Annotated in this window: 49 protein-coding genes, 2 tRNA genes and 5 pseudogenes; 30 read left to right on the top strand and 26 right to left on the bottom strand. The window is 71.0% G+C overall.

All coding sequences use genetic code 11. The features are described 5' to 3' along the window. Positions 1-34: 34 nt before the first annotated feature. Positions 35-562, bottom strand: a complete 528-nt coding sequence (locus tag JFN87_RS08320; RefSeq protein ID WP_209339265.1) for a SigE family RNA polymerase sigma factor — start codon at positions 560-562, stop codon at positions 35-37. Between the two features lie 88 nt (positions 563-650). Here JFN87_RS08320 and JFN87_RS08315 point away from each other — a divergent pair, with 88 nt between their 5' ends. Further along, positions 651-1,082, top strand: a complete 432-nt coding sequence (locus JFN87_RS08315; RefSeq protein ID WP_209339264.1) for a protein-tyrosine phosphatase family protein — start codon at positions 651-653, stop codon at positions 1,080-1,082. 122 nt (positions 1,083-1,204) lie between these two features. On the opposite strand, the gene JFN87_RS08310 is transcribed toward JFN87_RS08315, so the two are convergent. Continuing rightward, positions 1,205-1,582: a hypothetical protein gene (locus JFN87_RS08310; RefSeq protein ID WP_209339263.1), complete on the bottom strand. Its 378-nt coding sequence runs from the start codon at positions 1,580-1,582 to the stop codon at positions 1,205-1,207. A gap of 102 nt (positions 1,583-1,684) precedes the next feature. Then, the gene (locus JFN87_RS08305) at positions 1,685-1,825 is read right to left on the bottom strand and encodes a hypothetical protein (RefSeq protein ID WP_209339262.1); all 141 of its coding nucleotides are present in this window, start codon (positions 1,823-1,825) and stop codon (positions 1,685-1,687) included. A gap of 250 nt (positions 1,826-2,075) precedes the next feature. Here JFN87_RS08305 and JFN87_RS08300 point away from each other — a divergent pair, with 250 nt between their 5' ends. Continuing rightward, entirely contained in the window at positions 2,076-2,609 is a 534-nt protein-coding gene (locus tag JFN87_RS08300) for an NUDIX hydrolase (RefSeq protein ID WP_209339261.1), read from the top strand. Here JFN87_RS08300 and JFN87_RS08295 read toward each other — a convergent pair. After that, positions 2,587-3,876 (bottom strand): NsdA family TPR-like regulatory protein, encoded by a 1,290-nt coding sequence (locus JFN87_RS08295; RefSeq protein ID WP_209339260.1) that lies wholly within the window; start codon positions 3,874-3,876, stop codon positions 2,587-2,589. The two genes, JFN87_RS08300 and JFN87_RS08295, sit on opposite strands and share 23 nt — an antisense overlap. 376 nt (positions 3,877-4,252) lie before the next feature. Here JFN87_RS08295 and JFN87_RS08290 point away from each other — a divergent pair, with 376 nt between their 5' ends. Beyond that, positions 4,253-4,573 carry a hypothetical protein gene (locus JFN87_RS08290; RefSeq protein ID WP_209339259.1) on the top strand — a complete coding sequence of 107 codons (321 nt, stop codon included), beginning with the start codon at positions 4,253-4,255 and terminating at the stop codon, positions 4,571-4,573. Next, positions 4,573-5,259 (top strand): hypothetical protein, encoded by a 687-nt coding sequence (locus JFN87_RS08285; RefSeq protein ID WP_307865363.1) that lies wholly within the window; start codon positions 4,573-4,575, stop codon positions 5,257-5,259. The genes JFN87_RS08290 and JFN87_RS08285 overlap by 1 nt, the downstream gene beginning before the upstream one ends. 980 nt (positions 5,260-6,239) lie before the next feature. Here the strand turns inward: JFN87_RS08285 and JFN87_RS08280 are convergent. Both JFN87_RS08280 and JFN87_RS08275 read right to left on the bottom strand, forming a co-directional pair. After that, positions 6,240-6,500, bottom strand: coding sequence for a hypothetical protein (locus tag JFN87_RS08280; RefSeq protein ID WP_209339258.1), 261 nt, complete (start codon positions 6,498-6,500; stop codon positions 6,240-6,242). 454 nt (positions 6,501-6,954) lie between these two features. After that, positions 6,955-7,989 carry a hypothetical protein gene (locus JFN87_RS08275; protein ID WP_209339257.1) on the bottom strand — a complete coding sequence of 345 codons (1,035 nt, stop codon included), beginning with the start codon at positions 7,987-7,989 and terminating at the stop codon, positions 6,955-6,957. 122 nt (positions 7,990-8,111) lie between these two features. Between JFN87_RS08275 and JFN87_RS33570 the strand changes: the two are divergent. After that, positions 8,112-8,390, top strand: a pseudogene (locus JFN87_RS33570) (GntR family transcriptional regulator); the annotation flags it as partial. A 352-nt stretch (positions 8,391-8,742) separates the two neighbouring features. Here JFN87_RS33570 and JFN87_RS08270 read toward each other — a convergent pair. After that, the gene (locus JFN87_RS08270) at positions 8,743-9,234 is read right to left on the bottom strand and encodes a hypothetical protein (RefSeq protein ID WP_209339256.1); all 492 of its coding nucleotides are present in this window, start codon (positions 9,232-9,234) and stop codon (positions 8,743-8,745) included. Positions 9,235-9,458: 224 nt separating this feature from the next. Here JFN87_RS08270 and JFN87_RS08265 point away from each other — a divergent pair, with 224 nt between their 5' ends. After that, positions 9,459-9,962, top strand: coding sequence for a hypothetical protein (locus JFN87_RS08265; RefSeq protein WP_245178959.1), 504 nt, complete (start codon positions 9,459-9,461; stop codon positions 9,960-9,962). Positions 9,963-10,104: 142 nt separating this feature from the next. Here JFN87_RS08265 and JFN87_RS08260 read toward each other — a convergent pair. Both JFN87_RS08260 and JFN87_RS34660 read right to left on the bottom strand, forming a co-directional pair. Next, positions 10,105-10,178, bottom strand: a tRNA-Ala gene (locus tag JFN87_RS08260). A gap of 140 nt (positions 10,179-10,318) precedes the next feature. After that, positions 10,319-10,870, bottom strand: a pseudogene (locus JFN87_RS34660) (tyrosine-type recombinase/integrase); the annotation flags it as partial. On the opposite strand from JFN87_RS34660, the pseudogene JFN87_RS08250 reads away from it, so the two are divergent. Next, a pseudogene (locus tag JFN87_RS08250) lies at positions 10,861-11,106 on the top strand (UTRA domain-containing protein); the annotation flags it as partial. The pseudogenes JFN87_RS34660 and JFN87_RS08250 overlap by 10 nt on opposite strands. 361 nt (positions 11,107-11,467) lie before the next feature. Here the strand turns inward: JFN87_RS08250 and JFN87_RS08245 are convergent. The 4 genes and pseudogenes from JFN87_RS08245 to JFN87_RS08235 form a co-directional block, all read right to left on the bottom strand. Beyond that, a tRNA-Ser gene (locus JFN87_RS08245) sits at positions 11,468-11,554 on the bottom strand. A 154-nt stretch (positions 11,555-11,708) separates the two neighbouring features. Next, the gene (locus JFN87_RS08240; protein WP_209339255.1) at positions 11,709-12,185 is read right to left on the bottom strand and encodes an NUDIX domain-containing protein; all 477 of its coding nucleotides are present in this window, start codon (positions 12,183-12,185) and stop codon (positions 11,709-11,711) included. Further along, positions 12,182-12,307: pseudogene (locus JFN87_RS33565) on the bottom strand (XRE family transcriptional regulator); the annotation flags it as partial. The pseudogene JFN87_RS33565 and the gene JFN87_RS08240, both read right to left, overlap by 4 nt. Before the next feature lie 328 nt (positions 12,308-12,635). Continuing rightward, entirely contained in the window at positions 12,636-13,064 is a 429-nt protein-coding gene (locus tag JFN87_RS08235) for a carboxymuconolactone decarboxylase family protein (RefSeq protein WP_209339254.1), read from the bottom strand. 112 nt (positions 13,065-13,176) lie between these two features. Here JFN87_RS08235 and JFN87_RS08230 point away from each other — a divergent pair, with 112 nt between their 5' ends. Then, positions 13,177-14,013, top strand: coding sequence for a hypothetical protein (locus JFN87_RS08230; RefSeq protein ID WP_209339253.1), 837 nt, complete (start codon positions 13,177-13,179; stop codon positions 14,011-14,013). An 82-nt stretch (positions 14,014-14,095) separates the two neighbouring features. Next, the gene (locus tag JFN87_RS08225; protein WP_209339252.1) at positions 14,096-15,748 is read left to right on the top strand and encodes a cytochrome c biogenesis protein DipZ; all 1,653 of its coding nucleotides are present in this window, start codon (positions 14,096-14,098) and stop codon (positions 15,746-15,748) included. 120 nt (positions 15,749-15,868) lie between these two features. Here the strand turns inward: JFN87_RS08225 and JFN87_RS08220 are convergent, their stop codons facing one another. Further along, positions 15,869-17,662 carry a S1C family serine protease gene (locus JFN87_RS08220; protein ID WP_209339251.1) on the bottom strand — a complete coding sequence of 598 codons (1,794 nt, stop codon included), beginning with the start codon at positions 17,660-17,662 and terminating at the stop codon, positions 15,869-15,871. Positions 17,663-17,901: 239 nt separating this feature from the next. On the opposite strand from JFN87_RS08220, the gene JFN87_RS08215 reads away from it, so the two are divergent. The 3 genes from JFN87_RS08215 to JFN87_RS08205 all read left to right on the top strand — a co-directional run bounded on the left by JFN87_RS08215 (position 17,902) and on the right by JFN87_RS08205 (position 20,927). Next, on the top strand, positions 17,902-18,723 hold the full coding sequence (locus tag JFN87_RS08215; protein WP_209339250.1) for a glycerophosphodiester phosphodiesterase: 822 nt from the start codon (positions 17,902-17,904) through the stop codon (positions 18,721-18,723). Positions 18,724-18,887: 164 nt separating this feature from the next. Then, the gene (locus tag JFN87_RS08210) at positions 18,888-19,337 is read left to right on the top strand and encodes an ATP-binding protein (RefSeq protein WP_209339249.1); all 450 of its coding nucleotides are present in this window, start codon (positions 18,888-18,890) and stop codon (positions 19,335-19,337) included. A gap of 639 nt (positions 19,338-19,976) precedes the next feature. Continuing rightward, entirely contained in the window at positions 19,977-20,927 is a 951-nt protein-coding gene (locus JFN87_RS08205) for a DUF5926 family protein (protein WP_209339248.1), read from the top strand. Positions 20,928-21,399: 472 nt separating this feature from the next. On the opposite strand, the gene JFN87_RS08200 is transcribed toward JFN87_RS08205, so the two are convergent. Beyond that, on the bottom strand, positions 21,400-22,077 hold the full coding sequence (locus tag JFN87_RS08200; RefSeq protein ID WP_209339247.1) for a bifunctional DNA primase/polymerase: 678 nt from the start codon (positions 22,075-22,077) through the stop codon (positions 21,400-21,402). Positions 22,078-22,592: 515 nt separating this feature from the next. Here JFN87_RS08200 and JFN87_RS08195 point away from each other — a divergent pair. Together JFN87_RS08195 and JFN87_RS08190 are read left to right on the top strand one after the other, a co-directional pair. Then, on the top strand, positions 22,593-24,173 hold the full coding sequence (locus JFN87_RS08195; protein ID WP_209339273.1) for a PP2C family protein-serine/threonine phosphatase: 1,581 nt from the start codon (positions 22,593-22,595) through the stop codon (positions 24,171-24,173). A 159-nt stretch (positions 24,174-24,332) separates the two neighbouring features. Next, complete coding sequence (locus tag JFN87_RS08190) at positions 24,333-25,817, top strand: aminopeptidase P family protein (protein ID WP_209339246.1); 1,485 nt, start codon at positions 24,333-24,335, stop codon at positions 25,815-25,817. Positions 25,818-25,910: 93 nt separating this feature from the next. On the opposite strand, the gene JFN87_RS08185 is transcribed toward JFN87_RS08190, so the two are convergent. Next, positions 25,911-26,360 carry an ATP-binding protein gene (locus JFN87_RS08185; RefSeq protein ID WP_209339245.1) on the bottom strand — a complete coding sequence of 150 codons (450 nt, stop codon included), beginning with the start codon at positions 26,358-26,360 and terminating at the stop codon, positions 25,911-25,913. Between the two features lie 234 nt (positions 26,361-26,594). On the opposite strand from JFN87_RS08185, the gene JFN87_RS08180 reads away from it, so the two are divergent. The 9 genes from JFN87_RS08180 (at position 26,595) to JFN87_RS08140 (ending at position 37,132) form a co-directional block, all read left to right on the top strand. After that, positions 26,595-27,491 (top strand): hypothetical protein, encoded by an 897-nt coding sequence (locus JFN87_RS08180; protein ID WP_245178950.1) that lies wholly within the window; start codon positions 26,595-26,597, stop codon positions 27,489-27,491. 160 nt (positions 27,492-27,651) lie between these two features. Beyond that, a complete protein-coding gene (locus JFN87_RS08175) occupies positions 27,652-28,470 on the top strand; it encodes a YcnI family copper-binding membrane protein (RefSeq protein ID WP_209339272.1) in 819 nt (272 codons plus the stop codon). A gap of 143 nt (positions 28,471-28,613) precedes the next feature. Then, positions 28,614-29,294, top strand: coding sequence for an SCO family protein (locus tag JFN87_RS08170; RefSeq protein WP_209339243.1), 681 nt, complete (start codon positions 28,614-28,616; stop codon positions 29,292-29,294). After that, entirely contained in the window at positions 29,294-29,821 is a 528-nt protein-coding gene (locus JFN87_RS08165) for a copper chaperone PCu(A)C (protein ID WP_209339271.1), read from the top strand. The genes JFN87_RS08170 and JFN87_RS08165 overlap by 1 nt, the downstream gene beginning before the upstream one ends. A gap of 19 nt (positions 29,822-29,840) precedes the next feature. Then, a complete protein-coding gene (locus tag JFN87_RS08160) occupies positions 29,841-31,982 on the top strand; it encodes a copper resistance CopC/CopD family protein (RefSeq protein ID WP_209339242.1) in 2,142 nt (713 codons plus the stop codon). 4 nt (positions 31,983-31,986) lie between these two features. After that, on the top strand, positions 31,987-33,327 hold the full coding sequence (gene efeB, locus JFN87_RS08155) for an iron uptake transporter deferrochelatase/peroxidase subunit (protein ID WP_209339241.1): 1,341 nt from the start codon (positions 31,987-31,989) through the stop codon (positions 33,325-33,327). Between the two features lie 119 nt (positions 33,328-33,446). Next, complete coding sequence (gene pheA, locus JFN87_RS08150) at positions 33,447-34,382, top strand: prephenate dehydratase (protein WP_209339240.1); 936 nt, start codon at positions 33,447-33,449, stop codon at positions 34,380-34,382. 630 nt (positions 34,383-35,012) lie between these two features. Beyond that, positions 35,013-36,290, top strand: a complete 1,278-nt coding sequence (gene serS / locus JFN87_RS08145) for a serine--tRNA ligase (protein ID WP_209339239.1) — start codon at positions 35,013-35,015, stop codon at positions 36,288-36,290. Then, positions 36,287-37,132 (top strand): HAD family hydrolase, encoded by an 846-nt coding sequence (locus JFN87_RS08140; RefSeq protein ID WP_209339238.1) that lies wholly within the window; start codon positions 36,287-36,289, stop codon positions 37,130-37,132. The genes serS and JFN87_RS08140 overlap by 4 nt, the downstream gene beginning before the upstream one ends. A 96-nt stretch (positions 37,133-37,228) precedes the next feature. Here JFN87_RS08140 and JFN87_RS08135 read toward each other — a convergent pair whose 3' ends face one another. The 3 genes from JFN87_RS08135 to JFN87_RS08125 form a co-directional block, all read right to left on the bottom strand. After that, complete coding sequence (locus JFN87_RS08135) at positions 37,229-37,975, bottom strand: 5-formyltetrahydrofolate cyclo-ligase (RefSeq protein ID WP_209339237.1); 747 nt, start codon at positions 37,973-37,975, stop codon at positions 37,229-37,231. Next, a complete protein-coding gene (locus JFN87_RS08130; RefSeq protein WP_209339236.1) occupies positions 37,972-39,291 on the bottom strand; it encodes a helix-turn-helix domain-containing protein in 1,320 nt (439 codons plus the stop codon). Before JFN87_RS08130 ends, JFN87_RS08135 begins: the two co-directional genes overlap by 4 nt. 192 nt (positions 39,292-39,483) lie before the next feature. Continuing rightward, positions 39,484-40,722, bottom strand: coding sequence for an IS256 family transposase (locus JFN87_RS08125; protein ID WP_209339235.1), 1,239 nt, complete (start codon positions 40,720-40,722; stop codon positions 39,484-39,486). A 178-nt stretch (positions 40,723-40,900) separates the two neighbouring features. On the opposite strand from JFN87_RS08125, the gene JFN87_RS08120 reads away from it, so the two are divergent. Then, positions 40,901-41,320, top strand: a complete 420-nt coding sequence (locus JFN87_RS08120) for an ATP-binding protein (protein ID WP_209339234.1) — start codon at positions 40,901-40,903, stop codon at positions 41,318-41,320. 98 nt (positions 41,321-41,418) lie between these two features. Then, entirely contained in the window at positions 41,419-42,348 is a 930-nt protein-coding gene (locus JFN87_RS08115) for a porphobilinogen synthase (protein ID WP_209339233.1), read from the top strand. Here JFN87_RS08115 and hemC read toward each other — a convergent pair. The 4 genes from hemC to pdhA form a co-directional block, all read right to left on the bottom strand. Beyond that, positions 42,335-43,267, bottom strand: a complete 933-nt coding sequence (gene hemC, locus JFN87_RS08110) for a hydroxymethylbilane synthase (protein WP_209339270.1) — start codon at positions 43,265-43,267, stop codon at positions 42,335-42,337. The genes JFN87_RS08115 and hemC overlap by 14 nt on opposite strands. A gap of 486 nt (positions 43,268-43,753) precedes the next feature. Beyond that, positions 43,754-45,265: a dihydrolipoamide acetyltransferase family protein gene (locus JFN87_RS08105; RefSeq protein ID WP_209339232.1), complete on the bottom strand. Its 1,512-nt coding sequence runs from the start codon at positions 45,263-45,265 to the stop codon at positions 43,754-43,756. Positions 45,266-45,278: 13 nt separating this feature from the next. Then, positions 45,279-46,259, bottom strand: a complete 981-nt coding sequence (locus JFN87_RS08100) for an alpha-ketoacid dehydrogenase subunit beta (RefSeq protein WP_209339231.1) — start codon at positions 46,257-46,259, stop codon at positions 45,279-45,281. Between the two features lie 2 nt (positions 46,260-46,261). Beyond that, complete coding sequence (gene pdhA / locus JFN87_RS08095; RefSeq protein WP_307865360.1) at positions 46,262-47,551, bottom strand: pyruvate dehydrogenase (acetyl-transferring) E1 component subunit alpha; 1,290 nt, start codon at positions 47,549-47,551, stop codon at positions 46,262-46,264. A gap of 340 nt (positions 47,552-47,891) precedes the next feature. On the opposite strand from pdhA, the gene JFN87_RS08090 reads away from it, so the two are divergent. Beyond that, entirely contained in the window at positions 47,892-48,560 is a 669-nt protein-coding gene (locus JFN87_RS08090; protein WP_443732200.1) for a response regulator, read from the top strand. A 105-nt stretch (positions 48,561-48,665) separates the two neighbouring features. Here JFN87_RS08090 and JFN87_RS33560 read toward each other — a convergent pair whose 3' ends face one another. Beyond that, entirely contained in the window at positions 48,666-49,316 is a 651-nt protein-coding gene (locus tag JFN87_RS33560; protein ID WP_245178948.1) for a hypothetical protein, read from the bottom strand. A gap of 30 nt (positions 49,317-49,346) precedes the next feature. On the opposite strand from JFN87_RS33560, the gene JFN87_RS08080 reads away from it, so the two are divergent. Then, positions 49,347-49,769 carry a hypothetical protein gene (locus tag JFN87_RS08080; protein ID WP_209339229.1) on the top strand — a complete coding sequence of 141 codons (423 nt, stop codon included), beginning with the start codon at positions 49,347-49,349 and terminating at the stop codon, positions 49,767-49,769. A gap of 174 nt (positions 49,770-49,943) precedes the next feature. On the opposite strand, the gene JFN87_RS08075 is transcribed toward JFN87_RS08080, so the two are convergent. Next, positions 49,944-50,450, bottom strand: a complete 507-nt coding sequence (locus JFN87_RS08075; protein WP_307865359.1) for an ATP-binding protein — start codon at positions 50,448-50,450, stop codon at positions 49,944-49,946. Positions 50,451-51,172: 722 nt separating this feature from the next. Between JFN87_RS08075 and JFN87_RS08070 the strand changes: the two genes are divergently transcribed. Both JFN87_RS08070 and JFN87_RS08065 read left to right on the top strand, forming a co-directional pair. After that, positions 51,173-51,631, top strand: a complete 459-nt coding sequence (locus tag JFN87_RS08070; RefSeq protein ID WP_209339227.1) for a pyridoxamine 5'-phosphate oxidase family protein — start codon at positions 51,173-51,175, stop codon at positions 51,629-51,631. A gap of 3 nt (positions 51,632-51,634) precedes the next feature. Next, on the top strand, positions 51,635-52,681 hold the full coding sequence (locus JFN87_RS08065; RefSeq protein ID WP_209339226.1) for a phosphotransferase: 1,047 nt from the start codon (positions 51,635-51,637) through the stop codon (positions 52,679-52,681). Between the two features lie 59 nt (positions 52,682-52,740). Here JFN87_RS08065 and JFN87_RS08060 read toward each other — a convergent pair whose 3' ends face one another. Further along, the gene (locus tag JFN87_RS08060) at positions 52,741-54,444 is read right to left on the bottom strand and encodes a protein kinase domain-containing protein (protein ID WP_209339225.1); all 1,704 of its coding nucleotides are present in this window, start codon (positions 54,442-54,444) and stop codon (positions 52,741-52,743) included. Positions 54,445-54,966: 522 nt separating this feature from the next. Between JFN87_RS08060 and JFN87_RS08055 the strand changes: the two are divergent. Next, positions 54,967-56,667, top strand: a pseudogene (locus JFN87_RS08055) (Stk1 family PASTA domain-containing Ser/Thr kinase); the annotation flags it as partial. Positions 56,668-56,855 lie beyond the last annotated feature (188 nt).

The following is a 56,855-nucleotide window of genomic DNA, read 5'->3' as shown; positions in this document are numbered from 1 at the left end:
AAGTCACTCCCCTGCTCGGTTTCCTCTGGGTCCGTCAGGAAGGCGCGAACTCGATGTACGTGCCTCCAAGTTGCTGCCTCAACTTGGCCAAGGCCCGCACCGATCTGGTGCGTACGGCCGCCGCGCTGACGCTCATCGCCTCGGCGGTCTCCTCGATGCTGCGGTCCTCCCAGTACCGAAGGACCACCACCGCACGGTCCTTGGGCGCGAGTCGGGCGAGCGCGTCGAGGAGGGCCAGGCGCAGATCGGCGTCGCCCTCCGACCGCGCGGCCCCCTCGGGCAGTTCACCGAGAGGCCGTTCCGTGGCGGAACGGCGACGCCGGTGGGTGAGGAAGCAGCGCACGAGGACGGCCTGGGCGTAGGCGGCGGGGTTCTCCACGCGGGAGGTTCCCCACACGGTGTACATGCGGCCCAGCGTCTCCTGCACGAGATCCTCGGCCAGATGTATGTCACCGCTGGTCAGAAGGCAGGCAGACCGAAACAGCCGGCCCGCCCGGCCCGCCGCGAACTCCCTGAAGCCGTCCGCATGTCTCGCACGTCCGGCCTTGCTCTCCGCCCCCACGTCTTCACTGACGCGCCGGGGCCCGGAAATGTTTCACGTGAATGTTTCACGTGAATCTCCCGACTCTGCCCCTCGGTAAGGTGCTCGCATGGGCGAAAAGTGGGACTCGACGGACGGGATCCTGCGGCTTCCCTCGGGCTCGCTGGTGCGTGGCCGGGGTCTGCGTCACCCGTTGCCCGCGGGGCCGGCGCCGTCCTTCGGGGTCTACCTGCTCGGTAAGCAGCCTCCGCAGACGGAATGGGAAGCCCGATGGTTGCGGTGGCCCGACTTCCGCCTTCCCAAGGACCGCCGGGAAGCCCGGGAGGTGTTGGCGGAGGCGCTGACCCGGGCGCGGACCGAACGCGTCGAGGTCGCGTGCGGCGGCGGACGGGGGCGGACGGGTACGGCCCTGGCATGCATGGCTGTCCTCGACGGCGTCCCGCCGGACGAAGCCGTGGCGTACGTCCGCCGTCACTACGACCACCGTGCTGTGGAAACGCCCTGGCAGCGACGCTTCGTACTGCGCTTCGGGGACGCGTAGCGCGTGCCTGTCCGGCCAAGCGTGCGCCCCCTTGGCCGAGCGACGGCTCGCGGGACCTTGCCTCGCCCTACACCAGGCACCCTGACTTCCCCGTACGGACCTGACGCACTCGACACCCGTTCTCAGCAGTGCTCGCCGGTCATGACGACACCGAAAACGACGACCTGACCGCCGGCCTGGCTGACCTTGGACGGCTCCTGCGCGCATACCTTCCAGTCGGCCTCGTCGGTGACGTCGCGGTGCCGCCCGCTGACGTCGACGAAGCTGAGGGGATGCGCCTCCGTGTCGATCTGAGCGCGGACACCTGCGGCGTTCCCGCCGATGAAGATGCTCCCGTCGAACGGCGTGTCAATGCGCCCGCCCGCCGATGTGGCAGTGGGCTGGGCCGAGGCTGTCTGCCGTCCAGCGCCGTGGTCGGGCCCGCTCGGCCGGGACGAGGCAGTACAGGCACTGACGCCTGCGAGCAGCAGGACGACGAGAACCGGCTTCCATCCGCGCATGAGCATGTTTCCCCCGAGACCGAGTGCGACGGCTGCACGCCGCGCACGAGACAGCAAGCACGGGAAAGATACGCCCCCGAGGGTTCAGGGGCGCACCCGCAGTCAGCACAACGTCTTCTCGATGGCCTCGAAGATGTCCGCGTCGGTCTCCTGCTGCCAAGACGGAAGATGGATGCCCGCGATCCGGGTCTCCCGAAACAGTCGTGCACCCTTGGTCTGCGGCGTGCCTACCTCTCTCGTCACGGCGTTCTCTGCCTCCAACTCCCCATGCGGCGCTCGCAGCTCAACGGTCCGAACTCGACGCTCAGGGCTGGGAGGCTACGGGCGACTAAGCCGGACGCGGAGGCTCGCGCGCAGGCAGATACGCGACCCGGGCGTACTACTGCGTGATCAAGTGCGGCGCGTAATTGTCACCCCCGATCGCAAAGCACTTCCCGCCTTCTGCCAAGCCGATCCCTGCGATCCTGGAAGCCGATCGAGAGGGGCGGCAGCGATGCAGTGGAAGATCCACGGAGAACGTCCGATCTACGAGAACAGCTGGGTGAACCTCTGGCTCACCGACGTCGAGACGCCGGACGGGAACCGCTGGGAGCACCACGTCGTCAAGCTCCGGCACCTGGCCGTGGCCGCTGTTGTCAACGAGCGGCGGGAGGTCCTGATGATGTGGCGGCATCGCTTCATCACGAACGCGTGGGCGTGGGAGCTGCCCATGGGGCTGGTCGAGGAGGGGGAGACGCCGGCTGAGGCTGCTGCCCGTGAGGTGCTGGAGGAGACCGGTTGGCGGCCCAATCCGGTCAAGCCCCTGATCTACGCCGAGCCGGCCAACGGCATCACCGACTCCCAGCACCACATCTTCCGGGCCGATGGGGCGACGTACGTGGGCCCGCCGACCGAGAAGAACGAGTCGGACAGGATCGAGTGGATACCGCTGGCCGATGTGCGGGCCATGATCGACCGACGCGAGATCGTCAGCAGCGGGTCCCTCGTCGGGCTGCTCTACCTGCTCATGGACGAGGCGATCCGCTGACTCGGCCGGGCAGTACGTCCCGAAGCCTGGCCTCGTACGCCACCGCGGCCGGTTCCCGGCGAAAGGGTTCCAACTGCGCGTGGAACTCCCGGAGGTGGCCGACGACTCGCTGCGAGCTGACGGCAGCCGCCGGAACCAGGGCATCCATGGCCGTGTGACACGCTTCGTCGAGTTTGCCGCGCTGGAGTTGGGTCCGGGCGAGCCAGACTGCGTGAAACGCGCGGCCTCGGTGGCTCGCCTGATCTTCTCTGCGCAGGGCATCCGCGATGAGGGGCTCGGCAAGGGCGGCTTCGCCGAGGCGGCCGTGCGCGATGCCGGTGTCGGCGATGAGCTTCGGCTCGTTGAAGTAGGCGACCCAGGCCGGGTCAGGATCGCCGGTAGTGATCCGGCCGAAGTGGGTGTGAGCTTCCGAGATCGCGGTGTGGGTCGCGTCTTGGTCGCCCAGCGTGGCATGGGCGAAGGCCTCACGCATCGCGAGCATGGCCAGTACGCGCGGTGTCGTCCCCAGGACCGCTCGTGCCTGGTCCTGTGCCGCGCTGACGAGTGCGAGGGCGTCGCCGGGCTTGTCCTGGTAGGTGGCCTGCAGGCTCATGCAGGCGAGGACATTGGCCATGAACGTGTGGTCGCCGATGGTCTTGGCAAGGGCAAGGGATTCGGTGAAGTAGGCGCGCGCCTGGTTGTACTGACGGGCGTCGAAGTAGGTCCACCCGGTCAGCCTGGCCAACTCGGCCGCGATGCTGTGCAGTCCGTCCCGAAAGGGAGCGGGGCGCTGTTCCTTGAGGAGATCGACGACGTAGCGGAGCTGGCCGACGACCGCCGGCCGTAAGGTCTCACCACCGTGCTCGTCGTCCCGGCGCCAGTAGTCCGCGATCGATGAATGCAGTGCGTCCAACGTCGACGGGCTGAGATCCCGCTCGGCCGTGAGAGCGAGGACGCTGTCCACGTCGGCTCCTGGCAGCGCGGCGACCAGTGGCTCGTCCGGCGGGATCCGTTCCTCGGCCGGTTCTCGAGGCGTGACCGTCAGACCGGCAGGCGCTTCCCAGGCGCGCCGGGCAAGACCGAGCATGTGCCCAGGGATGTGGAGGCCGTCCGAGATCCGCTCGATCACGTCCATGTGCAACAACTGTCTTCGTCCGGCGATCACTTCGCCGACACGGCTCGGGGTGAGGTCGCAGCGGCGCGCGATCATCGACGGATAGATGCCCGCTCGGGCTTTGACCAGCTTGAAGATACAGCCGAAGTCTCTGGCCCTGCACGCCCCGATCATCGCTGGATCCGTGAGCAGACCGGGAGCTCCTTCGAGCGAGGTGGCTTGGGCATCGGAGACGCTCCGGCATGACGACTACGGAAAGCTGACGTTGACGAACCGAGAGTGATGTTACCCACATTGGGTAATCCGCTTGGCCTTTCTGGCCGAGCCCGCGCATCGCGATGCTCCTGACCATGGCGAACGGACAGGACGACGTACGAATGACGCTACGGGTCTCCCACGACTCCGGACGGACGTGGGGGCCTCTCACGGAGGTACGCGTGGGGGCCGACCCACTGGTCACGGACAACCCGGGCCGCTACCCACCGTGTGCCTGTCGCAGGTGCGTTCGGCGGCAGCGGTACTCGGTCGTGTCCATCCGGACGGTGTCGTGATGCGCTGCACGCACTGGCGCTCGGTGCCGTCGCACCTGGCATGGGAAGCGCGGGAGGGGTGGGCAGCGGAGTGCGTCGACACGGCTGTGCGGTGCCAGTTGCCCACGCACGGAGAGGGCACCGAACACTTCGGCCTGCTCGGTGACCTGGGCGAATACGGGACGGCGCTGTGGCTGCGCTGGCGGGGGAAGACCGAGGTGGACCTGGCCATCCTGCTGGACTGCCCGGTGTCCGCCCCCGGCCCCGACGGCGAGGGCTGTTGCCTGTTCGTCGGCCACACCGAGCAACACACCTGGGTGGACACCCCGGAGGAGGGCTAGTGCACCAGCTGTTCGCGAGCTCCGCCCGGATGAGCCGCACCACCGACCTGAGTAGGACGACTCAGGAAGGCCGCCGCCACGTAGGCAATGATCGGTACATGACGGTGACCAGGACGACGAAGGTCCAGGGCGGGGTTCTTGCGCTGGCGATGCTGGCCCTGCTGACGGCAGGCTGCGGAACTCAGCGGCCGGAAAGCGCCGGCGACGCGTACCGGCGCACCCACCCCACACCGACTGCGATATCGACGCCCAGCAAGCCGACGAACCTCCCGTGCCCCGGGGAGACAACCACGCCGACACCGACGACCTCGGCCAGTCCGGTTTCGGCCGCGCCCGGCGACCACTATGCCGAGAACCACGGCTTCCGGGACCCCTTCCCCCTTTACGGGCAGAGCCGCTGCGACGGACTCGCGGCCGTCGACCGTATCGAGAAGGCACTCGAACCATTGCGCAAACGAGGCGACTTCGCCCCGGCCAGCACCCGTAGCGCGCTCACCGGCCTTGGTTACCCCGCCGACACAGTGGAGTCGTATCAGAACGGCCCTACCGGGGTGAGCTTCCTTGTCGAGGTCAATGCCTCCCCGGTGTGCGTCGAGGGCACGATGGACCGCGACACCACGCAAGCCCACGCCTTCGGCGGCTATCCCGACCACTCGGGCTGCGACACCCCCAGCGGCGGCCACTGACGCTCGCCCCCACGCCAGCTTGCGCCCATCCGTCCAGTAGCCATGCGCTCCGACTGAAGTACAGGTTGAACGGTGGTGCCGGGCGTGCGCCGACACGTACGGATGCCCCGATGGCGCCGTGGTCATCACCGTGTGCCCCCTACGTGTCTCAGAAACGCGAAGAGGTCCGTCGGCCCTCGCCCCATGCCCGGCGTATCTCTCGGCCGGCGAGCGCTCCGGCCACGACTGTGCCTAGGGCGGGAATGACCGGCGTCAGGACCCAGGTGCCCCATGCAACGAAACCTGTTTCCACGGGCTCGTAGCCGCCCCAAGCCTTCTGCACAGCTCGTACGACCTCTCCCCGGTGGCCCTCGTACTCGATTTTCACCGTGTGCGTCTCGTTGCCAACCTGAGGACCGCTGCATACCGCGTGGCTACCCCCGCGCCCTCCGCCCTCCTGGTGGCATTCTGCGAGTCGCACCTGAACAGGGTCTCCCAGCACCTCCAGTCGAGCGAGACCTGTGATCACAGTCCACGCCACCGCCGCGGCACCTAGCAGGGTGAGCATGCTGTAGCGAGCAATCGCGCGCCCCCGCCCCCTTGTCATAGACACAGCATGCCGGGAACTTGATCAAGCCGGTACCCACGCCCAGTGGCGGTGAGCCACGAGTCCGCCGCTTTCGCCACCTGTTCGTCGCGACCAGCGACCGGCCGCGGGTAGTGCCGGGTCAAAGTCCGCCTTGGGCCACTCAAGCGCTCAGCCGGCGCGACGGCGCAGTTCATGCGGAGGTCGATGAGCAGTTCGGCGCTGGGCGGGGAGCAGGACAGCAGCCCCGCACGGCAGGAAGCGCTCGCGGGTCGTCGGCTGACTCAAGGGCGGCAAGGCCGTCCGCCTCGGCAAGGAGCGCTAACCCCCTGCGTCCACGGCAACCACATCCCCATGCAACCCCACGACAGTCGCGTCTCCTGGCTGGCCCGGGCGGCGCCTGTGAGGCGGTGGTTCAACCTGCGAGGGTCAAGGCCAAGCCGACGAAGCCGAGGAACAGGCCTCCGAGTAGCGCAATACCGCCCATGAGCCGGAAGAACCAGGTACCCAAACGCGACGGCTCCGTCAGTCCCAAGTCCATCGTCTGGGCAGCGGCCACGGCCCGTGCAGCATTGCGACGCGCCGCGGCCTTGTCCGTCGCACCGCGCAAGTTGAGGCCCAAAAAGGCACCCCAGACCACACCGGCCATCCCCAACACAAGCAGCACAATACCCACGCCCACAGCAGCCCTCCCCAACACGCCGCCGAGATGCGGCCATCTGCCGGACTTTGCCAGCCATTTGCCGGGAGAGCAAGTGATCTTGAGGGCCTTGTGCCACGCGGGGTAGGGCCCTCCGGGCCCTGGCGGAGCGTGGCCGTACTACAGCGCTACTACGCCAGGGTGCTGGACGGCAAGGAAACCAAGATGCACGCCTTGATCGGTCGCGGTCGCTGTCGCGGTCTCGCAGAGCACGGATTGAACCCACGGAGACGTTGCCGCCGCGACGGTCTTCAAGAGCCCGACGGTCGGTAGGTCGCAGAACGGTTCCCTTGATCGAACGAGCCCTAGCCGAGGACCGGTAATCGGTAGCCCATCCGTCCGCAGGGGTGTCGCATCGCAGGGCGTCCCTCGTAATCTCCGTACGCAGCTGGGCGTTCAAGGCCGCCCTTCGGTGATTCGCCTGCTGTCATCAGCGGTCGGTCAGGTGCTCGCCCTCGTCCGTGTCCATGGCACAAGCGTCGCCTTTTGCGGCTACTGCCTGCTGGACTGAAGTCTCGGTTCCGGGCAAATCCCGACCGACGATGGCCGCGAGGACGCTGCGGTATTCCACCGGACGGGATTCGAAGTCCACACGGGTGGAGAGATTATTCGGGTCGGTGTCCGCGCCTCGCAAAAGGTCGACCGAGGTCTGGGCGAACTGCTCAGCCAGGCCCCGGGTCTCGGTTTCGTCCAGCACCACGCGTAGCTCGGCGAGGGCGAATTTCGCATGGTGGCGCTCTTCCCGGCCCGCAGCGAGCATCTGTCTACGGCCAGCAGCGGGGGCAGCATCCGCCAGCAGCGGCTCCAGGCGGTCGACCAGTGCGTCTGCGGCCGCAGCCACCTTGCGGCCCCGCGGGCCGGTCTCGGCCAGCACCCGTAGGGCGGAGAGAACTTCGGGGTCCTCCAGCGCCCGCTTCGGTGTCCACGCCTCCCTGACAGCCTGCATGGCCAGGCGATGGTCCTGGGCAACCAGAGCGGCGGCGTCCCGCAGCCGCCGGGCTCGGCGGACGATGTCGGGGTTGGCACCGGTCATTCGGGCCAACGAGCGGAGGTTACCGCCGACGGCACCGAGAATGATCAGGAAAACTCCGCCCAGAAGTGTGTCGTCGGAGAGGGTGGTCCGCCACTCAACGTTGTCGTCGCCCTCGAGCTCTCCCTTGTGCGGTCCCTCGGGCACGACAAATCCGGTGTCCCAGCCGTAGCCGGTTTCCGGATCGTAGTTGGGCGCCTTCAGAATCGGGTCGCGGCCGACGTCGCACTGATACCGCGCTTCGCGTTCGACGTGGTCGAGGTCTTTTGCGAAGGGATCGAACCAGCGGACTGTGCACGCGCCGTCAGGCCGCTCGCTGATCACCGTCAAGTCGACCTGCTTCGGCTCCGGCACCGTCGCGTACAACCACACCGAGCACCCGATGAGCAGCAGGCCGAGAGTTCCCACCCATCGGAAAAAAGGCACGTGTTTCATCTGGGCCCCCACCCTTTACCCCACCCGCACGTCGTACCCGGCACTCAAGGTATCAGCGAGGCCGAAACTGTGCCGCTGCGCAACTCTGTGCCTGGTGGTGACGCGCGCGCCCGAGCGCTGAGCCGGTGCCGGCCGACATCGCCGCACGGCTCAAGATCGTCGAGCGGAGAGCTGTGTCTCCGGACGGTGTACGAGCTCCTGGCGGACGGCAGGCCAGCGCACCTGTCGATGAGTTGGGGCCCCTACGACCTGGCCTGCGGGTCGCTCGTCGTCCCCCGAAGGAAGGCCCGGCCGCAAGGGCTGGAGTCGTGAACCGCATGGCCGCGATCGGGATGACTGTCAGCCACACGAAGGAGCAGTCAGAGCCCAGGCAGGCGAGCGGCGAGGGGATCTCGTTCCTGCGAGGGTGCTGCGGGCACGGGGAGGCACTGGCGGACGTATTGGGGTCGCTCTACTACCTCAGTAGTCCCTGGTCGGCTCACCGCTGTCGACCTGTACGGGCGCACAGTGATGAATGAGCGGGAGGCCGCAGCCGCCCTCAGCGAGGTGCCCGGTCTGAAGGAACAGTCCGCAGACGCCCAGCAGCCCGCAGCACTTGATGCTCTCGCAGAAGTACTCGCCGCATGCGTGACCACCCGGGGCAGTTACGTCGGGTTCTGGGGCGACTGAAGTGCAGGGGGTCAGACGGATACCGGCGCCGCTGGGGAGCCGTTGTCGTCGTCAACGTGCGCGCTGCGTGCCCCTCGACCAAGGTCAGCCCTGGTGCCGGGCGGCGTAGACACGGACCGGGTCAAGGTGGAGCTCGTTCGGGCCCAAGCAGTCCGCCGCCCACGTGGCCAAGCGCGAGCCGCAGGAGCAGGCCAGGTTGGGTCCGTGTGCGCCGGTGGGACCGCAGCACCCGAGCCAGTTGTCCCTGTGCGTGAAGGGTTCGAGGTGTGGCAGGACGTCGTCCGGGTGGAGGACGAAGCTGTCACGCCATCCGGCGGACAGTGTGGTGCCGGTGTCGGCTCTCAGCAGCTCGCGCCCCGTGCTGCAAGGGAGGCCGCGGGATGCATCGGCGACGACGAACGGAGCGCCCCACGGCTCGGGGTCGATGGCGTAGTACCCGCCGGGGACGGTTGAGCGGGCCCGGCCGGTCTTCTTGTCCCGGCCCTGATCTGGGTCAGCCACCTCCGGAACGAGCGGCAGCGCCATCAGGCCCTCGGTGAGTGCGGTCCCACACTTGGCGCAGTAGAAGACGGTCACGCATCGGGTTCTACCTGTGCGAGGCCGGAACGTTCAAGGAGCTTGATCAAGAGAGCGGCCCGCGACCAGATGCACGGTCAGGGGCCCTTGCACTGAGTGCTGAGTTCAATACTTCGGGAGCCGCCGAGGTCAGCGGCCATCCGATCTCTACTGAGGTACGCCGTCGACAGGCACTGCGAGGTATTCGGTTGTTGTGTAGAGCTGAGCCTGCGACGGTGATCGGCATGAACGTGATTCTGGGGGACAAGTCCAGATTCGGTGCGGAGATCGGCGAGCCAGGAGCACTGTGTCGGGTCGACCTCTGGGCAGCTGGAAGGTTGCTGACCTGCGACGACAATATGGCGTTCGCCTCCCAGTTCCGCCGCGATGTGCTGGACACGGCCGACTGGTTGCGGTCCGGCCAAGGTCCGCCCCTGCCTTTCGCCGGCTTGTCCGCCGAAGCCACACACCAGCGTCTCCTGCGACGTGCGGGGGACGACGACGAGCCCGAGGCCGACTACCAGCTGCGTAGCCGGTTTCGGGTCCTGCTCTGGGGGCCCACCACCGACAACGTGACTGCCCACCTGTTCCGCCAAGAGGAGCGCCTGGTGATCACACTGTCGTTCTGGCGTCGGGAACACATGCTCAACCACCCCGGAGACGCAGGTGCAGTCCTCACGGTCGAGACACCGGCCAAGGAGTTCGTCGGAATCCTTGAGGGCATCGCGGCCTCCCTCGGCTCCAGTTAGAGCAAGGCCGTTCGCGACCGTTCGATGGCATCAAGAGGGTCTGTTGCCGTCGGTTCTCGGGCTCTGGCACAACTTCTGTGACTGGGCACTCTGAGTCATGGCTGGCGTTTCCAGAGCCTGAACAGCTGGAAAGCAAACAGGATGGGGCCGACCGGATTCGAACCGGCGTCCTCCCACATGCGGTGAAGGCGCGACAGCCACTGCGCTACGAGCCCCATCCCATCAGGGATCATATGGGCCCCCGCACTCCCGCCGCCTCACATATTCGAGGCAGCTACGGTCACTCGAGTTACAGCGACACAAAGGGCGGATCCGCCCGCCACGTCGATGTCCGCCCGTCTCAGCGCGAGCGCCTACGCGACCCACAGCCCCGCGTACGCGATCAGCGCGATCAGCAGGTCATGGGGAGCCGCCGCGTTCCGGCACGGCGCCTGCGCGACCATCTCGTTGTCGACGGCCGCCCTCATGATCTGCGGCAGCACTCGATATGCCTGGCGGATGCGTGACGCGCTGAGCCCCGGGTCTTCATGGCGCCCACCCATTCGGCGACAGTGATCGGTCGCAGCGCGGACAACTCGCGGTCACCGAGCTCCGGGACGATCAGCGAGTTGATCAGCGACCGGTACGAGGCCCGTGTCTTGTGTTTGAGCTGGGGGCGAGACTGCCGCCAGCCAACGTGCCGACCCATCCCGCATGGTGATCCTTCCCTCGACCGGATAGATCCACTTCCCCTCTTCGATCTCGATGCACTTCCGCATCAACCAGCGGTCGGCATCCGTCTTGGTGGCGAAGGCCCGGTCGGCGAGTCGCAGCAGCCCGTCAGGCCCCGGACAGCGCGTCTGGAAGCGGCCAGACGGCAACTTGCGGATTCGTCCGAAGCTGCGGCGCGAGAGGCGCTGCGCGGGCAGGCGTTGTGAACCGCATGGCCGTGATCGGTGTGACCGTCACCCATGCTGGGGAACAGCCGGAGCCCAGACAGGCGACCGCCGAAGAGGCGTCGCTACTTGGGATCCAGAAAGCGGCGCTCGTGACGTACATCCGGCGGACGTACTACAGGGATCAGGGGCGGCCGGCCGAGACAGCGGACATCGGGGTGCCCGCCGCGCACTGCGAGATCGTGTACGAGATTTTGATCAACCGGTAGTACGAGGACGGGAGTAGAGGAGATGGACGACCCGGTGCCGTGCCCGGAGTGCGAAGACATGCTGGCGAACGTCGGGCTGACAATCGTGCGCCGCGAGGGCATGGGGCGAACCTGTCGGTCGCTCTGGAAGTGCGGACGGGAACATCTCTGGTGGCGTTGGGCGGACCAGCCAGATGCGGCACTCGAAGTCTGTCCTCTACCGCAGCTCTTTCGCTGAGCGTGACCGGGCCCGAAGGGGGCCGGTATGCCTGCCCCTGCCTGCCCCATGGAGCCGAATCCGGAGGGGAACAGCGGTGCCAGGCGGGCGCCGGGCATGGCGAAGGCCCCCAACCATAGGGCCTGGTCAGGGGCCGTTCACGTGCGGTGGGTGTGGGATTTGAACCCACGGAGACGTTGCCGCCTCGACGGTTTTCAAGACCGTTCCCTTAGGCCGCTCGGGCAACCCACCTCGCCCCGCGCGACCAGCGCCGGAGCGCCTACAGCGTACCTGTCCCCGGCCTCGCGCGGAGGCCATGGTCCGCATGGGGTGCACTGACTGTGCCCCCCCCCGAGATCCACCTATCGGATCACCCGCAGACGGAGGTTTTAACCGGATCGATAAGTCAGCCGAGGTAAGGCCGCTCACGACCTTCCAGAAAGTGACGGATCCGGAGCCGCTGCGTGTGGTGCATGGGCAGCTGATCGATCTGCTTCGGATGGACAAACCGCAGCTCCGTGGACTCGTCCGAGATTGCGAGTGCGCCGCCAAGCACGCGGGCGGTGAAGCAGACGTTGAACTGCCTGCGGATCTCGCCGTTCGAGTAGGCGATGATGTGGCGCGGATCGGTGTACGTGCCCACGAGCCCCGTGATCTCCACGTCCAGACCCGTTTCCTCCTTCACCTCGCGAACGGCTGTCCCTGGGAGTGAGTCGCCCATGTCCATGCCGCCGCCGGGTAGCGCCCAGAGGTCGTTGTCCTGTCGGCGCTGAAGGAGAATCTGCCCCTGGTCGTTGGTGACCACGGCCGACGCAGCGACCACCAAGCTGTTCGGCTCAGGCGCGGATGGATCGTCGTAGTACTCGGTCCTTGCCTTGGTCACCCTTCACTTACTGGCGTCGCGGTCTCCCACACGGCGTCGAAGTTGCGGGTGCACGGGTCGAACATGCCGCCTTCTCCGCTGCGCCGAAGATGCCACACGGGAGCACCGTAGGCGTTCACGCCGGTAAGGCTCCCCCGGCGTCCGCTGCTCGCCACCGTGCCTCGGGCGCCCATCATGTTGCGATCAGAGTTCGCTCCCTGCGGGCGAAGGACGGTGATCCGGCCCGGGCGTCTCGGTCTGCTTCGACGGCGAGCTGGAGGCAGGTATGGATTCGGGCGCCGAAGTGGAAGGCACCCCGGCGTCGGCCCAGGCTGTCTGCTGGTGTCTGATGAACCAGCCTCCGCCCGCACCACCACCTTGCGCCCCGTCCGGCGTCGGCGGGCCCGCCTGCGGTGGGGGCGGCGATGCGAATTGGGATCACTTGGTGGGGCACGTCGCGGGCAGGGGGCGTCAGGGCTTGGGGTGGGTGCCTCGGGTCGCGAAGACCTTTTTGGCTACCGCCGTGGCGTTCAGGGCCCTGGGCATCCCGCAGTAGACCGACGCGTGGAGCAGGGCCTCGACCACTTCGTCCGGGGTCAGGCCCACGTTGAGCGCCGCGTTGATGTGCACCTCCAGTTGCGGTTCGCAGCCGCCCAGGGCCGTCAGCATGCCCAGCGTCACCAACTGGCGGTCGCGTGGGGCCAGTTCTGGGCGGCTGTAGATGTCTCCGAACGCCCAGGCGACCACCTGGTGGCCGAGTTCGGGGGAGACGTCGGCCAGGGAGTCGACGACCTTGCGGCCCACCTCGCCGTCGACGCGGTCCAGCACCTCCATGCCGCGCTCGAAGCGGTCCTCGCGGGTCTCGGCGGCCGTGGTGTCGGTGGGGGTGTCCTCACTCATGCTCGTCCTTCTTCGGCGGGGCGGTTGTTGCCCGAGAACGTAGAACTTGGAGTGCACTCCAGGTCAAGCTCTTCCTGGCGCGCGGGGCGCGCGTCCGTTTTATGGTGGTTTTGTGGATGATGACGATGCCGAGATCATCGACCAGACCGACGACGTGGACGTGGAGGCGCCCGAGGATGGCGGGCCCGATGTTCTGCTGGACGTTCCCACCCTCAACATCGAGGAGATCAACCTCGAGGTCGAGAACCTGCGCGCCCGGGTCTCCCTCCATGCCGAGGTGCTTGACCTGCTGCGGCTCAACGTGGGCGCCGATGTCGACCTCGGACGTGTCGAGCTCGACATCAAGGGTGTCGAGGCGCAGGCCCTGCTGAAGGTGCGGCTGGACAACGTGTTGTCCGTCGTCGAGCGGCTGCTCGCCTCCGTGGACCGCAATCCGCAGATCCTCGAACACCTCACCTCGGCCGCCGCCTCCGCCGTGCGGGACGTGGGTGCGGCGGGCGGGGACGCCCTGGGGGAGGTCGGCCGGGGTGTGGGTGACGCGGGGCGTGAGGTCGGGCGTGGTGTCGGCGACGCCGGGCGGGGGCTGGGGGAAGCGGGGAAGGGCGTCGGCGAGTCCGTCGGCCAGTCCGCCGAGGGGGTGTCCGGGGCCGTCGGCGAGGGCGTTGAGGGGGCTTCCGGGGCTGCACGTGACACCACCGAGGGGGCTTCCGGGGCCGTTCGGGACAGCGGCGAGCTTGCTTCCCGGGCCGTTCGGGGCGGCGGCCGGGACGTCGCCCCGAACGAGCCGGCCGATGTGGAGGGGGCCGCCGAGTCCTCGCATCGGCACTCCCGCGACACCTCAGGCGCCCGGCGCAAGGTGCGGCGCAAGGCCGTGGCGTCCAGTGGCGGTGACAGGGCCCGGCGCGCCGGGCCTCGGCGGCATCGGCGTGAGGACGACGGCGAGGGCTGAGGGTCCTTACCGTTTGGTGAAGCCTCGGCCGTGCGAGCCTCGTGGCGTCCCTGGACGCCTCGCGCCGAACTAGCGTGAGTCCGTGCTCACCTTGGTACTCATCGGACTTGTCGGCGGTTTCGTCACCGGGATCTCCCCCTGCGTCCTTCCCGTGCTGCCCGTCGTCTTCATGACGGGTGGCGTGCGGCGGCGTCCGTATCTCGTCGTCGCGGGACTCGCTGTCAGCTTCAGCGTGTTCACGCTGCTCGGGACGCTCGTCGTCAGTGCCCTGCCCGTGCCGCAGGACATCATCCGGTGGGCCGGGCTCGTGGTGCTCGTGCTGCTCGGCGTCGCCATGATGTTCCCCCGCGTGCAGGACCTGCTGGAGCGGCCCTTCGCGCGGATCGGGCAGCGCCGGGTGCGCGGCGAGCGCGGTGATTTCGTGCTGGGGCTGGCGCTCGGCGCCGTCTACGTGCCGTGCGCGGGGCCCGTGCTCGCCGCGATCACCGTCGCCGGCGCCACGCACCGCGTCGGGGCGGGGACTGTCGCCCTGACGCTCGCCTTCGCCGTGGGCACCGCGGCGCCGCTGCTGTTCTTCGCGCTCGCTGGTCACCGTGTCGCCGAGCGGGTCAAGGTGTTCCGGGAACGGCAGCGCCGGGTGCGGTTCGTGGCCGGCCTCGTCGTGATCGGGCTGGCCGTGGCGCTCACCTTCAACGTCACCGACGCTCTCCAGCGCGCCGTGCCCGACTACACCGCCGGCCTGAACCAGGCGCTCGACAAGTCGGGCGCCGTCGGCGCGCTGGGGCAGGAGCAGGCCGCCGGGTTGCAGCACTGCGCGATGCTGCCGTCCCCCGACCTCGCGAACTGCGGCAAGGCGCCCGCGATCTCCGGCATCCAGCAGTGGTTCAACACCCCCGGCGACAAGCCCCTGCCCGCGAGCGCGCTCAAGGGCAAGGTCGTGCTCGTCGACTTCTGGGCGTACTCGTGCATCAACTGCCAGCGGGCGATCCCGCACCTCAACGCCTGGTACAAGGAGTACAAGAAGGACGGGCTCGTCGTCGTCGGCGTCCACGCGCCCGAGTACGCCTTCGAGCACGTGCCGGCCAACGTCCGCGCCGGGGCGAAGCGGCTGCACATGCGCTACCCGATCGCGCTCGACAACGAGTTCACCACCTGGAACAGCTTCGGCAACGACTCCTGGCCCGCCGAGTACCTGATCGACGCGAAGGGCGAGGTGCGCCATGTGGCCGTCGGCGAGGGCGAGTACGACACGAGCGAGAGGCTGATCCGGCAGCTGCTGACGGCCGCACACCCGGGCGTGCGTCTGCCGCCCGCCACGCACGTCGCCGACACCACGCCGACCGACCAGGACATGACGCCCGAGACGTACCTCGGCTCCGAGCGCGCGGGTTCCTTCGTGGACGGGCGGCTCTCCGGCGGCACGCACCGGTTCACCGCGCCGTCGTCCGTGCCGGACAACGCGTTCGCACTGGACGGCACCTGGTCCGTCGGCAAGGAGTCCCTGACGGCCAAGAAGGACGCGTCGATCAAGCTCGCGTTCTCGGCGGACGACGTCTACCTCGACGTCAGCGGTACGGGGACGATCACCACCACGCTCGACGGCAGGACCACGACGCAGGCGGTGTCGGGGGCGCCGGACATCTACACCGTCGTGCACGGGGACAGCCCGACGAGCGGGACGCTCGAAGTGAAGCTGTCGCCGGGGCTGAGCGCGTATTCGTTCACCTTCGGGTGAGTGACGGCGGGGCGTCCTGAGGGTCTGGCCATGTGGGCCGGGCGCCCAACGCGCGGGCCGCGCGCCCAACGCGCGGGCCCCGCGCCCCCGGTGGGGACGCGGGGCCCGTGGCCGCTCTCGTCAGTTCTTGCTGTCGCCCTTGCGGGAGCCCAGCGTCACCTGCACCGTGTGGCTCTGGCCGTTGCGCTGGTACGTCAGCTTGACCTGGTCGCCCGGCTTGTGCGTCCAGATCTCGCTGATGAGCGTGGGGCCGCTGTCGATCGCGGTGCCGTCGAACTTCGTGATCACGTCACCCGACCGCAGGCCCGCCTTCGCGGCGGGGCCGCCCGGCGTGACCGCCTGGCTGCCGCCGACGCCCTGGGACGCGATGACCGCGCCGTTGCCGCCCTGGTCGCCCTGCTGCTGGCCGGAGTCCATGGTGACCGTGGCGCCGATGATCGGGTAGACCGGCTCGCCGGTCTTGATCAGCTGCTGGGCGACGCTCGCCGCCTGGTTGATCGGGATCGCGAAGCCGAGGCCGACCGAGCCCGGCTGGCCGCTGCTGCCGCCGAGGCCGCCGCCACCGCCACCGCCGCCCGGCTGGATGGCCGAGTTGATGCCGATGACCGCGCCGCGCGCGTCGAGCAGCGGGCCGCCGGAGTTGCCGGGGTTGATGGACGCGTCGGTCTGCAGCGCGCTCATGTACGAGGTGCTGTTGCCGCTCTCGTCGCCCGAGACGACCGGCCGGTGCTCGGCGCTGATGATGCCGGTGGTGACCGTGTTGGACAGGCCGAAGGGCGCGCCGATCGCGATCGTCGCGTCGCCGACCTGGACCTTGTCGGAGTTGCCGAGCGGCAGCGGCTTGAGGCCCGAGGGCGCGTTCACCAGCTTGATGACGGCGACGTCGTAGCCCTGGGCCCGGCCGACGACCTTGGCCCGGTACTTTTTGCCGTTCGAGAACGTGGCGGTGAGCTTGCCGCCGCTCGCCGCGTCCGCGACCACATGGTTGTTGGTGAGGATGTGGCCCTGCTTGTCGAAGATGAAGCCGGTGCCCGTGTCGCCGCTGCCGTTGCCGTTCGTCGCGTCGATGGTGACGACGCTCGGGAGCGAGTTGTGGGCGACCACCGCGACCGAGCCGCCGGCCGCCTTGCCCTTCGGCAGGTCGGCCGCGGCGACCGTCGTCGAGCCGACGCCGCCGTTGTCGCTGCTCGACGCGGCCCAGTAGCCGATGCCGCCGCCGACGCCGCCCGCAACGAGCGCGCCGACGATGACCGCGGCGATCAGGCCGCCCTTGATGCGGCGTCCGCGGTTCGGGGGCTGGTGCTCGGGCGCGCCCCAGACGGGGCCGCCGCCGTGGTCGCCGGGTCCTTCGGGGCCGCCGGGACCGCCGGGACCGCCGAAGCCGCCGCCGTGGCCGCCGTCCTGTCCCTGGCCGCCGCCGTAGCCCTGGCCGCTCTGGTCGCCCGGGGCCCCGTACGCGGGGTAGGCGGGCGGTGCGGGCGGGGGCCAGCCGCCGGCCGGGGGCCGGTTCGGCGGGGGCGGGGTGGCGCCGGCTGACGCCTGCCCGTACGCGCCGTACGGCGACTGCTCGTGCGACGTCGACGTGGACGAGGGCGTGGACGGGGGTGTGGACGTTGACGTGGGCGGCTCGTGCTGCGCGTACGGGCCGGGGGCCGGGGCAGCGGGGGTCGGCGCGGGCGCCGGGGAGGCCGGGGCCGCCGCGGGCGAGTCGCCGCCCTCGGCGGGGGAGCCGGCGGGGGAAGAAGAGGAGGAGGACGACGAGGCGTCCGGTGAGGTCGTGCGGGGGATCTCCGCCGTCGGAGTGGCCTCGCGAGCGGCGGCGCCGTCAGGAGCGGCGTCCGGCCCCGGAGGTACGGACTGGGTGGCGGGGCGCTCCGTGCCCTCGCCCGCAGTGCCCTCGTTCTCGGTGCTCACAGCTCTTTACTCCTCGGTTCCACGTTCCGCGTCTGTCGTCGGCAGGCGTCCCGCTGCAAACGTCCCGCTGTGCAAGTGTCGTGGTTAACCCTTACCCACGGCACGTCGGGCCACTGTAAGCAGGACCTGTGCGTCTTTTGGCCATCTTTTACTTCGGACAAAGAGGACGCACTTCGAGCCGACCGGCCGGTGGTCCGGCCGTACGACCTCCTGCCCCGTCACGGTGGGACCATGACGCGGTGAGCCAAGCCCGCCAGCACAGCATTCAGGTCGTCGCCCACCGGGGAGCCTCGGAGGACGCGCCGGAACACACGCTCGCCGCGTACATGAAGGCCATCGAGGACGGCGCGGACGCCCTGGAGTGCGACGTACGGCTCACGGCCGACGGTCATCTCGTATGCGTGCACGACCGCCGGGTGAACCGTACATCCAACGGCCGCGGCGCGGTGTCCGCACTGGAACTCTCGGACCTTTCCGCCCTCGACTTCGGCACGTGGAAGAAGAGCCCCGCGTACGCGACGAGCGAGGAGAGCCCGGAGTACCGCGACCCCGGCCACACGTCGGTGCTGACGCTCGAACGGCTGCTTGAGCTGGTCGCGGACGCGGGCAGGCCGGTGCAGCTCGCCGTCGAGACCAAGCACCCGACCCGATGGGCCGGCCAGGTGGAGGCGCGGCTGCTGGAGACGCTCGGACGGTTCGGGCTCGCGCGGCCCGCACCCGGGGAGTCCACCGTGCGGATCATGTCCTTCTCCGCGCGCTCGCTGCACCGCATCGCGCGCGCGTCGCCGCAGCTGCCGACCGTCTACCTGATGCAGTACATCTCGCCGCGGCTGCGGGACGGGCGCCTGCCCGCGGGCGCGCGGATCGCGGGGCCCGGGATGCGGATCGTGCGCAGCCACCCCGGCTACATCGCCCGGCTGCACCGGGCCGGGCACCGCGTGCACGTGTGGACGGTGAACGAGCCGGAGGACGTCGAGCTGTGCGTGCGGCTCGGGGTCGAGGCGATCATCACGAATCGGCCGAAACAGGTCCTGCACCAACTCGGTCGAATCACCTCATAAGGGGTGAAAGCCGCAGGTCGGACGTGGTGGCTTGGCGGATTGTGCCCCGGCGCGTTCACTCCGTGTCCGAATGTCACGAGTGCGTCAAAGGCTGCCCAGTGGCCGGTTTCCGGCCCAGACGGTCGGGGCATCCAACCCGTGGCGTGGGCGAAGGGAGGTCTCGAATGGCGGTCATAGGGGTGCGGGAAGTACCGGCGTCGTCGGGCGTCGCGGTGTCCCACGGCCCATCGGGCGTGGGCGAGGCGCGGCACCGCATGCGGGAGCAGCTGAGCGGCAGCGGCGTTTCGGACACGGTCGTGGAGGATGCGGAGCTGGTCCTCTCCGAGCTGCTGAGCAACGCGTGCCGGCACGGGAGGCCGCTGCGGCGCTCGGAGCGCGGCGACGGCGGCATACGGGCCGCGTGGCGGGTCGATACGGCGGGGGGCCTGACGGTCGAGGTGACGGACGGCGGTGGTCCCACGCGCCCCGTCCCGGCACGGCCCTCGGTGACGGCACGCGGCGGCCGGGGGCTGAACATCATCACCGCGCTCGCGAAGGACTGGGGGGTGCGGGACAGCGCCTCCGGCGAGGTGACGGTCTGGGCCCGCCTCACGGCCCCCGACCCGCGCGTCTGACCCCCCACGGGCCCGGCCAAGGCACGGGGCACGCTGCGGCAACGGGACACACCGGGTTAACGGGGCACACCGGGTTACGGGCCGCATCCGCCCTCCTCCCGGCCCCACCGCCCCGGGCGACCCCCGCGTCGCCCCTCCCCGCCGCGAAGACGGCAAGGCCACCCGAGACCCCCGGCCGGAGGCCGACCGACCGGTCCGTCGCCCACCGGCGGACCGCCCGCCGCGGGCGGGGCACAGCGACCCGCGAGTGCGGGGCACGGCCACCCGCCAGACCGGCAACCGACCACCCCGGCCGCGGCCCGTCACCCATCGGCGGCCCACCGCCCGTCCGCCGCGGCCGGGGTGACCACCGCAGCCGCGTCACCCCGTCGTCCCCGGCCGGAGGCCCGCCGCGTCGACTCCGGGCCGCGCGCCCAGGACGACGATCCGGGCGCCTCGCGCCCATCGACCGGTCCGTCGCCCACCGGCGCATCGCCCGCCGTCAGCACGTCGCCCGCGGCCGGGGCCCCGCGTCAGCGCGGGGGCACGCGCCCCCGCGCGCCCCCGCGCGGCCTGTGCGGGTCGCGACCCGGTGCGGTCGCAGCGGCTAGGCTCGCCGTCTGCATTCGCACCGCCGCAGCGACCGGGAGACACCCCACCATGGCCAAGAAGCAGAAGAAGGCACAGCTCACGGACGGAGCCGTTCCGGTGGTTGGGCCCCGTGAGCCCTGCCCCTGCGGTTCCGGGCGGCGTTACAAGGCGTGCCACGGGCGTGCGGCGTCGCACGCGGTGACCGAGCTGGTGCATCGCCCGTTCGAGGGGCTTCCGGGGGAGCCGCACTGGGTCGCCATGCGCGAGCTGGTGCCCGCGGCGACCGCCGCGCTGGCGCTGAAGGGCGGGCTGCCCGCGGACGTGCCGTCCGTGACGCTGGCGACCGTGCTGCCGATGGCGTGGCCCGCGCTGCGCCGCGACGACGGCTCCGTGCTGCTCGCGCTGCAGAACGACACGGCGTCCGGCGACCTGAGCCGCGACCTCGCGGACACCCTGAAGCGCGCGCTGACCGCGGAGCCCGGCAACCCGGTCGCAGCCAGGCGCGTGGAGGGCGACGGGCCCAGGCTGCAGGACCTGCTCGACCTGGAGGCCGACTTCACGCCGACCGTCCACCAGGGGTTCGAGTTCTGGGTGCCGGACGCGGAGAACGCGACGCCCGAGGTCACGGCGTCCCTGGAGCGGGCGAACGAGGCGGCGATCCCCACCGTCCTGCTGTCGGGCTCCGAGGCCGCGTACTGGTGCGAGACGCCGGAGAAGAACCACCTGCGCTGGGTCATGCCGCACGCCGAGGAGAAGCTGCTCGACGCGCTCGCCCGGCTGCACGCGGCCGGCGCGTCGTCGCTTGGCGAGGGGACGCGGCTCGTCGGGTCGTTCCGGGCGCACGGGCTGACCGTGCCGGTCTGGGACCTGCCGACCGGGATGGGCGCGCAGGAGTGCGAGAAGCCCGCGGCCGCGTTCGCGGAGCGGCTGGCCGGGGCGCTGGCGGCCGACGCGCCGCTCACGGGCGAGGAGCGCCGGGCGCGCGGCGGCCTGACGAACCGCCAGGTGACGCTGAGCTGACGCTGAGCGACGAAGGGGCCCGACCCGGAGCCGTGGCGCGTGATCCGCATCACACGCCACGGCGTCCGGCGCGTACTCCCACGTAATAAGACGGCCCGATTTCTCTGATCGAATTTGCTAACGGCCGATCTCTTGTTACCGTTCTAGAAGCCCGGTCGCTGGTGCATCCCCCGTCGCCAGCGACCGGGCCTTTGCGTTCCGTCGCGGGCCCGCCATTGCTCCGGTTTACCCGCGTTCACCTGCTTTTACCTGCGGTTTCCCCGGCGGTTGACTGTGTGCCCGCTGTGCGGGTCCCGTGACGCCAACTCCCCGCGCACCGCGCTGACCTGGGCCGGGCCGACGGCCGCCCGCCCCCCGCACGCCGTCGTGCGCCCCGGCCGCACGGGCGCCGCCCGCGCGGATTTCGGGGAATTCCCGCACACGCGGCCATCGGCACGGGCGGCCCGTGCAATTGCATTTTGTTCAGTACATCTCAGTAGGCGAGTCTGCTGCCGCCGTCGGGGGCGCTCGTACTCGCCTCCACCAACGCGTCCACGACGGCCTCCACGTCAGGCAGCCAGGGCGCCGCGGAGCCCGGCAGCGGGCCGCGTTCCCAGCGCGCCTGCCCGCCCACGGCGTCCGACGGCGGTAGCACCAGGTAACCGCCCTCGCCGTGGAAGCGCAGCGAACTGGGAACCCACGCCTTCTCGTAGAGGAGGTCGCCGAGGCGTTCGAGGCCGTACGGGGCGACGAGGACCGACCATCGGGTCGGCGTCGCCACGACGGGGCCGAGCCGCATGCCCGCCGCGTCGAGCGCGGCGAGCGCCCGCGGCCCCGCGACGGCGGGGAGGCTGACCGCGCAGGGCGCGCTGCCGCCGGTGGCGAGCAGGACGGGCGCGTTCGGGCGCTTGGACCACCACCAGCGGATCATGTGCTCGTCGGTGGTCGCCGCGAGCAGGCCCGGGTCGAAGGGGTGCGCGCCCGGCACCGCGCATTCGAGGTCCGGGCAGGAGCAGCCCGTGCCGCGGGTGCCGCGGCCGGCGGGCCTGAGGGCCGCGCCGGGCAGCACGGGCCATCTCCACGCGGAGCAGGTGAGCGCGGCATCGACCGGGGCAGGCATCCCCTTGCGCCTGAGCCGGAGCCTGCGCCGCCTTCCGAGGATCTCGCGCATGAGCGCTCGTTCCTTTCCGTTGAACGCCGAGTCCACATGACACTGACTGGCGCCGTGCGCGTGTTTCGCCACGCCGTCCACATGCGTGCGTGGACGTGTCCGCGATACGAGGCTCCGCCGCCCCCGCGGGGACACGCCCCGCGTCGGGGACTGGAACGGACCCGGACATCCGGCGAACGGTGGCGCGCGCAAGGCGCTTGCTGCTGTCCCGCTGTGCTGTGCGTGCGTTCTCGCCACTCCGAGGGGACAGGTGGCGTACCGGCCCCGGCTGTCAGGACGCCCGGCTGCCGCCGTGAGGTTCCGCGGGGCCCCAACTGCCCCTGTCCGTCACCATTTACGTACCCATCGCGTACGGAATGACGCTCGGGAGAACGCCTCCCCGGAGTCGTCTGCTTCCCCCGGGCCCCGGAAAGAACCCTTCTCGAGCGAGTTCAGTCGACCGCAAAACCTGCCGCGAGGGCTGTTTTTCGGTCAACTTCCAGAGTATGCCAGACATCCACAGGGCCACGGGCATCATGCTGGACATTGCCCGAGTTGTGCGTGTACATGTGGGTACATTGATGGCCGCGCAGAATGACATGGGGGTTTGCGATGCTATTGAGCGAAACGCGCCGCCCGGAGGGTCGGCTGCCATGAGTGCCCCACACATGCCGAAAGTGGCCGGAATCAATTCCGTCGTCCCCGCCCCCGCTCACGCTGCCCCTCCGCTCGACGACCTCCAGGCGCCCCCGGTCGTCCTCATCCAGGACCGGCTCGCCGGCTGGGTGTCCGACCTCACCACGCTGCACGAGCTGACCGAGCGCCTGGCGCGCACCGACCACCTCGACGCGGCGCTCCCCGAACTGCTGCGCGCGGGCGCCGCCCTCGTGGGCGCGCGCCGCGGCCTCGTCGTCCTCGAACCCGCCGACGGACTGGGACCGCGCACCACCGTCGGCCTCGGCCTGTCCCGGTCCGATCTCGGCCATCTGGAGACCGTGCCGCGCTCCGCCACCGGGTACGGCGCGCTGCTCGATGACGCGGAGCGCGCGGCGCCGGGCGCGCGCCCCGAGGCGATCGCCTGCCCCGACCTGTTCGCCGGCCCTGCGGCCGATCGAACGTCCGGCGCCGCGGCCGGCTCCCGGCTGCGCGACGTCGCCACGCGGCTCGGCTTCGCCGCCACGTACGCGGTGCCGCTGGTGGCCGACCGCGAGACCAACGCCGCGGGCGAGCCGGCCGGCGAGCGACCGCCCCGGCTCGGGGCCGTGATGTGGCTGTACGACGAGCCGGCCGAGCCCGACGAGCGCGCACGCCACCTCGCCGGCCTCTACTCCCGGTACGCGGGCGAGCACCTGGCACGCCTCGTGGAACTGGAGCGCGCACGCGCGCGCCTGGCCGCCGTCGCCGACGAGCTGCTGCCGTCACGCCTGCCGTCCGTGCCCGGCGTGCGCATGGCGGTGTGCCACCGCACGGGACCGCTGGGCGGAGGGGACTTCTACGACGCGCTGCCGCTGCCCGAGGGCGCGCTCGGCCTCGCCGTCGGTTCGGTCAGCGGATCCGGGCCAGCGGCCGTCGCGGCGATGGGCAGGCTGCGCGCCTCACTGCGCGCGTACGCGGTGATGGAGGGCGAGGACCCGGTCGCCGTCCTGTCCGACCTGGAGATGCTGCTCACGCTCACCGAGCCGGCGCGCACGGCCACCGCGCTGTTCGCGTTCGCGGAGCCCGCCACGCGCCGCGTCGTCCTCGCGGGCGCCGGGCACGCGCCGCCGCTGCTGGTCGGCGACCGCAGATGCGAGTACATCGAGACGACGCTCTCTGCCCCGCTGGGGATGCTCAGCTGCTGGGAGGCGCCGAGCGTGGAGCTGGCGCCCGCGCCCGGCGAAACGGTGCTGCTGTACACCGACGGGCTGCTGCGGCGCACGGGCGACCCGATGGACCGTGCGTACGCGCGGCTGCACGCGGCCGCCGCGAGCGTGCCCGCCGCCGTACGGGACGACCCGGCGGCCGTCGCCGAGCACGTCGTGCGCACGGTGCTGGCCGACGCGGGCGTGGCGCACGAGCCCGCGGGTGCGGGCGGCGGCACGGAGGACATCGTCCTGCTGGCCGTCCGCTTCGACTGACCGCCCTCGTTGACCGCCCCCGGTCGGCCGCCCCGGTCACTGACACAGCTCACTGACATTACTCACAGGGCCGGACGGTTCTGTACACATGTGCGCTTCCTTACGATGGAAGCGACCGGTGTCGCACCCGAGAGCCGGTGGTCGTAGCGAGGAGAAGACGTGGCGGACGAGCGCATCCAGGAGACCCCTGACAACGAGGCGGAGACCGCCGACGACAAGCCGATCAAGCAGCGGAAGAACGGACTGTATGCCGCCGTGTCGGACGAACTCGCGGAGAACATGAAGAGCGGCTGGGCCGACACCGAGCTGCGCGGCCTCACCGCCCTCCCCCAGGCCGGGCAGACGGCCGCGCGCCGCGCCGCCCTGTCCGCCCGCTTCCCCGGCGAGCGGCTCGTCGTGCCCGCGGGCAACCTCAGGACGCGGTCGAACGACACGGAGTACCCCTTCCGCGCGTCGACCGAGTACGCGTACCTCACGGGCGACCAGACGCAGGACGGCGTCCTCGTCCTGGAGCCCGCGGGCCCCTCGGGCCACGACGCGACGGTCTACCTGCTGCCGCGCTCGGACCGCGGCAACGGCGAGTTCTGGCTGGACGGCCAGGGCGAGCTGTGGGTCGGCCGCAGGCACTCGCTCGCCGAGGCCGAGCAGCTGCTCGGCGTCCCGGCGAAGGACGTGCGCACGCTCGCGGGCGTGCTCTCCGAGGCGACGGGCCCGGCGCGGGTCGTGCGCGGCCACGACGCGGGCGTCGAGGCGTCGCTCACCGACAAGGTGACGGCCGAGCGCGACGAGGAGCTGCGCTCCTACCTGTCCGAGGCGCGCGCGGTCAAGGACGACTTCGAGATCGGCGAGCTGCAGAAGGCCGTGGACTCGACGGTGCGCGGCTTCGAGGACGTGGCACGCGTACTCGACCGCGCCGAGGCCGAGACGCGCGGCGAGCGCTACATCGAGGGAACGTTCTTCCTGCGCGCCCGCATCGAGGGCAACGACGTCGGCTACGGCTCGATCTGCGCCTCGGGCCCGCACGCGACGACCCTGCACTGGGTGCGCAACGACGGCCGGGTCCGTGCGGGCGACCTGCTGCTGCTCGACGCCGGCGTCGAGACGGACACGCTGTACACGGCGGACGTGACGCGCACCCTGCCCGTCGACGGCAGCTTCACGCCGCTCCAGCGCAAGATCTACGACGCGGTGTACGAGGCGCAGGAGGCGGGCATCGCGGCGGTCAGGCCCGGCGCGAAGTACCGCGACTTCCACGACGCCGCGCAGCGCGTGCTCGCCGAGCGCCTCGTCGAGTGGGGGCTGCTCGAAGGCCCCGTGGAGAAGGTGCTCGAACTCGGGCTCCAGCGCCGCTGGACCCTGCACGGCACGGGCCACATGCTCGGCCTCGACGTCCACGACTGCGCGGTCGCGCGCCGCGAGGTCTACGCGGACGGCACGCTCGAGCCCGGCATGTGCCTGACGGTCGAGCCCGGCCTGTACTTCCAGGCGGACGACCTGACGGTGCCGGAGGAGTACCGCGGGATCGGCGTCAGGATCGAGGACGACATCCTCGTGACGGCCGACGGCAACCGCAACCTCTCCGCGGGCCTGCCGCGCGCATCGGCCGAGGTCGAGACCTGGCTGGCCGGGCTGCGCACGGCCTGACCGCACGGAGGACCCGCAGAGGACTCGCAGAGGGCCCACAGAGGGCTCACATGCGACGGGTCCACAACGGGACGAGGACGCTCCGCTCGGCGGTCACACCGCTCCGAGCAGGGCGTCCTCGCGCCACTTCAGGGTCTTGTCGAAACTCACCACCGCGCCGTGTCCTGGGCCGCCGGTGAAGTCGACGTGGTCGGCGAGCTGCTCGATCAGGCCGAGGCCGCGCCCGCTCTCCGCCGTCGGGGACGGCGGCCGCGCCGACGGCCTGACGACCCGTCTGCGCGGGAATCCCGGCCCCGAGTCGGCGACCTCGATACGGCACTTCTCGCCGTCCAGGTACGCGGTGACGCGATAGCCGCCGCTGTCCGCGGGGCCGTACCCGCCGTGTTCCACGGCGTTGGCACACGCCTCGGTGAGCGCGACCGACAGGTCGAAGGAGATGTCCGGGTCGACACCGGCCGTGTCCATCGCGCCGAGCAGCAGGCGGCGCGCGAGCGGGACGCTTGCCGCTTCGCGCCGCAAGTGCAGAGACCACCAGATGCTCATGCTTCAGCCTCCTGGCCGCGGCTCGACATATCGTTACGTATTGCCACTGGCCATACGACATAAGCGGGGCCCGCGCGGGAAAGCGCTCGTTCGGCGGACGCGTGGACGGCACCGGCCGTGTATGGGTCGCGCCATGCCCTGTGCCAGGTCCCGCCCCAGGCCCCATGCCGTGCCTGTCCGCATGTGGACCTGCCCCACTGGCGCCGCGGGCGCAGTGCGATGATGGGCACCGCCATGCATCCCGTCGCGCGCGCCGCTGCCGGCGCTCGGCTGTTCAGGGCCGCGGTGTTCGCCGCGGTCTGCGCCGTGCTGTCCGCGATGGGGCACGCGATGGCAGCCTGCGCGCCCGTGCCGTGGTGGGCGGTGGTGGCCGGATTCCTCGCGGTGTTCGCCGTGGCGGCGCCCCTGGCGGGGCGGCCGCGCTCGACGCCCACCGTCGTCGTCGCGCTGACGGCGGGGCAGCTCGGACTGCACAGCCTGTTCGTCCTCGCGCAGCAGCGGGCGTCCGCGCCCGTGTCGGTGCACGTGGCGGGCAGCGACGCGCTCGTGCGCACCGCGGCCAAGCTGCTGTGCGGCGGCGGAGCGGCGTCCCTCAGCCCGGGCGACGCCCGGCGCATCCTCGCCAACGCCCATGTCCCGGCCGCTGACGTGGTGTCGGGGACGGGCGGCGGCGCGGCGTTCACGCAGGCGCACGCCGCCACGTCCGGGATGACCGGCATGACCGGCATGCCGGGAATCGACTTCATGTCCGGGGCGACCGCTTCGCCCCAGTGCGCGGGGCTGCTGCCGTCCGTGCCCATGATCCTCGGCCACGTCCTGGCCGCGCTGGCCACGGGGTGGCTGCTGCGCCGGGGCGACCTCGCGCTGCTGCGCATCGCCCGGCTCTCCGCCCAGGGCGCGCACGGGCTCGGCGAAGTGCGCGAGACGCTCACCGACGCGGCGCAGCTGCGGGCCCTGCGCGGCGCGCTCGTCCTCGTACGGCACCTGATCGCGGGACTGCCCACGCACCTGGACGGCCGCGCGGGGCGCGCGCCGCTCCCGTACGACATCGCGCCGGGCCCCACGGCACACACGCTCCAGCACACGGTCATCAGGCGCGGGCCACCGGCGGAGTTCGCGCTCGCCGCATGACGCGACGCACTCGCTCGTCCATGGCTGACGAGGCGGCGTCGCGGTGCCGACGTGCGACCGCACGTGGCTCCCGTACCACCTCACCCCCGTGGAGTGCCCTGTGATCCCATCCGAGTCCGATAACTTCCCCGCCGTGACGGCCCACGGCGCGACGCCGCCGATGCCGTCGGTCCCGGCAGCGCAGGCGGCCCCGACCTCGTGGCGTGGCGTGAAGCGCGCCGCCGTCGTGGGCGGGCTCGCCGCCTCCGCCGTGCTCGTGCTCGCGGGCACGGCGTCGGCGCACGTCACCGTGAACCCGGAGGGCGAGGCGGTCAAGGGCGGCTCCGCCGTCGTCGACTTCAAGGTCCCCAACGAGCGCGACAACGCCACGACCACCAAGCTCGAAGTGGACTTCCCGACCGACACCCCGCTCGCGTCCGTGATGCCGGAGCCGGTGCCGGGCTGGAAGATCGACATCACCAAGTCGAAGCTCTCCAAGCCGGTCGAGCTGTGGGGCAGCAAGGTCACCGAGGCCGTCAGCAAGGTCACCTGGACCGCGGACAAGAGCAGCGGCAGCGGCAGCGGTGACAGCGGCATCCCCGTGGGCGAGTTCCAGCTGTTCCCCGTCTCGGTCGCCACGCTGCCCAAGAACGCCGACCAGGTCACCTTCAAGGCCCTCCAGACGTACAGCAACAACGAGGTCGTGCGCTGGATCGAGGTGCAGAAGCCGGGCGCGCCGGAGCCCGAGAACCCGGCGCCGACGCTCAAGCTGACCGCGGCGCCCGCCGCCGACTCGCAGGGCAGCTCCTCGGGCTCGTCCAGCGCCTCGAACGCCTCGGACTCCTCCGACTCCTCGGGCAAGAGCGGGAAGGACCAGGCGTCCTCGTCCACGTCGGACGGCTCCGACACCCTCGCGCGCGTGCTCGGCATCGTCGGCATCGTCATCGGCGCCGCCGGTGTGGCGTGCGGCGTGCTGATCGGCCGGCGCCGCAGCGCCTGACCCCCACGGCGCCGCGCGGCGTGCCGCACACCGGGCACGCCGCGCCCCGGCACGCGACGCCCAGACACGCGTCGCCCCGGCACGCGTCGCCCCGGACAAACCCCCCGTTTTCGCAGTTCCCCGCACTTTCCCAGGAAAGACCCATGCACAAGAAGCAGCTCACCGCGGCCGCGGCCCTCGTGGCGGCCGCCGCTCTCACCCTCACCGCCTGCGGCTCCGGCTCCTCGGACACGAGCGCGAAGCCGAAGGCGAAGTCCTCGTCGGTCGCCGACGTGTCCGGGGCGCAGAAGCCCGGCGCCGCGACCGTCCTCGACCCGCCCTTCACGAAGCCGGACCTCGTCCTGACGGACACGCACGGCAAGAAGTTCGACCTCCGCGCGGAGACGAAGAACAAGCCGACCCTGCTCTACTTCGGCTACACGCACTGCCCCGACATCTGCCCCCTCACGATGAGCAACCTCGGCATCGCGAGGAAGGCCCTGACCAAGGCGGAGCAGGCCAAGCTGCAAGTCGTGTTCATCACCACCGACCCGGAGCGCGACACCCCTGCCCAGCTCGGCAAGTGGCTGCCGGCCGCGGGCGACCCGTCCTTCATCGGCCTCACCGGCGACTTCAAGAAGATCCAGGCGGCCGCGCGGTCGATCGGCATCGGCATCTCCCCGCCGGTGAAGAAGAAGGACGGCACGATCGAGTCCAGCCACGGCGCGCAGGTCGTCGCCTTCTCGCCGAAGACCAACGGCGGCTACCTGCTGTTCGGGTCGACCACCACGGCCGAGCAGTACGCCAAGGCCCTGCCGAAGATCATCAAGGGGGAGAAGCCGTGATCCGCCGCGCTCCCCTCGCCCTGGCCTCCGTGCTCGCCGCGGCCGGCCTGACGCTCACCGCATGCTCCGGCGGCTCGTCGACCGCCGACGCGAAGGCGCCCGCGGCGTCGACGTCGGCGTCGGCCACGCCGTCCGCACACACGCCCGCCGGCGGGAAGCCGCACCTCACCGTGTCCGGCGCCTACGTGCCGCAGCCCGTCGGCGACCTGGCGGCCGCGTTCCTCGTCGTCAAGAACACCGGCGGGGGCGACGACACCCTCACGTCCGTCACGAGCCCCGTGTCGGGCGAGGTGTCCATACACAAGACCGTGAACGACCGGATGGTGGAGGTGAAGTCCTTCGACGTGCCGGCCGGCGGCACGCTCGACCTGGCGCGCGGTGGCGACCACATCATGATGATGGGCGTCAAGAAGCCGCTCGAGCAGGGTCAGCGCATCGCTCTCGAACTGCACTTCCGGAAGTCAGGCGCGATCAAGGTCACCGTTCCCGTCAAGGCGGCCAACTACCAGCCGGCCGCCGCGCAGTGAGTGAGGGGCTCCACACGCCATGAACACCGCCATCGCCCCACCCCCGCCGGGCGGTTACCGCCGCCGGGCCGCCGGTACGTACGCGACGCCGCTGCTGCGGCTGCTGCTCGTCGCCGGCCTGCTCGTCCCGGCCGTGCTGCTGACGTTCGCCGGCAAGGCGTCCGCCCACGCGGCGCTGACCGGCAGCGACCCCAAGGACGGGGCGGTGGTGGCGACGGCACCCGGCGCGGTCACCCTCACGTTCTCCGAACAGGTCACGCTCGGCAAGAACGCGATCCGGGTGCTGTCGCCGGACAACAAGCGCGTGGACACCGGGAAGATCACGGACGTCTCCACGAAGTCGACCGCGAGCTACCGCGCGGCGCTGCGCCCGTCCATCCCGAACGGGACGTACACGGTGGCGTGGCAGGCGATCTCCGCCGACACCCACCCGGTGTCGGGGGCCTTCACCTTCTCGGTCGGGGCGCCGTCCAAGACGAGCGCGAAGGTCGCGGGGCAGGGGTCGAGCGGCGGCCTCGTCGGCGTGCTGTACCAGGTGGCGCGGTACCTCTCGTACGCGGGATTCGTGCTGCTGGTCGGCGGAGCCGCCTTCGTGCTGATCTGCTGGCCGGGCGGGGCGTCGGCGCGGCCGCTGCAACGGCTCGTCGTGCGCGCGTGGCTGCTGTTCACGGCGTCGACGCTGGCGCTGCTGCTGCTCCGCACCCCGTACACGGGGTCGGGCAAGCTCGTGGACGTCTTCGATCTCAGCGGCCTTCAGGGGGTGCTCGGGACGAAGGAGGGCGCCGCGCTGGTCTCCCGGCTGCTGCTGCTCGGGGCGGCGGCGGTGTTCGTGGCGGTGCTGTTCGGCGCGTACGCGCGACGCGGCGAGGAGAGCGCGGCGGAGGCGACCGGCGCTTCGGGCGCGGACGGCGCCTCGGGCGCGGACGGCGCTTCCGGCGCGGCGGGCGAGCGCAGGGACCTGGCGTTCGGGCTCGGCGCGGGCGGCGCGGTCGTCGCGGCGGGCCTCGCGGCGACGTGGTCGCTCAGCGAGCACGCGTCGACGGGCATCCAGACCGGGCTCGCCATGCCGGTGGACATGGTGCACCTGCTGTCGGTGGCGTGCTGGCTCGGCGGGCTCGCGGCGCTGCTCGTGTCGCTGTACCGCGTCCCGTCGATCGACGCCAAGGCGGTGGGGCGGTTCTCGGCGCTGGCGTTCTGGAGCGTCGTGGCCGTGGTGGCGAGCGGCGTCTACCAGTCGTGGCGCCAGGTCGGCTCGTTCGCGGCGCTGGGCTCCACCACGTACGGGCGGCTGCTGCTGATCAAGGTCGGTCTCGTCGCCGTCATCCTGGCGATCGCGTACTTCTCGCGGCGGTGGACGCGGCGGCTCGCCCAGGCCCAGGCCCCGGCCGCCGTCGCGGGCGCGGACACGGCCGAGGAGGCCGCACTGGAGGAGCCGGTACCGGTCGCGTCGGCCAAGGACGCGGTGGACGTGGCGGCGGCGGACGCGGGCAAGGCCGGCTCGGACTCGTCGGGGGCGCCGGACTCGGCGAGTACGTCGAACTCGGCGAGTACGTCAGGCATGCCAGGCACGTCGGACGCGCGCGCGGCGCAACTCGCGCGGCAGCGGGCGGCGGTGGCGTCGGCACGCAAGAAGCGGCAGCGCGACGCCGACCCGGTGCGCGGCGGACTGCGCCGCTCGGTGCTCGCGGAGGCGGCGGTCGCGGTCGCCGTGCTCGTCGCCGCCACGATCCTGTCCGACACGGAGCCGGGCAGGACGGCGGAGGCGGCGGCGAAGGACCCGGCCGGCGCACCGGCGACCGCCATGCACCACGCGCACGGCCCGGTCGACCTGAGCATCCCGTTCGACACCGGCGGCCCCAAGGGCAAGGGCGTGCTCCAGTTCCACCTGGACCCGGCACGCACGGGCGCCGACAACGTCATGCACCTCTACGTCAACGGTCCCGACGGCAAGCCGCTCGACGTTCCCGAGGTCAAGGCAAGCCTGACGCTCAAGGCGCGCGGGATCGGCCCGCTGCCGATCACGCCGAGCAGGTTCGCCCCCGGCCACTGGGCGGCGGACCACGTCCGCGTCCCGATCGCCGGCAGCTGGCAGCTCGCCCTGACCGTCAGGACGTCCGCCATCGACGAGACCACTGTGTACAAGAACATCACGATCGGCTGAGCCAGTGACAGACACTTCGAAGACTACGAACAGCGCGGGGACGGACGACGGCGGCAGGCATCGGGGGGAGGAGCACCCCGCGCCGGCCGACGCGCGTGCGTCCGGGGCACGCGTCAGCCGGCGCGGGGTGCTCGGCGCGGTGGGCGCGGGCGCCGTCGGCGGTCTCGTGGTCGGCGCGGGTGGCGGGATCGGCGCGTACGCCGCGACGCGGCCCGCCGCGCCCACGCCGCTGACCCACCTCGGCTCCGACGCCGTCGCCTTCCACGGCACCCACCAGGCGGGCATCTCCACGCCGATGCAGGCCGTCGGCCACCTCGTCGCCTTCGACCTCGCGCCCGGCGCCGGGCGCGCGGAAGCCATCGCGCTGCTGCGCCGCTGGACGGCGTGCGCGGCGCCGATGACGGAGGGGCGGCCTGCGCCGGGCCACGACACCGACGTCGCGCTCGACGAGGGCCCGTCCGCGCTGACCGTCACCTTCGGCTTCGGCCGAAGCTTCTTCGACCGCACGGGCCTCGTGAAGCAGCGCCCCGTCCAGCTCGACCCGCTGCCCGCGTTCTCCTCCGACCACCTCGACCCGGCCCGCAGCGACGGCGACCTGTGGATCCAGGTCGGCTCGGACGACGCGCTCGTCGCCTTCCACGCGCTGCGCGCGCTGCAGAAGGAGGCCGGGTCCACCGCGCGCGTGCGCTGGCTGATGAGCGGCTTCAACCGGTCCCCCGGCGCCACGGCGCACCCCATGACCATGCGCAACCTGATGGGCCAGGTCGACGGCACCGGCAACCCGAAGCCGTCGGAGCCCCGGTTCGGCGAGGAGATCTTCGTACCGGCGAAGCCGCACGGAACGCTCGCGAGCCCCGCGTGGATGGCGGGCGGCTCGTACGCGGTGGTGCGGCGCATCCGCATGCTCCTCGACGACTGGGAGAGCATGCCCGTCGGCAAGCAGGAGAAGGTCATCGGCCGCCGCAAGTCGGACGGGGCGCCGCTCACCGGCGGCACCGAGGACACCGCGATGGCGCTGACGAAGAAGGGCCCCGACGGCGAGCTCGTCATCCCGGCCGACGCGCACGCGCGCATCGCGCAGCCGTCGGCGAACGGCGGGGCGGCCATGCTGCGCAGGTCCTACTCGTACAACGACGGCCTGCGCGGCGACGGGAAGCCCGACGCGGGGCTGCTGTTCGTCGCCTGGCAGGCGGACCCGCTCAAGGGATTCGTGCCGGTGCAGCGCAAACTCGACCGGGGCGACGCCCTGTCGGCGTTCATCAGGCACGAGGCGAGCGGCCTCTTCGCCGTGCCGGCGGGCGCCGCGAAGGGCGAGTACGTGGGGCAGCGCCTGATGGAGTCCTGAGGGGCGGGACGGCCCTCGGACGGCGGGCAGGACAGCCCTCGGCCGGCGGGCGGTCCTGCCCTCGCCCGGCGGGTGGGACGGCGCCGCCCGAGGGGTGGGACGAGCGCTAGTGTGGCCGCATGTCGGCCACGCGCTATACGTATCTCGGGCCCGAGGGCACCTTCACCGAAGCGGCCCTTCGCACTCTCCCCGAAGCCGCCACCAGGGAACTCGCGCCGATGGTGTCCGTACCCGCGGCGTTCGACGCCGTGCGGGCGGGCGAGGCGGCCGGCGCGTTCGCCGCGATCGAGAACTCGGTGGAGGGCGGCGTCACCGCGACCATCGACGAACTGACCGGCGGCGAGCCGCTGATGATCTACCGCGAGGTGCTGCTGCCGATCACGTTCGCGCTGCTGGTGCGGCCGGGCACGGCCCTGTCCGACGTGCGCACGGTGACGGGCCACCCGGTGGCGCAGCCGCAGGTGCGCGGCTGGCTGCGCGGCCATCTGCCGGACGCCGCCTGGGAGTCGGCCGCCTCGAACGCGGACGGCGCGCGGCTGGTGCGCGAGGGCAAGTACGACGGCGCCTTCGCGGGGGCGTTCGCCGCCGCCACGTACGGCCTCGAACCGCTGGTCACGGAGATCCACGACGCGGCGAACGCGGTCACGCGCTTCGTCCTCGTCGGGCGCCCGGGGCGGCCGGCGGCCAGGACGGGCGCCGACAAGACGTCGCTGGTCATCTGGCTGGGCGAGGACCAGCCGGGCGCGCTGCTCGACCTGCTGCAGGAGTTCGCGGTGCGCGGGGTCAACCTGATCCAGATCCAGTCGCGGCCGACCGGCGAGGGCATGGGGAAGTACTGCTTCGCCATCGACGCGGAGGGCCATGTCGCCGAGCGCCGGGTCTCCGAGGCGCTGATGGGGCTGCGGCGGATCTGCCCGCAGGTGCGCTTCCTCGGCTCGTACCCGCGCGCCGGGGTGGCGCAGGCGGACGTGCGGCCGCCGCGGGCCGGCACGTCGGACGCGGACTTCATCGAGGCGGCGGAGTGGCTGGCGCGCAGCCAGGACGGCCGCTCCTGAGCGACGGCGCAGGCCGGGCGCGTGCGGCCGGACGCGTGTGGCCGGACGCGTGTGGCCGGACGCGTGTGGCTCGGCGCCGGGCCCCCAGCCTGTGGATAACTCGGCTAGTTATCCACAACCCCGAGTCTCGACCTGAGGACAAGTCGACAACGCGGGCCCGTTTCGTCGACAAATATCCCGAGTCACCCTTTCCCTGTCCACAGCATGTGCGGAGGGATGAACGTCCTCACTCCCGGTGACTGTCTCCCCAGAGGCATCATTCCCACCCGAAGGAGTGGGAATTGCAGGTTTGAAGGGGGATTTGTCCGACCGGGAGCCGCTACGGGAAATGATCTTTGGCATTGTCCACAGAATCTTTCCCCGCCCTGTGGATAACTTTGAGAAAGGTTACGGTCGCTGTGGACAAGACCCGCCAAGTGCCCCCGCACACAGGGGACGTGGGTCAAGGCGAGCGCGGCCCGCTACCCCCGGCCGGGGAATTCGGGCCGTCTTGTTGACCAACGCCGACGCGGGCAAAGATCATTTTCCGGCACCTCGCACAATCACGGCAAAATCCGACAAGAAAGACATAACATCTCCCCTGTGGATATCAGGTCGGCCGGGACGGCGACCACCGGTAGCCTTGGCCGGGTGATTGACCTTCGCCTGCTCCGTGAGGACCCCGACCGTGTCCGTGCCTCCCAGCGCGCCCGTGGAGAGGATGTCGCCCTCGTCGACGCCGTGCTCTCCGCCGACGAGCGCCGCAGGTCGTCCGGCCTCCGCTTCGACGAGCTCCGCTCCGAGCAGAAGTCGCTCGGCAAGCTCGTCCCCAAGGCGTCCCCGGACGAGAAGGCCGAGCTGCTCAAGAGGGCCGAGCAGCTGAAGGCCGACGTGAAGGCCGCGGACGCCGCGCAGCACGAGGCGGACGAGGAGGCCAGGGCGCTGCTCCTGCAGCTCGGCAATGTCGTCCACCCCGACGTGCCGGTGGGCGGCGAGGAGGACTTCACGGTCCTGGAGACGTACGGCACGATCCGCGACTTCGGCGCGGAGGGGTTCGAGCCGAAGGACCACCTGGAGCTCGGCGAGGCGCTCGGCGCCATCGACATGGAGCGCGGCGCCAAGGTGTCGGGATCCCGCTTCTACTACCTGAAGGGCATCGGCGCGCTGCTGGAGCTCGCGCTCGTCAACGCGGCGGTCGCGCAGGCCACGGCCGCCGGGTTCACGCCGATGATCACCCCGGCGCTCGTGCGCCCGCAGGCCATGGAGGGCACGGGCTTCCTCGGCCAGGCCGCGGGCGACGTGTACCACCTGGAGCAGGACGACTACTACCTCGTCGGCACGTCCGAGGTGCCGCTCGCCGCGTACCACATGGACGAGATCATCGACGCGGACAGGCTGCCGCTGCGGTACGCGGGCTACTCCTCGTGCTTCCGCCGCGAGGCCGGCACGTACGGCAAGGACACACGCGGCATCTTCCGGGTCCACCAGTTCGAGAAGGTGGAGATGTTCTCGTACACCACGCCGGAGGAGGCGCGGGCCGAGCACCTGCGGCTGCTGGAGTGGGAGAAGGAGTGGCTGCTCTCGCTCGGCCTGCCGTTCCAGGTGATCGACGTGGCCTCGGGCGACCTGGGCGCGTCCGCGTCGCGCAAGTACGACTGCGAGGCGTGGATCCCGACGCAGGGCAAGTACCGCGAGCTGACGTCCACGTCGAACTGCGACGGGTTCCAGGCGCGCAGGCTGTCGGTGCGGATGCGGGACGGCAAGCAGGTCAGGCCGCTCGCCACGCTCAACGGCACGCTCTGCGCGGTGACGCGCACGATCGTGGCGCTCCTGGAGAACCACCAGCAGGCCGACGGCTCGGTCTGGGTCCCCGAGGTGCTGCGGCCCTACCTGGGCGGCCGCGAGCTACTGGAGCCGGTCGCCAAGTGAGCACCGAGCGCGGCGCGGCGCCGTTCCCGTACCGGCTGGTCGCGACCGACCTCGACGGCACGCTGCTGCGCGAGGACGGCACGGTCTCGGCCCGCACGCGCGCGGCGCTCGCCGCCGTGACCGCGTCCGGCGCCGCGCACGTCGTCGTCACGGGCAGGTCCGTGCCCTGGACGCGCGACATACTGGAGGACCTCGGGTACGAGGGCCTCGCGGTCTGCGGCCAGGGCTCGCAGCTCTACCACGCGGGCGAGCGCAGGCTCCTGACGTCGCTCACGCTCGACCGGTCCGTCGCGCGTCTCGCGATCGCCAAGGTGGAGGCGGAGCTCGGCCCGCTCGCGCTCGCGGTCAGCCAGGACGGCACGGACGGCACCGTCCTGATGGACGAGCGGTACGTGCTCGGCGGGCGCAAGCCGGCCCGCGCGAAGGTCGTCGACGACACGGCCAGGTTCTGGGACGCGCCGGTCAACAAGGTCTACCTCCAGCACCCGCGGCTGACCGACGACGAACTCACCCGCGCCGCGCGCGGCGCCGTCGGCGGCCTGACGGACGTGGTCATGGCGGGCCCCGGCGTGGTCGAGCTGGTGCCGGTCGGCCTCACGAAGGCCCGCGGCCTCTCGCTCGCGGCGCGCCGGCTCGGCCTGCGCGCCGACGAGGCCATCGCGTTCGGCGACATGCCCAACGACATCCCGATGTTCGCCTGGGCACGCCACGGCGTGGCGATGGCGGGCGCCCACGAGGAACTGCGCGCCGTCGCCGACGAGATCACGACGTCCAACGACGAGGACGGCGTCGCGGTCGTCCTGGAACGGCTGCTCGCCCACGAGGGCGTGGCCGGGGCCTGAGCACGACGGACTGCGCACCGGTCCTTGCCGCCTCTCCTCCCCACCGTGTTCCCTCGGGAGGTCGGCTACTCGCCTGCCCGCTCCCGCCAACAGGTGTCAGATGCCGGCGCGCGGGGCGCGGGCTGCGAGCACCGGGATGGATGCGATCTTCCGGCGGTCCAGGTGGTCCCAGACAAGTCCGGATGGCCGGTGAGGCGCGGGGCAGCTGATGATCCGCTCGGGTGTCACGATCACATCGACGCCGACATCGTGCGCGGTGGCAGGCAGGTCGCCGTCGAGAACCTGCAGCCCATGCACGGTGGTGACGACGACAGTGTGCTCACCGATCAGTCCTGCCTCGGTGAGGAACGCGAACTCCAGGTCGGAGTAGCCGGCTCCCTTGCCGATCCGTACCCCCGCTCGGTTCACGGCCACGCTGCCCAGCACCACCATGTCCACCGGCCGGAGGGAGTCCACCCCCACCTTGGGGGCGATGCCGGCGGCGACACGGCTGGAGGCGGCTTCCGCCGGCGGGACGGTGAGGACCGCGGGATCGAGCAGGTAGAAGGGGTGGAGGTCCGCCAGCTTGGGTACGGCCATGAAGACGGTCTTGCCCTCGGACAACGCGAGGGCGCGGACAGGAAGCTGGGCCTTGTCGGGCACAGACTTGATCACCGCGGAGTCCTTCCAAGCAGGTAGCTCGGCGAGTCTCGCGGCGGCCTCCTGAGATCCCTTGAAGTTCGGGATGCGCCCGTGGACGGTGACGTCGTGGGTGACGCCGACAGCGTCGAGGACATCCCACACATGCTCGCGCACCTGCTGCTTCTCGCGATCCACGTCCGCGAACACCTGACCCTCGCTCATCCCGCCTCCATGAGTGCCATCAGACGATCCTGTGCCTCCTGTACCGCGTTCTCGCCACGCCAGGGACGCAGCTCGCGCGCGGCACGGAAGACCAGGTTCATTCCACCACCCCCGCGAGTCCCTTGAAGCTCGTCGACGGCCTCATTGAACACGGCAAGTGCGGCATCGAGGTCGCCCTGGCGGATCGTGGTCAGCGCGAGGTTGCCCAGGACGATCGCCCGTGACTTGCGGCGACCTGCCATCCGCGTAGCGGTGTCTCGTAAGAACTGTTGTGCCTTGTCGTAGTTCCCGAGCGACAGGTAGCAGGAGCCCGCGAGGCGCCCGAAGTGAGTTGGGGTGAACAGTTCGTGGCCCGCGTCGGTCCCGTCTGAGCGTTCGAGGTGCCTTTCAGCGCCCAGCAGAGCGCGCTCGCATGCGCTGTGTTCGCCGAGGAGCGCGTAGGCCTCCGCAGCGTGCAAAAGAGCGAGACCTGACAGGGCATGGCTGGTCTTGCGGGTGGTCCGCGCCGCCTGGAGGGCGAGTTCGAGTCCCTGCCGGTGGTCGTTTGCTCCGTACAGGGCGATGTAGCAGGTGCGCAGTAGAGCATGTCCCTCAGTCGCCGGGTCCTGCAGATGGCGCGCCAATTCCAAGCTCTGTGCGTAGTAGGCGCGCGCAGACTCGTGGTCGCGCCGCTGTGACGCATCCCAGACCAACTGCCCCATAAGCGTGGCCGCATCGGCTTGCAGGGAGCGCAGTTCGCGCTGAACGCGCCCGGCCGGCGCCTCATCGGCGAGGAGAGCGATCTGATTGAGTTGTTGCCCGGCATCCGCGATGAGTGCCGCCGACGGGACGGTGTCGTATCGGCCTGTCAGGTTACCCATTTCGGAGCGCATCTCCGCAGCCACGACCAGATCGACTGCCGACGGGCTACGCAGAGCGCGACTCACGCGCTCAGCTCGGCTGGAAGCCGTAGGCGCCACGGTCAGCAGGTCTTCCAACGTCTCGGTGCTGATCCGGAAGAGTCGCGCCAGGCGGGGCCTTTGGAACGGAAGGGGGCTCGACTCGGCGGACTCCCATCGCCTGACCGTGGAACGCTCAACCCCGAGAGCTTCAGCGAGGGACTCCTGGGTGTAGCCCAGAGCACGACGGCGCCGCACGAGTGCGTGCCTCTTCACCGCCACGGGCGTTCTCTCCCCAATTGTCCTCAGTTCTCGCGCCACACCGTTGTCCCTGGTAGAGGGCGGGTGTGCCCCATCGTTGCGCCGTCTTCGCCCCAATTCTGCTCTGGTTTCGCCGGACAGGGAGCGGTTCCGTGGATCTGCTCGGACGGACCGCATCGCGCCGGCCGCCCATGATTCTGCCGACGAACTACAAGGAGACCTGTTGCCGTGTACCCATGGCTTGGACCCGGATGTGGCGCGCCATCATGCACCGCCGCAGGCGACTTGCCCGCCCGCCGCCCCTCCCTCTGGGGTCACGTCCGCTGGAGTGGTGTAACGACGGCCACTCGGTGATCTCGTCTTTTGAGGCTATGCGGTGAGTTCGGTGGGCAGGTCGGTGTCGTCGGTTTCTGACTCGATCGGGTGGAGGCGGGCCTTGGCGAGGAGGTCGAGGCCCATGTAGCGGCGGGCTTCGGTCCACTCATCGTTCTGCTCGGCCAGGACCGCGCCGACCAGGCGGATCACGGCGGTGCGGTCGGGGAAGATGCCGACGACGTCGGTGCGGCGGCGGATCTCCTTGTTCAAGCGTTCTTGCGGGTTGTTCGACCAGATCTGCCGCCAGAGCTCACGCGGGAAGCCCGTGAACGCCAGCAGGTCGTGCTGAGCTGTATCCAAGTGGGCCGCTGCCTTGGGGAACTTGGCTTCCAGAGCCTGAAGGACGTGCCGCATCTGGGCCGTCACCGCGTCGGTGTCGGGCTGTTCGAACACGGTTCGCAGCAGGGTTGCGACCCAGGGCTGGGCTGATTTCGGGACCTGGCTGAGCAGGTTGCGGGCATAGTGGGTGCGGCAGCGCTGCCAGGATGCGCCGGGCAGGGTGGCGCCGATCGCGTCGACGAGGCCGGCGTGGGCGTCGGAGACGACGAGCTGGACGCCGGACAGGCCGCGGGCGACGAGGGAGCGCAGGAAGGCGAGCCACCCGGCGCCGTCCTCGGCGGTCGCGACGTCCAGGCCGAGGATCTCGCGGTGCCCGTCGGTGTTGACGCCGACCGCGACCAGGGCGTGGATGTTGATGATCCGGCCGCTTTCTCGCACTTTCTGGGTCAGGGCGTCGACCCAGACGAAGGTGTAGGGCCCGGCGTCGAGCGGCCGGTTGCGGAACGCGGTGACCTGCTCGTCCAGGTGCTTGGCCATGGCGCTGACCTGGGACTTCGAGAGTTGGGTGACGCCGAGGGACTCGGCGAGTTTCTCGACGCGGCGGGTGGAGACGCCGAGGAGGTAGGCGGTGGCGACCACCGAGATGAGTGCCTGCTCCGCCCGCCGGCGGCGTTCGAGGAGCCAGTGCGGGAAGTAGCTCCCGCTGCGGAGCTTGGGGACGGCGAGTTCGACGGTGCCGGCGCGGGTGTCCCACTCGCGCGGGCGGTATCCGTTGCGGTGGTTGACCCGTTCGTCGCTGACCTGCCCGTATTCGGCGTTGCAGACGGCGTCGGCTTCGGCGGACATGAGCGCGTCCGCGAACGTCTTGACCATCGCGCGCAGCAGATCGGGACTCGCCGCGGCGAGGTTGTTCTCGGCGAGGGCGTGCAGGGGCAGACTGTCCGGTGCGGTCATCGTGCTGATCTCCTTCAAAGACTTGGTCGTCTTGAAAGATCAGCCGGTGGCCGTTCGTCTATGCGGGACTCATTCCGATGCCGGAGCAAACCCCCGGATCAGGTCGAACCCATACACCACTTCCCTGGACGCAACCCCCTCTGGCGATGTCACCTCAACAGGAAGGAGACGAGGACGCATGGCTGAGTCGTGTGAAACCCGGTTCAGCCGCGCGGCCGCGTGCATCGGCGAGGCTCGAGCGTTCATCCGAGACGCGCTTCCCCTCGAGCAGTTCCATGACCGCATTGACGACATCACGCTCTGCGTCTCCGAACTGGCCACCAATGCCCTACAGCACGGCACCCCTGCCGGTCGTCTCTTCCTCGTACGCGCAACTCTGGATGAGAGCGTTCTGCGCATCGAAGTGCACGATGCGTGCGAGAGCCGGCCGCGACTTCGATCACCGGACGACGACGATACGTCAGGGCGTGGTCTCGCGCTTGTCGCTGCTCTCGCCGATGGCTGGGGGACCGCGCCTCGGAAGGGTCTCGGCAAGATCGTCTGGGTCGAGTTCAAGGTTCCCGCCTCGATGTCCGTGCGTGAGCCTCAGCCATGCTGACCGCCGCTCGCACCAGAGGAATCCGAGCGTCAGGCGCGAGCCGTCACGCAATCGGTCACACCCGCCGAGCCCCCACCTTGACTCTCAAGGAGAAGCAATTGCCCCTCCAGCGCTCAGTCGTACGCAACTTCCTCGACGCTCCCAGGCTGACCTCTGCCGACCTGTCCATGGTCTTCCTGATGAGAGAAGACGACGACACAAGGCCACGGCCGATGCCCACACTGACCGTGAGGGAGGTGCCCGAGACGGTCCGGGCTCTCGAATCCCTCGGCGTGAAATCCGTGAAGATCTTCGCGGGATCCAGGGTCAGGGACGCCCGGGCGTCTCAGGGCATTTCTCCCATCGGCCTCATGTCCCGTGCCATCGCTGCCGCCAAGAAGACCGCTCCGGACGTGCTCGTGATGACGGAGACGTGCGTCTGCTCGCACACCGACTCGGGCGAGTGCTGGCTCACCGACGAGCGCGGGGGAATGGACCTGTCGCAGACAATCGTGAACTTGACCGTCCAGGCTGTCATGCAGGCCGACGCCGGTGCGGACATCGTCGGGCCCGCCGCGATGATCTCCGGATCCGTTCGCGCCGTCCGCGAAGCACTCGACTCGGCAGGGCACAAGGCGGTGGGCATCATGCCGCACCTGATCTTCGAGTCGTCCCTCTACCAGGGGTACAGGCAATCGATGGGTGCTGTTCCCCGCTCGGGCACCCGTGCGTTTCAGATCGATCCTGGCCGACCCGAGCGGGCTGTTCATGTGGCGCGGGAGATGGTCGACGAGGGCGCGGACGCGATCCTCACCGAGCCGGCCCTCCACACCGTTGACACACTCGTGCACCTCAAGGACAAGATCCCTGTCCCCCTGGTGCCGTTTTCGGTGTCGGGCGAGTACCTGCGCCTGACGGACTGCCGCGACGACGGCAGGCGAGACGTGAAAGGCCTGATCGAGGCGTACACCGTTCTCAAGCGTGCGGGTGCCTCCCGGGTCATCACCTACGGGGCCCTGGACATCGCGCGCGAACTCAGAACGTCCTGATCGACCTCAGGATGTCGGCTGCGCCCCGCGCGAGGAGATCTGTCGCGATGGACACGCCGAGCTTTTCGGCGTCGTCGATCGGTCCTTCTCCGGCCGCCGTAACCTGCTGGGCACCGTCCTTGGAGGTCACGGCGGCGCTGAGAGACAGGACACCGGCAGGCTCGACTCGGCACCAGGCTCCGACCGGGACGGAGCAGCCTCCGTGCAGTTCGGCCAGCAGTGCGCGCTCGGCTCGCACGCACGCGTCCACCTGTGTGTCTCCTGTCCCTGCCAGCAGTGCGGCAACTGGAGAGCCGGCACGGACCTGGATGCCGAGCGCGCCCTGACCGGGAGAGGGAGGGAAGACAGCGGGGTCGAACACCTCATGGGCCTCCGGCATCAGGCCGAGCCGGTGCAGGCCCGCTGCTGCAAGGATCACCCCGTCAAGGCTGCCCTTTGTCGTCCGGGCGAGCCGCCCGGGAACGTTTCCCCGAACCGGCACAACCTCCAGGTCCGGACGTAGGGCGAGAAGCTGGCCGACGCGGCGCGGTGCTCCAGTGCCAACCCGTGCGCCCTTCCGGAGGCCCGCCAACGTCGATCCGCACAGCACGTCGCGTACGTCCTCCCGCGGTCCTGGGGTCGTCAGAAGGATCGTGCCCTGGTGCACGGAGGTGGGGAGGTCCTTGAGCGAGTGCACGATCACATCAACCTGCCCTGTGACCAATGCCGCTTCCTGGTTCGTGGAGAAGGCGCTGCCGTCCGCCGTCCTGGCAACCTCGGCGAGGGTCGAAGTCACACGGTCACGGTCCCCGCCTTCGAGGATGATCTGCCGCTTGAACGTCACATCCGGAAATCGCCGGGTGACAGGCGCGAGCCACTCGGCGACCTGCGTCCGAGCCAGCCTGCTGGCTCGGGAACCGACGCGTACCACATCACTCATCCAGGCCAACCTCTCGCCGTGTCAGGCTTGTTGGCGGCCTATCGTACGTCCGTCGAAACCACGCGCTTTCCGACAGATTGTCACCAAAGGAGCTCCATGGCGGACCGACACCTTGGCCGGCGGTCCTGGCCGGAGCCTCACGCGTCTCGCTGACAGCTCTTGCCCCTCGGTAAGGCGCGGGGAGGGGGCGGCCCGCGCGGATGCGCGCTCGAAGCGGCCGCCCCCGGACAGCACGCGGGCGGCACGACGCGGCGGCGGGCGTGTGGGCCCGGCGCGGTGCTCGCCTGCGCTGTCCCGCAAGACGCGCCGCGAGCGGGGACTCACCGTCCCCCGCGGTGCGCCTGACCCGGTCCCGGCGGACCTTCGGGGTGCGCCTTGCTCGAACCAGTGTGCCTACGCACCGCCCGACATGCCATCGAATATCCGGCACGGCCGCCGGTGACCGGCCACCGCGCGGCCGCTTCTCGGCGGCCGCGCGGCCGGTGCCTACGCCCAGGTGATCAGGCGCTTCGGGCGTTCCAGGATCGCCGCCACGTCGGCGAGCGCCTTCGAGCCGAGTTCGCCGTCGACCAGCCGGTGGTCGAAGGAGAGCGCCAGCGTGGTGACCTGACGCGGCTTCACCTTGCCCTTGTGGACCCACGGCTGGAGCTTGATCGCGCCGACCGCGAGGATCGCCGCCTCGCCCGGGTTGAGGATGGGCGTGCCCGAGTCGACGCCGAAGACGCCGACGTTGGTGATCGTGACCGTGCCGCCCTGCATGGCGCCGGGGGTCGTGCGGCCCTCGCGCGCCGTGGACACCAGCTCGCCGAGCGAGGCGGCGAGCTGCGGCAGCGCCTGCTCGTGCGCGTCCTTGATGTTCGGCACGATCAGGCCGCGCGGGGTGGCCGCGGCGATGCCCAGGTTCACGTAGTGCTTCTGGACGATCTCCTGGTTCGCCTCGTCCCAGGCCGCGTTGATGCCGGGGTTGCGCTTGATCGCGACGAGCAGCGCACGCGCGATGAGCAGCAGCGGGTTGACCCGCAGCCCCGCCATGTCGCGGTCCGACTTGAGCTCCTCGACGAGCTTCACGGTACGCGTCACGTCGACCGTGACGAACTCCGTGACGTGCGGCGCGGTGAAGGCGCTGCCGACCATGGCCGCCGCCGTCGCCTTCCGCACGCCCTTGATGGGCGTCCGCGTCTCGCGGGCCCCGGCGGGGCCGGCGGAGGCCGCGGGCTGCTCGGGCGCCCGGGTGGGCGCCGACGCCTCCGGCGCGGTCTCGTGGGCGGGCTCGGGCTCCGGTACGGGCGTGGTGCCCGCCCCTGCCCGCGCGGCCGCAGCGTGCACGTCGTCGCGGGTGATGATCCCGTCGGAGCCCGTCGGCACGACGGCCGCGAGGTCGACGCCCAGGTCCTTCGCCAGCTTGCGCACCGGCGGCTTGGCCAGCGGCCGCTCGCCGGAAGGAGCGGGAGAGGGGGCAGGCGCCGGGACGGGGGCGGGTGCCGGGACCGGTGCGGGTGCAGGTGCAGGTGCAGGTGCGGACGGCGCCTCGGGAGCCGCCGGGGCCGCAGGAGCGGCCGCGGTGGCCGCTGCGCGCCTCGGCCTGCGCTTCGTGGACGACTCCGCCACCCCGTAGCCGACGAGCACGGGCGTACGGGCGGGGGCCGCCGCGGGCTCCTCCGTCCCCTCCGTCCCCTCCGTCCCTGCGGCGTCGGACTCAGCGGGCTCGGTCTCCTCCGGAGCAGCCGCCGCGCCCGCCACGGCCACCGAGATGATCGGTGCGCCGACGTCGACCGTCGTGCCCTCCTCGAAGTGCAGCGCGCGCACCACGCCGTTGTAGGGGATCGGCAGCTCGACGGCGGCCTTCGCCGTCTCCACCTCGCACACCACCTGGCCGTCCGTGACGGAGTCGCCAGGCTGTACGTACCACTTGAGGATCTCCGCCTCCGTGAGCCCCTCGCCCACGTCCGGCATCCTGAATTCGCGAGCGCCCGCGGCAGCGGACGTGTCAGTCGTCATCGTGCGGCTCTCCTCAGTACGCCAGCGAGCGGTCGACGGAGTCGAGCACCCGGTCGAGGCCGGGCAGGTACTCGTCCTCCACGCGGGCCGGCGGGTACGGCGAGTGGAACCCGCCGACCCGCAGCACCGGCGCCTCCAGGTGGTAGAAGCACCGCTCCGTGATCCGGGCGGCGATCTCCGCGCCCGAGCCGTAGAAGACGGGTGCCTCGTGCACCACCACGAGGCGGCGGGTGCGCTCCACCGACGCCTGGAGGGTGTCGAAGTCGATGGGGGACATCGACCGCAGGTCGACGACCTCCAGCGACTTGCCCTCCTCCGCGGCGGCCGCGGCCGCCTCGACGCACACCTTGACCATGGGTCCGTACGCGGCGAGCGTCAGGTCCGTGCCCTCGCGCACGACCTTCGCACCGTGCAGCGGTCCCGGGATCGCCTCCGTGTCGACGTCGGCCCTGTCCCAGTAGCGCCGCTTCGGCTCGAAGAAGATCACCGGGTCGTCCGTCTGGATGGCCTGCTGCATCATCCAGTACGCGTCCGACGCGTTCGAGGGCGAGACGATCTTCAACCCGGCGACGTGCGCGAACAGCGCCTCGGGCGACTCGCTGTGGTGCTCGACGGCGCCGATGCCGCCGCCGTACGGGATGCGGATGACGACGGGCATCTTCACGGTGCCCAGCGAGCGGGCGTGCATCTTGGCGAGCTGCGTGACGATCTGGTCGTACGCGGGGAAGACGAAGCCGTCGAACTGGATCTCGACGACGGGACGGTACCCGCGCAGCGCGAGCCCGATGGCCGTGCCGACGATGCCGGACTCGGCCAGCGGGGTGTCGATGACCCGCTCCTCGCCGAAGTCCTTCTGCAGGCCGTCCGTGACGCGGAAGACGCCGCCGAGCTTTCCGACGTCCTCGCCCATGACGACGACCTTGGGGTCGGTCTCCAGCGCCTTGCGCAGCGATTCGTTGACCGCCTTGGCCAGGGAGAGTTTCTGCACGCTCATGATCACTCGCCCCCCTGGGCCGGCGCGTCCGCGCCGTCGTCGAACGATGCCTGGTACGCGGCGAACGCCTTGCGCTCCTCGTCCACCTGGGAGCTGCCGTCCGCGTAGACGTTGTCGAAGATCGCCATCGGGTCCGGGTCGGGCATGGCGCGCACGGTGTCGCGCACGTGCTGCCCGAGGGTCTCGCTCTCCTGCTCGAGGGCGGCGAAGAACGCGTCGTCCGCGTGCCCCTCGCGCTCCAGGTACCTGCGCAGCCGCAGGATCGGGTCCTTCGCGGCCCACGCCTCGCGCTCGTCGTCGGAGCGGTACTTCGTCGGGTCGTCGGAGGTCGTGTGCGCGCCCATCCGGTACGTGAACGCCTCGACCATCATCGGTCCCTCGCCGCTGCGCGCGTGTTCGAGCGCGGCGCGGGTGACGGCCAGGCAGGCCAGCACGTCATTGCCGTCGACGCGTACGCCGGGGAAGCCGTAGCCGCGGGCGCGCTGGTAGAGCGGCACGCGGGTCTGGCGCTCCGTGGGCTCGGAGATGGCCCACTGGTTGTTCTGGCAGAAGAACACGACCGGCGCGTTGTAGACGGCCGAGAACGTGAACGCCTCGGCGACGTCGCCCTGGCTGGTGGCACCGTCACCGAAGTACGCGACCACCGCGGAGCCCGCGCCGTCCTTGGCGACGCCCATGGCGTAGCCGGTGGCGTGCAGCGTCTGCGAGCCGATGACGATCGTGTACAGGTGGAAGTTGTTGCTGTTCGGGTCCCAGCCGCCGTTGTTGACGCCGCGGAACATGCCGAGCAGGTTGACCGGGTCGATACCGCGGCACCAGGCGACGCCGTGCTCGCGGTACGTCGGGAAGACGTAGTCGTCGTCGTCGAGCGCGCGGCCCGAGCCGATCTGCGCGGCCTCCTGGCCGAGCAGCGACGCCCACAGGCCCAGCTCGCCCTGGCGCTGGAGTGACGTCGCCTCGCCGTCGAAGCGGCGGGTGAGCACCATGTCGCGGTACAGCCCGCGCAGCGTGTCGGGCGTCAGGTCGGCGACGTAGTCGTCGTAGTCGGGGCGCGCGATGCGCTCGCCCTCGGGGCTGAGCAGCTGTACGAGGTCGTCCTCGGGGTGCTCGTCGGCCACGGCCACGGCCCCCGCCTTGGCGGCGCGGCCCTTGGTGGCCTTGGCGCCCTTGGCGCTCGCGGCAGCCTTGCGCTGCCCCGAGGCACGGGTGCTCTTGCCCTGCTGCCCGCCCTTGGCGGTCTTCGCCGGTTCACCGCTTCGCGGTTTCCGCGCGGTGGTGCTCTCCACGGTCACGTGCGTGTCCCTCCGTCTTTCCGGCCACCCGGGATCCGCCGGGTACCAGTGCGGCTCCGTCCGGGTCCCCGGCCGCACGGGGTGGGTGCGGCGGCGGATGGGCCCAGACGTGACAGGTGCCCCGGCGAGCACCTTCGAAAAGGCACGTTACCCAGAGTGCAGCCTGACCGCGAAACCCTGGTTGACCTGCGATTTTCCTTGGATTTCCAAGTAAATCGGAGGGCCGGGCACGCAGTCGCTGGTCAGGGCATCGACAACAGCCTCGCAGGCTGCCGGGACAACGGCACGTTATCCCGGCGCTTCGGCGGCAGGGAAGGGGTGAATGTGTGACACTTCGATTGTGGGAGAAACCGAAGAAAAAGGCGCAATCACCGTATTCCTCCTTGACGACCACGAGGTCGTCCGGCGGGGCGTGCACGAGCTGCTGTCCGTCGAGGAGGACATCGAGGTCGTCGGCGAGGCGTCCACGGCCGCCGACGCGCTCGTGCGCATCCCCGCCACCCGTCCTGACGTGGCGGTGCTCGACGTGCGCCTGCCGGACGGCAGCGGCGTCGAGGTCTGCCGCGAGATCCGGTCGGCCGACGAGGACATCAAGTGCCTGATGCTGACGTCGTTCGCGGACGACGAGGCGCTCTTCGACGCGATCATGGCGGGGGCGTCCGGCTACGTGCTCAAGGCGATCCGCGGCAGCGAGCTGCTGACCGCCGTACGTGACGTCGCCGCGGGCCGCTCGCTGCTCGACCCGGTCGCCACGGCGCGGGTGCTCCAGCGGCTGCGGGACGGCGACAACCCGCGCACCGACGACAAGCTGTCGGGCCTCACGGACCAGGAGCGCAAGATCCTCGACCTGATCGGCGAGGGCCTGACGAACCGCGCGATCGGCGAGCGCCTGCACCTCGCCGAGAAGACGATCAAGAACTACGTCTCCGGGCTGCTGTCCAAGCTGGGCATGGAGCGCCGCTCGCAGGCGGCGGCGTACGTGGCACGCCTCCAGGCGGAGAAGCGCTGACGCGCACCCGGTGTGCGAGGCCCCGCCCGGGAGGCCTCGGCCAACCGTATGAACCCGTCCATGGCCGTCCAGCCGGTTGGGACGGGGCAGGCGCCATGGGGCTCGTCACGCGGCCCGCAGGGCATCAGCGAGTGCGGCTCGGCCGGGGGTGGCCGAGGGTAGGGAGCGGTAGACGCTGAGCGCCCGGGTGCGGGTGAGCCCGTGGCGGTAGGAGCCGGGGAGCGCGTCGAACGCGCCCGTGGCGATGTCGGCCGCCTCGTCGGGTGCACCATCGTGGAGACGGCACGCGGCGTGATCGATGTCGAGGAGCGCACGCGTCATGAGAGACGGCGTTCGAGTGATCTCCAGGGCGCGCCGCTGTGTGTCGTGGGCGCGGCCGGTCTCGCCGAGGAGGGTCAGCGCCTGGCTCATGTGTACGCGGTGCTTCTGTTCCGGATAGCCCACCCACGTATCAGCCTGCTGCCTCGGGGTGAGCCGGTCGGCGATGGTCTCGGCCTCGTTGATGGCGGCCAGCGCGACGGGACGGTTCCCAGCGACGGCGTGGGCGCGCGCGGCCACCGCGGTGGCGAGCGCCGCCGCGGCGCTGGGCCGTGTCCCGGCGAGGTGACGGGCCTGGTCGGCAAGTTTGGCCGCGACGGCAGGGGGATCGCGCTGCACCTGCCCACCGGCACGTCGGCCGAGCTGCGAACGCAGGTACTCAAGACCCTGCGGGGCCTTCAGGCCGAACCGAGGCTGGTGCGCGGTGGCCCCTGGCATGAGGACACCAACACTCGGCTGCGTGACACCTTGCGGACACATGCGGGCCCGGGATGGCATCTGTTCGCGGACTCGGACGAATTCCAGGCGTACCCGGTGCCGCTCGCGGACACCATCGCCGCAGCGGAGGAATCCGGGACGCCCACCGTCGGCGGACTCCTCCTCGACCGCGTCACACGGGACGGCAGGCTGGGCCCTTGGACCCCAGACGTCGGGCTGGACGCCACGTACCCGCGGGGCGGCTTCGTCACGCACAACGTGCTGGGCGGGGACCCGCGCAAGATCGTCATGGCTCACTCATCGGTCGATGTCGCCTCGGGCCAGCATCGGGCCCCTGGCAACAGCCCCGTGAACACGCCGGTGCCCGTGCACCACTTCAAGGCGGAGCAAACTCCGGGAGATCGTGGAACGCCGGGCCGCGCACTGGTCCGACGGCTCGTGGACGACACGTAGCCCAGCGCTCCTGTCGGAGGCCAGGCGTCTCCTCGATCACCTCGACCGGCACGGCGGCCGGATCACGGCCCGGCCAGGAATGCCACTGCGTCCCGTGAGTCTCTGCGAGGTGCCGGACTGGTGGAACGAGGAGGCGACCACGTTGGTCTCGTCGTGGAAGCCTCCCCGGCGTCCTCACAGCCAGCCAGGAGGGATGACCTCCTCACCCTCGCCGGATGGCGGCTCGAACCTGTCGTGGAAGTCGTCCAATGCGCTCTCCGTGACCGTGAGCGCATTGGCGTCCGCGCGGGAGCGGTTGCGTTCGTCCAGTCGGCGCAACAGCTCCGCACGCTCCACCGGAAAGTACAGCAACCGCGTCCGTGCCCCCGTCGAGTGCGCGAGCTGCGCCCACTCCGCACGGTCCTTTCGCAGCCACAGTCCATGGTCGAGAACGACGTCCTGCCCTTGCGTGACCAACTCGACCAAGCGGCGCCGGACCTCCTCTACCGCTGGGGCCTCCAGCTCGAAGTACTTCCACTCCGGATAGTCGACGCCGTACCGGCCGTGTCGCTCGAAAACCAGCTCGTCCACGGAAAGCCGCACCGCCCCGGCCGGCTCCAGAACCCGCTTGGAGTACGTCGTCTTTCCCGATCCAGTGAGACCCACCAGCAGGGCCACCACGGGCCCACCCTGCTCGTCCACGGCCGTCCTTCCCTCCCCATGTCCTCGGGCCGGCCTGCCACTGGGTCGCCCATCTCGCGCGGGCGATCCGTCCGCATCAAGCAGGGAGCTGCCCGGCCCGCCCTTCGTACACAGCACCGGACGGGAGCGTGGTCGCCGTCCGGTGCCGGGGGTACGCATGCTCTTCAGTCGCTCGCAGCGCAGGATGAAGAGGCCGGCCCCTCCGTCTCCTGTGCTTGCTTCGAGGGCATCGGAGCAGGACGGGCGCTACGCACCCGACCCATGGTCCACGGCGACGCGGACATTCCTTCCCGATGGCTGGTCGGCGACGCGGCCGCAGCGGCGGACGATGAGCAGTGCTGCGGTGCATCACCAGCACTGTGCCCGCATGCTACGGCGAGCAGCAGAAGAGCGAGGAGGCCGGCAAGGCGCACGGGGTGGACGGCGGCTGGGCGCTCAATCCTGGCGGCCATCTTCTCCGACACCTCACTGGCCTTGGTTCCTCTACGGAGAGTACGACTGCCGGAGCGTTCCGGTCAGCCAGGAACGCCCCCATCATGCGTAGACGTCGCCCTTGATCCCATCTCAGAGATCGGCCACGAACATTGGGCTTGTTTGGCGTCGCTCGGCGGCCAGTTCCGTATGGACGGGTGGGCGGACCCGCAGCACTCGGGACCTACGGCCTCATTTCTCGGGGCCGTCTCCTCTTTCGGAGCGGCGGGCCGGTGACGCAGGGTGGTGACATGCCCACCGAAGCCCCCGACGTCACAGAGGCCACCGCCCTCCTGGCGCGTGTCCCCTACGGAAGGCTCGCGGCGACCCTGCGTGCCATGCCGTTCGTCGCACCCGCACGCCATGTCGTCCTGCCCGGCGCCCTGCTCCTGCGCATGCACGCGGGGCTCGGCTACCACCGCGCGTGCAGCGGCAGCGTCGTCGCGTACGGGGCGGACAACCTGGCCCCCGGCAGCGCCGCGCAGGACCAGGAGCCGCGGTGGTCGGTCCAGTGCATCGGCACCGCGGTGACCGTGCGGCCGACGGACGAGGAGAGCGCGCTGTTCGGGCCCGAGCCGCTGCTGGTGGACGGGGAGCGGTTCGACGCCGTCTACCTGCGGATCGTGCCCCGGCTGACGTCCGTCCACCGGCTGCTGCCGCGTGGGTCCGGGGAGCGACCGAGCGAACACGCAGCGTCAACTACCATCTGACGAGTGCCGCGCTCATCTGCCACTCTCGTCCCACCCGTCCCAGGACCGCCCCTGCGCGCCCTGTTGCACCACTACCGGATCGCGGGCGAACCCGTCTCGTGCGAGCCGGTCACCCAGGGCCTGCTCAACCGCGGCTACCGGGTCGCGACCACGCGCGGCGCGTACTTCCTCAAGCACCACCTGGACGGCGATCCCGAGGCGATCGTCCGCCAGCACCGCGCCACGCAGCGCCTCCAGGAGCTCGGCGTGCCGGTCGCACCGCCCGTGGAGGGCGCGGGCGGCGACACGGTCGCCGTCATCGGGGGCCGCTGCTACGCGCTGCACCCCTGGATCGACGGCAGGCACCGCGACGGCGCGCAGCTCACGGCGCGCGCCTCGCGGCGCCTCGGCGGCCTGCTCGGCCTCGTGCACACCTGCCTGGACCACGTGATGGGCGACGGCGCGACGGGTGGCGTGCAGCAGCAGGGCGCCGCGCACGAGAGCAGGGACCCGGCCCGCACGTTCCAGGACATCGCCGAGCTGCTGGCGCTGGCGCGCGGGCACTCCCCCGGAGACGCCTTCGACGAGCTGGCCGTCCACCGCCTCGTCGAGCGCAGGGAGCTGCTCGAACGCCACGCGCACCGCAGGCCGCCGCCCGGCGCCGAGCCCGCCCCCGGCTGGGTGCACGGCGACTTCCACCCGCTGAACCTGCTCTACCGGGGCGTGGAGCCCGCCGCGATCGTGGACTGGGACCGGCTCGCGGTCCAGCCGCGCGCGGAGGAGGCCGTGCGGGCCGCCGCGATCTTCTTCGTACGGCCGACGGGGGAGCTGGAGCTGACGAAGGTGCGCGCGTACGCGACGGCGTACCGGCGGGCGGCCGGCGCGGACGCGCGCGAGCTGGCGGCAGCCGTGCACCGGGTGTGGTGGGAGCGGCTGAACGACTTCTGGGTGCTGCGCTGGCGCTACGTGCGCCACGACCGCAGGGCCGACCCGCAGTTCGCGGCGGTGTCGGCCCTCGCGGTGTGGTGGACGAAGGAGTACGAGGCGGTGCGCGACGCGTTCACGTCCTGACGCGCGGCGCCCCGGAGGCGGGCGCGGGCGGGCGCCCGCCTCCGGGGCGTTCCGGGGCATCAGTTGCCGAGCGTGCCCGCGACCGCCTTGCCCGTCGGACCGGCGCCCGCGCTGCCAGCGTTCGCGCTGCCACCGTTGGCGTTGCCCGCGCTGCCGCCGTTGCCCGCGCCGCCGTTGTCGTTGCCCGCGCTGGTGCCGGCGTCGGTGCCGCCGTTGCCGTTGCCCGCGCTGCCGCCGCTGTCGCCGCTGTCGCCGCCCGTGGTCGGGGACGACGACGGGGGCGGCGACTGGTCCCCGCCCGTCGAGCCGTCACCCGACGTGCTGGTGTCGGACGGCGTCGGCGAGTCCGAGGACTTCTGGTCCTGGGAGTGCGACGGCGTCGGTTTCTGGTGGGTCGTCGAGTAGCCGGAGCCGCCCTGGTCGCCGCCGCTCGTCGAGTCCTGCGGCTGCCCGGTGTCCTGCGTCTGGTCCTCCGTGGGTGCCGGCAGCTTGGACCCGTGCGGCTGCGAGACGGTCGGCGCCGGGTTCTGGTTGTCCGGCTTCTTGTCCCCGTTGCCCATGCTGTTCAGCGCGAACGCCACTCCGCCGACGATGGCGACCAGCGCGAGCGCGACGAACAGCAGCATCTTGCCGCGCGCGCCCCGCTGCCCGTTGCCCGCGGCGCCGTTGTAGCCGGTGTAGCCGCCGTCCTCCGGGTTGATCGGCGGCAGCATGGGCCGCTGCGCGGTCTCGCCGTACTGCCCGTACCCGGCGCCGGCGCCCATGGCCGCGGTCGCCCCCGTGTTGCCGAGCGCGGCCGTCGTCGCCGGACCCTGCGGCAGGACGGCCCCGGTGTTCCACGTGCCGGTGAAGCCGCCCTGCTGCTGGAGCATCTGGAGCCCGTACTGGACGAGCCCGCGCATCTCCTCGGCGCTCTGGAAGCGGTCCTCGGGCTCCTTCGCCAGCGACCGCATCACCAGCCCGTCCAGCTCGGGCGGGCAGTCGTTGGAGACCTCGGACGGCGGCACGGGCGCGTCCTGGACGTGCTGGTAGACCACCGAGAGCGGGGTCTCACCGACGAACGGCGGACGCTGCGCGAGCAGTTCGTACAGCAGGCAGCCCGTCGCGTACAGGTCGCTGCGGTGGTCGACGGCCTTGCCCAGCGCCTGCTCGGGGGAGAGGTACTGGGGCGTGCCCATGACCATGCCGGTCTGCGTCATCGTCGACTGCGCGCCGTGCAGCGCGCGTGCGATGCCGAAGTCCATGACCTTGACCGCGCCACTGTCCGTGATGATCACGTTGGCGGGCTTGATGTCGCGGTGCACGATGCCGTGCTGGTGCGAGTAGGCCAGCGCCTCCAGCACACCGGAGACGATGATCAGCGCCTGCTCGGGCGGCGGCGCCTCCGCGTTGAGCAGCAGGTCGCGGATGGTGCGGCCCTCGACGAGCTCCATCACGATGTAGGGGACGGTCCTGCCGCCCACCGTGTCCTCGCCCGAGTCGTACACCGCCACGACCGCGTGGTGGTTGAGCCCCGCGACCGACTGGGCCTCGCGCGTGAAGCGCGCCTTCGCGACCGGGTCCTCGGCCAGGTCCGACCTGAGGAGCTTGACGGCCACGGTGCGGCCGAGCCGCACGTCCTCCGCGGCGAACACCTCCGCCATGCCGCCTCGGCCCAGGCGGTGCGTCATGCGGTACCGGCCGTCGCCCACCAGCCCGCCGATGCCCCAGGAGTCCCCAGCATCCGGCGTAGCGCCGCCGCCTGCTTCGGGTTCGGGTGCCATCAGTCCTCGCCGTCGTCTTCTGTCCGCGGCCCGCCGCGTGTCGTGCGCCGCGCGTGCTTCACGGTGTATGTGGAATGTCGTGGGGGGTGTCGCGGGAGCAGTGCCGTCGCGCCCGCTGCTGCCGGTCACGCTACAGGGTTCGCACGGCACCCCGGGCCCGGACGGACCGGCCATCAAACCCGCCGGCGCGGCCCCTGCGCAAATTACGTGCCTCTTCTGTGGGCCTTCCGGAAGCGTTGCTGTACGTACGGTCACGGAACGGGAACCCGAGCTTGACGTGTCTGCGCCCTCCGGCAGACTTGGCGCGTAACGAGGGGATCGGATGGCCGATTTCCCACGGCCACGGTCATGCGGACACGGTCGCCGCGCCCGCGCTCCGGTCCGCCCGGTGCGCCCCGGCGGGTACCGCGTCCCAGGGGGAGCACAGCCATGAGTCAGGACGGCGCGCACGGCGGCGACGGGGTTCCATCAGGGCCGGGCGGCGGGGGGCCGGGAGCACAGGCCGCCGGCGGACCGGGGGCCGGGGGGCAGGAAGCCGGCGGGGGGCAGGCAGCCGGCGGGGGGCCGGGCGCCTCGCTCGCCGGTGGCCGCTATCAGCTGCGTGACCTGTTGGGACAGGGCGGAATGGCGTCGGTCCACCTCGCCTACGACGCCGCGCTAGACCGGCGGGTCGCGATCAAGACGCTCCACTCCGATCTCGGCAGGGAGCAGTCGTTCCGCGAGCGCTTCCGCCGCGAGGCGCAGTCCGTGGCCAAGCTCTCGCACACCAACATCGTCTCGGTCTTCGACACCGGCGAGGACGAGCTCGGCGGCGCGCTGATGCCGTACATCGTCATGGAGTACGTGGAGGGCAAGCCGCTCGGCTCCGTGCTCCAGGCCGACGTGGCGCAGTACGGCGCGATGCCGGCGGGCAAGGCGCTCACGATCACGTCCGACGTGCTGGCCGCGCTGGAGACCAGCCACGAGATGGGTCTCGTCCACCGGGACATCAAGCCGGGCAACGTGATGGTCACGCCGCGCGGCGTGGTGAAGGTCATGGACTTCGGCATCGCGCGCGCCATGCAGTCCGGCGTCACGGCGATGACGCAGACGGGCATGGTCGTCGGCACCCCGCAGTACCTCTCGCCCGAGCAGGCACTCGGCCGTGGCGTGGACGCGCGCTCCGACCTCTACTCCGTCGGGATCATGCTCTTCCAGCTGCTGACCGGGCGGCTGCCGTTCGACGCGGACTCGCCGCTGGCCATCGCGTACGCGCACGTCCAGGAGGAGCCGCCGGTCCCGTCGTCCGTCAACCGTGCGCTCCCGCCGGCCGTCGACGCGCTGGTGGCGCGTGCGCTGCGGAAGAACCCGAACGAGCGCTTCCCCGGCGCGGCGGCGATGCGCGCCGAGTGCCTGCGCGTCCTCGCGGCCATCGGGCAGGGCGCCGCGCCCGCGATCGTGCAGGGGGCCCCGCGGGCGAACAGCGGCTCGGGCGTGGGCTCCGCGGTGTTCCCGCCGGTCGACCAGGCGCAGTCCGCGCCGGGGCAGTCGGCGCCGGGTCAGTCGGCGCCGGGTCAGCTCGCGTCCGGGCAGCCCGGCTCCGGGCAGCAGACGCCGGGCGCCTCGTACGCGCAGCCGGGACCCTACGGCTCCCCGGCGCCCTATCCGGGCCCGTACGGCACTCCCCCGCCGGGGCAGCAGGGGTACGGGTACGGATACCCGCAGGGGCAGCAGGGCGGCCTGCCGCCGACCCCTCCGCCGTACACGCTCTCCCCGCAGCCCGGCGGCGCGGGCGGGCCCGGCGGCAAGCGGAAGCGGAGGATGCCGCTCGTCATCGGCGCGGCGGTCGTCGTCCTCGCGGCGGCGGGCGGTGTCGTCGCGGTACTGAACTCGGGCGGGGGCTCCGGCGGCGACCAGGCGTCGGGGAAGTCGAGCACGGGCCCGTCGACCGCGGGCTACCGGGCCCCGGAGCCCAACAGGACGATGCGGGACGACGCCTGCACGAACGCGTACAAGGACTACAGCGACGCGACGAAGGTCGACGCGCCGGACTTCCGCTACAAGGACATCAGGTCGGTCAAGGCCTGCATGAACAAGGTCGGCTGGAAGGTGAACGAGACGGACGTCGACAACGGCGCGTACGCGGACGGCCAGGTGCTCGAACAGCACCCGGCGCCCGGCGACCCGGTCGACCCGAAGGAGCAGACGTTCGACCTGAAGGTGTCCACGGGCAAGACGGGGTGACGCCCGAGATGCCCGTTTCATAGCCTTATGTGACGCTGGTTCGGTGATTCCAAGGCTGCGCACCCCCTGCGCCCTGGCCGTCGCGTCGGTGCTCATCGCCGCGCCCGTCGCACGGGCGGACGGCTCCGGCGGGGCGGCGGCCCAGCGGTCGCCGTCCCCGCATGCCACCGCCTCGCTCGCCGGGCGGG

It is taken from the genome of Streptomyces montanisoli, from assembly GCF_017813245.1.
GTDB classification, from domain to species: Bacteria; Actinomycetota; Actinomycetes; order Streptomycetales; family Streptomycetaceae; genus Streptomyces; species Streptomyces montanisoli.
This window is presented reverse-complemented; position numbering and strand designations above follow the sequence as displayed.

Bases quoted from the DNA above. Each gene is read 5' to 3' on its own strand.
- JFN87_RS08295 (WP_209339260.1), bottom strand. From the start codon at position 3,876: ATGATCGGGGCGTGCAGGGCCAGAGACTTCGGCTGTATCTTCAAGCTG.
- JFN87_RS33560 (WP_245178948.1), bottom strand. From the start codon at position 49,316: ATGCCAGGGGCCACCGCGCACCAGCCTCGGTTCGGCCTGAAGGCCCCG.
- JFN87_RS08105 (WP_209339232.1), bottom strand. From the start codon at position 45,265: ATGACGACTGACACGTCCGCTGCCGCGGGCGCTCGCGAATTCAGGATG.
- JFN87_RS08160 (WP_209339242.1), top strand. From the start codon at position 29,841: ATGAACACCGCCATCGCCCCACCCCCGCCGGGCGGTTACCGCCGCCGG.
- JFN87_RS08300 (WP_209339261.1), top strand. From the start codon at position 2,076: ATGCAGTGGAAGATCCACGGAGAACGTCCGATCTACGAGAACAGCTGG.
- JFN87_RS08070 (WP_209339227.1), top strand. From the start codon at position 51,173: ATGCCCACCGAAGCCCCCGACGTCACAGAGGCCACCGCCCTCCTGGCG.
- JFN87_RS08275 (WP_209339257.1), bottom strand. From the start codon at position 7,989: ATGAAACACGTGCCTTTTTTCCGATGGGTGGGAACTCTCGGCCTGCTG.
- JFN87_RS08205 (WP_209339248.1), top strand. From the start codon at position 19,977: ATGGCCAAGAAGCAGAAGAAGGCACAGCTCACGGACGGAGCCGTTCCG.
- JFN87_RS08290 (WP_209339259.1), top strand. From the start codon at position 4,253: ATGCGCTGCACGCACTGGCGCTCGGTGCCGTCGCACCTGGCATGGGAA.
- JFN87_RS08170 (WP_209339243.1), top strand. From the start codon at position 28,614: ATGCACAAGAAGCAGCTCACCGCGGCCGCGGCCCTCGTGGCGGCCGCC.
- JFN87_RS08210 (WP_209339249.1), top strand. From the start codon at position 18,888: ATGGCGGTCATAGGGGTGCGGGAAGTACCGGCGTCGTCGGGCGTCGCG.
- hemC (WP_209339270.1), bottom strand. From the start codon at position 43,267: ATGAGTGATGTGGTACGCGTCGGTTCCCGAGCCAGCAGGCTGGCTCGG.
- JFN87_RS08120 (WP_209339234.1), top strand. From the start codon at position 40,901: ATGGCTGAGTCGTGTGAAACCCGGTTCAGCCGCGCGGCCGCGTGCATC.
- JFN87_RS08310 (WP_209339263.1), bottom strand. From the start codon at position 1,582: ATGCGCGGATGGAAGCCGGTTCTCGTCGTCCTGCTGCTCGCAGGCGTC.
- JFN87_RS08185 (WP_209339245.1), bottom strand. From the start codon at position 26,360: ATGAGCATCTGGTGGTCTCTGCACTTGCGGCGCGAAGCGGCAAGCGTC.
- JFN87_RS08195 (WP_209339273.1), top strand. From the start codon at position 22,593: ATGCTGGACATTGCCCGAGTTGTGCGTGTACATGTGGGTACATTGATG.
- JFN87_RS08180 (WP_245178950.1), top strand. From the start codon at position 26,595: ATGCATCCCGTCGCGCGCGCCGCTGCCGGCGCTCGGCTGTTCAGGGCC.
- JFN87_RS08265 (WP_245178959.1), top strand. From the start codon at position 9,459: ATGAACGTGATTCTGGGGGACAAGTCCAGATTCGGTGCGGAGATCGGC.
- pheA (WP_209339240.1), top strand. From the start codon at position 33,447: ATGTCGGCCACGCGCTATACGTATCTCGGGCCCGAGGGCACCTTCACC.
- JFN87_RS08100 (WP_209339231.1), bottom strand. From the start codon at position 46,259: ATGAGCGTGCAGAAACTCTCCCTGGCCAAGGCGGTCAACGAATCGCTG.
- JFN87_RS08200 (WP_209339247.1), bottom strand. From the start codon at position 22,077: ATGCGCGAGATCCTCGGAAGGCGGCGCAGGCTCCGGCTCAGGCGCAAG.
- JFN87_RS08060 (WP_209339225.1), bottom strand. From the start codon at position 54,444: ATGGCACCCGAACCCGAAGCAGGCGGCGGCGCTACGCCGGATGCTGGG.
- JFN87_RS08125 (WP_209339235.1), bottom strand. From the start codon at position 40,722: ATGACCGCACCGGACAGTCTGCCCCTGCACGCCCTCGCCGAGAACAAC.
- JFN87_RS08130 (WP_209339236.1), bottom strand. From the start codon at position 39,291: ATGCGGTCCGTCCGAGCAGATCCACGGAACCGCTCCCTGTCCGGCGAA.
- JFN87_RS08175 (WP_209339272.1), top strand. From the start codon at position 27,652: ATGCCGTCGGTCCCGGCAGCGCAGGCGGCCCCGACCTCGTGGCGTGGC.
- JFN87_RS08235 (WP_209339254.1), bottom strand. From the start codon at position 13,064: ATGAGTGAGGACACCCCCACCGACACCACGGCCGCCGAGACCCGCGAG.
- JFN87_RS08135 (WP_209339237.1), bottom strand. From the start codon at position 37,975: ATGAGCGAGGGTCAGGTGTTCGCGGACGTGGATCGCGAGAAGCAGCAG.
- JFN87_RS08315 (WP_209339264.1), top strand. From the start codon at position 651: ATGGGCGAAAAGTGGGACTCGACGGACGGGATCCTGCGGCTTCCCTCG.